The organism is Psychrobacter sp. 1176_08, assembly GCF_052850615.1.
This window is the reverse complement of record NZ_VXCU01000004.1, coordinates 1-57,671: the sequence shown is the minus strand read 5'-3', so window position 1 is coordinate 57,671 and position 57,671 is coordinate 1. Positions and strand designations below refer to the sequence as shown.

The following is a 57,671-nucleotide window of genomic DNA, read 5'->3' as shown; positions in this document are numbered from 1 at the left end:
AGTCAGGACCAAAATCGCAATAATATTAATGTTTCAACACAAGCATTTGCAGGCGGTGTACCCGGTCAAGCAACTACACAAGAAGCAGTTAATGCGGCAAGCTTGCCAAGTCAGTCAGTTATTAATACCACGCGTCCTTATCAAGATATTAATACGCAAGACATGATGTTTGGTGAGCAGCTGTTTCGCGGCGCGTTTTCGACCACATCAGGCTCGACCTTTAATGACAGCTATGTGATTAACCCTGGTGATAACGTGCAAGTGCGCATGTGGGGCGCCTATCAATATGCAGCGACCATGACCGTTGATCCCCAAGGTAATATTTTCTTACCAAACGTTGGACCCGTGCGTATCTCTGGTGTACAGAATGGTAGCTTGCAAAATGTCGTTAAAAACGCTGTCAGCCGTGTTTATCGTTCAAACGTAGGCGTCTATGCATCTCTAGAGCAAGCGCAACCTGTGAAAGTGTTCGTCACAGGATTTGTCAAGCAGCCAGGATATTATGGTGGACTTGCAGCAGATTCAGTCTTGTCTTATTTGGATAGAGCTGGCGGTGTTGACCCAACGCGTGGTAGTTATATTGATATTCAAATCAAACGTAATGGTCAGATGCTACAACAAGTTAATCTATATGATTTCCTACTTGCAGGTAAATTGCAGGCATTTTCATTTCGTGATGGCGATGTGATTACAGTAGCGCCTCAGAAGAAAACGTTTGCAGTAAGCGGACAAGTTCAAAATGAATATACGTTTGAGTTTGACGTGAATGATTTGACCATCGGGGATGTGCTACAAGTCGCTAACCCAGCAGCCAATGCGACCAATGTCAGTATTACTCGTAGTGCAGGACGTGCGCAAACCGCAGAATATTATTCTCTTGCCGATGCACAAAACGTTCCTGTTTATAATGGCGATCAAATGGTTGTGACCTCAGATCGTTACGCTGGCACAATCGCTGTACAGGTGCAAGGTGCTCATACGGGTAATGGCGCAATGGTAGTACCGTATGGTGCTCGCCTCAAAGATATTATTCCACAATTACAGCCGAGCCCGCTCGCCAAGCTGACACAACTGACCATTTATCGTCAATCTGTTGCTGAGCAACAAAAACGCATGATTAATGAGTCGCTTGATCGTTTAGAAGAATTAACGCTTGCTACGCAGTCTACAACCCGTGAAGAAGCAGCGCTTCGTCAGGATGATGCTAACTTGGTCAAACAATTTGTGGCCAAAGCTCGTAATGTAGAAACTGATGGTCGCATCGTGGTCGTGCCGAACTCATGGCAGGATATTATTCTGCAACAAGGCGATATCATCGAGATACCAGCGCAAACCTCAATCATTACGGTGAATGGGCAAGTGCGAGCACAGGGCGCGCTTACCTTTAACCCAGATTATACCGTTGGGGACTACATTGCCAATTCTGGTGGTTTCTCTGATAATGCTGATACCAAAGAGATCTTAATTATTCATCAAAACGGTGCTAGTGAAGTGGTCAATACTGCTTACCGTATCCAGCAGGGTGATGAGATTATGGTATTGCCAAAAGTCAAAACCAAGCGCGTAGAAATCACTCGTGGTCTATCACAGATTGTTTATCAGTTGGCTATTGCAGCTAAAGTGGTGTTAGATCTATAACAATTACTAGCGATAATGTAGATTGACGCAGTATTAGTAAGTAAGACAGGGACTAATAATGACAAAAATGGTAGCAGATGAAAGTAAAGTAGAGGTAGCTACCTCTGATAATGCACAGTTTTTGTCATCGCCTAAGCATTTGGTACCTAAGTGCCTAGCAGTCATTGGCAAGGGCATGAGTCGTAATAATCAATTGCTATCTCAAGTACTGCAAGCGGATATCCAGCGATGGTATCCGTGGTCAAATTTACAGCAAAAAATACCGTATGCTCCAATGAGACAACCCAATGCTTTTATCGGTTGGGGTCATAAAAAAAGCTATCAACGAGCCAATAAGACTGCTGTTAAGCACAATCTGGCTACTTTGAGTATTGAAGATGGTTTTTTGCGCTCGTTAGATTCAGGTATCAGCAGTCGTCATGGATTGAGTGTGGTTGTCGATGATGTGGGTATTTATTTTGATTTGACGAAAACCTCACATCTAGAGCAACTTATCATTACTCGTACTAAAAGCGATGCCAACTCTGAGCAACGTTCACAAGATGATCGCCATGCTCAACAGTTGATGTCTCGTATATGTAATGAGAGACTGAGTAAATACAATGCAGTCATGGACTGTCCATCATTAGATGAGTGGGTGGATAAAGAGAGTGCCACTACGGTACAAAACGCTTCCAAATCCCACGTCTTACTCATTGATCAAGTAGCTGGCGACGCCTCTATCAAAGGCGCTGGTGCAAATAAAGGCCAGTTTAGACGCATGTTAAAATCTGCTTGTCGCAATTATCCGCATGCACATATTTGGATAAAAGCTCATCCTGCCGCAAAAACTGGCTACCTGACCAATTTAAAACTGCCCAAAAACGTTCGAGTCTTAAGTCAAGCACTCAATCCAATTGCATTATTAGCGCAGGTAGATCACGTTTATACGGTCAGCTCTCATATGGGCTTTGAAGCATTGATGCTTGGCAAAACAGTGCATTGTTTTGGCGTCAATTGGTATAGCGGTTGGGGTCTGACTGATGATAAGGGCGCACCAAAACGTCTGCTAAAAACCGTCCAGCAGCGTCGTCAGGGTATTGCAAAGACGTTACTAGGTAAGAAAAAACTATCACACCCAGCTTTACTCTCTTTACTATCTGCTAATAAAGTCGAGACAACGTTAGAGATCTTGTTTTATAGCGCTTATATAGATTACAGTCGATACGTTGATCCAGCGACGAGACAGGCTTGTGATATCGAAACCGCGATTGAGTGGCTGGTCACCAATCGTCACTGGCAAGCATGTCTTGACAGTCATTTAACCATATATGAGTTCAGTCGTTGGAAGCTTCCCTTTGTCAAAGCTTTTGTTGATTTACCACGTACAACATTGTTTGTTAAACCAAAACCACGTCTGAAAAACATATTGCATCCCGATCATCTTCGTGTCAACTATGACCAGCCGCTGCTTGTTTGGGGCTTAGCCAAACGTCAGCAATTACAAGAAAAACTACAAAGTAAACTTATCAGTCCGCCTACAATTTATTGCATGGAAGACGGATTTATCCGCTCAAATGGCTTGGGCGCGACGTTGTTGGCACCCTTATCGGTGGTGATTGATAAACAAGGCATCTATTATGATGCGACCCAGCCATCAGATTTAGAAACCTTACTGCGTCAATGTAAAGCATTAAGCCCTAAGCAAAAAACACGCGTCCAAACACTACAAAACAAATTATTGACTCAGCGAGTGAGTAAATACAATGTTGGGACTAGTACCAATAACTTACCCAGTTCTTGGATGCAAGAAGCCAAGCTATCTGGAAAACGTCGTATTTTGATTATTGGTCAAGTAGAAGATGATTTGTCAGTGCAGTATTGTGGATCAGCTATAAAGACCAATAGTGGCTTGATTGAGCGGGTTTGTAGGGACAATCCTGATGCATACTTAATTTATAAACCGCATCCCGATGTGGAGGCAGGACTACGAGCAGGTAAGGTCACAGAATCTTGTTTGCGTCAGGTGCAAGCCGTGGCGTATGATACGGCCATGCCTGATTGTTTGGAATGCGTCGATGAGATTCATACTATCAGCTCATTGACTGGGTTTGAAGCCTTGCTACGCGGTCTAAACGTGACCTGTTATGGCTTGCCTTTTTATGCAGGGTGGGGACTTACCACAGATATTGATGCGCATCTAATGCCAAAAGATATGTACCTACAAAGACGCACACGAGACACTATGTTGACGCTTGAGCAGTTGCTGTATTGTGCTTTGATTCGTTATCCATTATACCGTCTGCCTAATGGCTATGGTCTTGCGCAAGTAGAACAAGTGATTGATTATTTATATCCGCTTGCAGGCACTTCTAATGAAGCCTTGCAAGTTGAAAAAACCAGTAAAGGAATGCGTTCAGTGTTTTCATCGACATCGATGATATCGACTTTATCTACTGCTGTTAATCCTACAGAGATCAAACGTCTCGCCGCCACACGTTTTATGCAGCAACGTCATCGCTGGCAGCAGCGCCTACGTAAAATGTCTCGTTAATTCTCTTTATCTGTGTCCTAGAAATCCATTGCGACAAGCAGGGTTTTTTTCGGTATAATCAACCACTTGGCACTTTTGTGCGTGCTCGCAATGCAGAGCCACACTCTTTTTTATTCTTCAGTTAATGGTAATTGATTCCTATGGCAGCTTCGATGTCTCACTTACTTACTCATCGACATGTTTTGCTGTTACAAGGAAAGATGGGCGGGTTTTTTAACCGTTTTTCAACGTTTTTACAAACTCAAGATATTAAAGTCAGCAAAATTAATTTTAATGCTGGTGATGCGTTCTTTTATCATCATCCCAATACGTATGAATATACAGACACATTGGCACAATTTTCTGCTTGGTTACAAGCTTTTATTGAAAAGCATAACATTGATGCCGTGGTGTGTTTTGGGGATTGTCGCCCGCACCATACACAAGCAGGCTGTGTGAGTGAGCAGTTAGGTATCTCGTTTTTTGTATTTGAAGAAGGGTATTTGCGTCCTGATTACATTACCTTGCAAGAATATGGCATCAATGGTTATTCACGTTTGAATACCGCTGACATCAAGGCGCTCAAAAAAGCCAATGACCATCCTCTTTATACTCACAATCGTTTTTATCGTTTGAGCATTGCTGCAATTGTTTACTACATCGTTGCTTGGATATACAAAAGCCGTTATCCGCATTATTCACATTATCGTGGTATGACCGCCTGGCAAGAGGCAATCGCTTGGCTAAAGGCCCCTTGGCGTAAATTGAGAGGGTATTTCCCAGATAAAAAACTGCAAAGTATGCTGACCACGCAAGAGAGCGACAATTATTTTCTCATCAGTTTACAAGTGCACAATGATTCTCAGATTACTCATCACAGTGATTATCGTGATGTGGTGCAATTTATCGATGAATCTATTGCGAGTTTTTCAAAGCACGCTGATCAAAAACAACTGCTTGTTTTCAAGCATCATCCATTAGATCGTGGGCATCGCGACTATCGTGAGTTGGTGTCTAGCTTGTCAGAGCGCTATCAAGTAGCCAATCGCGTTTTTTACGGGTGTGACATGCACTTGCCAACGCTCATGAAGCATAGTATTGGAATGGTGACTATTAATAGTACGACAGGCCTACAATCGGTCTATCACAAAAAACCGACTAAGGTTATGGGTCGCGCCATTTATGATACGCCCAAGCTCATAGACCAAAAGGCGCTCAAAGATTTTTGGCAGCGACCTGAGAGTCCGGACAATGAGTTTTATCTGCGATTTCGTGAGTATTTGATCGAGCAAACACAGCTTAATGGTGCTTTTTATGGTCGATCGCCATGGATGTACAAATACTCACAGCAAGCTGAAAATAACGCTATAGAGCTCTCTGAAACGAAGACACCCCACTAGTTGATTTATCATCAATTGTGGCTAGCAGACATCGCACTAGAAATGAATCAAGCTTTGATAAGTGTCGTACTTTCTGTCTTTACTGTTTCTCGCTTGTCACTTCACCTGTTAATCGCATCTCTCATAATAAAATCGCCTTACTTTGCAGTGGAAAACTGCTAGAATACCCGTTGGTTTTATTTTTCTATCACCCTTAATTTAGTAGGCGCTTTGTGACTGCATTAGCCAATATTCGTAACTTCTCAATCATTGCCCACATTGATCATGGTAAGTCGACGCTTGCCGATCGTTTTATTCAAATGTGCGGTGCCTTGCAAGATCGCGAGATGCAGGCGCAGGTGCTCGACTCCATGGATATTGAGCGTGAGCGCGGCATCACTATCAAAGCGCAGTCGGTCACTTTGTTCTATGATCATCCAAATGGTGAGCGTTATCAGCTCAACTTCATTGATACGCCAGGACACGTCGACTTTTCTTATGAAGTATCACGCTCACTAGCGGCTTGCGAAGGTGCCTTGCTGGTGGTTGATGCCGCACAAGGGGTGGAAGCGCAGTCTGTGGCCAACTGCTATACGGCAGTTGATCAGGGCTTAGAAGTCATGGCAGTGCTCAATAAAATTGATTTGCCGCAAGTTGAACCTGAGCGCGTCATTCAAGAGATTGAAGACATCATTGGTATTGATGCTGTGGATGCCCCACGAGTATCGGCCAAATCTGGTTTGGGCGTAGATAAGTTATTAGAAGCCTTGGTTGAATTTATTCCAGCACCAACAGGTGACCGCGAAGCACCGCTGCAAGCACTGATCATTGATTCTTGGTTTGACAGCTATTTGGGTGTGGTCTCTTTAGTGCGTGTACGTCAAGGAACCGTCAGAAAAGGCGATAAAATTTATATCAAATCGACCAAAGAGGCGCATCCAGTTAGCTCTATCGGTGTCTTTACACCAAAGCCTTTAGATACAGGGGTTTTAGAAGCGGGTGAAGTTGGTTTTATTATCGCGGGGATCAAAGACATTGCTGGGGCACCAGTTGGGGATACGATTACGCATTCTAAAACGCCTGATGTTGAGCGTATTCCGGGTTTTAAACAGATTACTCCGCAAGTATACGCCGGTATGTTCCCAGTTGATTCCAATGACTTTGAAAAATTCCGTGAAGCATTACAAAAACTACAGATCAACGATGCGTCACTATTTTTTGAACCTGATACGTCTGATGCATTGGGTTTTGGTTTCCGCTGTGGCTTCCTAGGTATGCTGCACATGGAGATTATCCAAGAGCGCCTAGAGCGCGAGTATGATTTGGATTTGATTACTACTGCACCGTCAGTTATCTATGAGATTGAAAAGAAAAACGGCGAGGTAATTCATATTGATAACCCGTCAAGATTGCCTGAGCCGAACAACATCGAAGAATTCCGTGAACCAATTGCGCGTTGTCAGATTTTAGTGCCACAAGATTACTTGGGTAATGTCATGACGTTGTGTATCGAGCGCCGCGGTGTACAAGTTGATATGCGCTTTATGGGCAAGCAGGTTCAGCTGGTTTTCGATATTCCGATGGGTGAAGTGGTCATGGATTTCTTTGATCGCCTAAAATCTGTCTCTCGTGGTTTTGCCTCATTGGATTATAACTTTGAGCGTTATCAAGTTGACAGATTGGTTAAAGTCGATGTACTCATCAATGGTGATAAGGTCGATGCGCTAGCGATGATTGTTCATCAAGATCAAGCACGTTTTCGTGGCAACCAGTTAGTTATTAAGATGAAAGAGTTGATTCCGCGCCAGATGTTTGATGTGGCGATTCAAGCAGCGATTGGTAGTCAGATTATTGGTCGCAGTACGGTAAAAGCAATGCGTAAAGACGTACTGGCCAAGTGTTATGGCGGTGATGTGTCACGTAAGAAAAAACTGCTGTCTAAACAAAAAGCAGGTAAGAAACGTATGAAGCAAGTGGGTAATGTAGAAATCCCACAAGAAGCGTTCTTAGCCGTGTTGAAAGCAGACAGTTAAGGATTAACAGCTGGTAGCTAATCGCAAAAATTCCTATTATTCGGTTTTTTTACATATGGGTTTTTTGCATAATAGTATGTCAAATATAGTGGGTCTGATCGTTAAAGCAGCAGGGCAAGCTGTTCATTAATAGGCAATTTGGTATGGATTTTGATTTTAATTTAATTTTAGTGCCGTTGACGATAGGCTTAGGTATTATTTGGCTATTGGACAAATTGGCGCTTAAACAGCGTAAGACACGTGGGCATGGCAAAGAAAGCTTATTGGTACGCTGGGCTTATGATTTCTTCCCTGTATTGGCAGTGGTATTGATAGTACGCTCGTTTTTGATCGAGCCTTTTAATATTCCTTCCTCTTCTATGGTACCAACGTTATATACGGGTGATTTCATTGCCGTCAATAAGTATGCTTACGGCGTGCGGCTGCCGCTAACTTATAATAAAGTGTTAGATACGGGTGAACCCGAACATGGTGATGTGGCTGTATTTCGCTATCCTGAAAATCCTAGTATTTATTATATCAAGCGCGTTATTGGTTTACCGGGCGATACAGTCAGCTACAACCAAGGCACTTTATCTATTAATGATGTACCCGTTGAAACCAAACCCATAGATTTTGCTGCAAATGCTGAGTTGACGTCACAGCTGTATTTGCCAGGGCAAGCAGGTCCAGGACAAGTGCTGACAGAAGAGAGTGCGGCTACCATGGGTCAACAAGAAGAAGGCGTGGCGCAGTACTTTCAAGAAACACAAGGCGATAATACACACCTTGTACGTTATCTGAATGGCATGAATAGTGCTCAGTACGCACCTTTTTTACAACAGCAATCACCAGAAGTCATTGATTCAGAAGGCACTGAATGGCGTATCAATGTGCCAGAAGGCCACTATTTTGTTATGGGTGATAACCGTGATCGAAGTGCCGATGGTCGATTCTGGGGCTTTGTACCTGACGAGAATCTGGCTGGTAAAGCTGTTTATATCTGGATGCATAAGCCACCAGGGTTAAACTTACCTACCTTTGAACGCAATGGTTCTATCAATTAATGAGTGCAAGAGTCTCTATTGTTTGATTTACCAATAATAGTTTTATGCTAATATTATGACTATTTAATGAATAGCTACTTTTAGTATTCAGATTTTTTAAACAAACGCTAGTATCAATTGTTATTGACCAGTAGAGGGCTAGGGTAATGCAACAGTTATCTGGATTGGCGACGCAGCGCGGTGCAAGTGTGACAAGCATTGTTTTGACTATTATCCTTTTAGGCGTTGCGATCAAACTGATGATTGCGATCATACCCGCTCAAATTGGTGATTATCAATTGACAAAAACATTAAGCTCCCAGCTTAGAGAAGCAAACAATAACAACGAGACCACCAAGCAGTTCATTGAACGTGTTGATAAACAGCTATCTATCAATGCTGATTATGACACCAAGGCTGAAGATGTCATTATTTTTACTGATAAGAAAGCAGGGCAACTGGCTATTCGTAAGCAGTATGCCGTGACCAATAACTTTTTCGGTAATGTTGATATCCTCAATCGCTTCGAAGGCGATATCGATATGGCAACCACCAAATAGCTTAATCATTTTTTAACTTGCTCAATAAGACTTAAATTTCCTTTATAGAATCAATCACTACATACCATTATTTAATCAATCAGTAACACAGAAGGGATAACCATAAGCCACGCATGAAACCAACTTCGCAACATTCCCAAGCGGTTCCTATTCCCCAAAAAAATAGCACGTCTGTCGATACGCTTGTTGTTAGCTCAGAATTTATTCAACGGTTAGCGGTATTAACGCGTAAGTTGGGTTATGTCTTTAACGATTTGAGTCTCCCCAAACTTGCATTGACGCATCGATCGTTTGATAGCAAAAAGAACTACGAGCGTTTAGAGTTTTTGGGCGATGCACTTTTAGGAATGATCGTAGGAGAAGCTTTATATCACCGTTATCCTGGTCAGAATGAAGGGCGTCTGACACGTATGCGTGCGACTTTGGTACGCCAAGAGTCATTGGTGATTATTGCCCAAAATTTAGAGCTTTCTAATCATCTGATATTGGGTGTCGGTGAGCGTAAGGGTGGTGGTCGTAACCGTGCTTCTATACTGGCTGATGCAGTAGAATCTTTGATTGGTGCTATTTATTTAGACAGTCAAGATATGGACATCACGCGTAATTGTGTTCTTTCTTGGTATGGTGATTTGATTGATAGTGTGAACGATCAAAAGGCGTTAAAAGATGCCAAGAGTCGGCTGCAAGAATGGCTACAGTCTAAGCAGTTTGATTTGCCAACTTATGAGCTGATGGAAACTCGAGGTAACGCGCCAAATCAAATTTTTGTCGTGCGTTGTCATGTCAATATCCAAAATTGTGCTGATATTACAGAGTCTGGTGAAAGCCGCCGTATCGCTGAACAAAAAGCGGCAGAGCTTATGATCAATCAATTACATAAATTACCAAATTCAGCCAAGAAGCGTTCGTAATTTTTATGAGATTTACTATAAATCTAAAATTATGATACCTTTTTTAAAAATTATTTTAACAAGTACTTACTCTGCTTATCTTAGAGATTGCTTGTTCTAAAACCTTATCTATTTTCCAGCTGATACTGGTTTCGCTTTTTAGAGCTGACCTAACCATACTGCCTTCGGCTGGTTATAAACCCTATAGGATTAACTATGCACAATCATACTGATTTGCCACCGAACAATGAAGATAGTGCCAACGATATGACTGAAGATACACATATGACGCCAAAGCAAGTAGACCAAGACAGTGCTGATATCATGAACGAAGATTTCGCATCAGAGAATGATTTGGCGATTGAAGAGTTCTTTGCACCAAGCAGTCATACGCGCATCGCTGACGATTTTAAGGCTGGTTATGTTGCCATCGTTGGACGTCCAAACGTTGGTAAATCGACCCTGATGAATCATTTGTTGGGTCAGAAGTTGTCTATTACTTCACGTAAGCCGCAAACTACCCGTCACCGTATCCATGGAATTTTATCCAATCATGAGATGCAAGCCGTGTTTGTTGATACACCAGGTATTCATCGTAATGAAGTGCGGGCTATTAATGAGCGCATGAATAAAGCGGCTGTCTCTGCGTTAGTAGACGTTGATTTGGTGCTATTTGTGGTTGACTCGGACCAATGGCGTGACGATGATCTATTGACGTTGCAAAAGCTTGGTAATACAGACTTGACCGTGGTACTGGTGATTAATAAATCGGATACGTTAAAAGACAAAGGCAGTGTGTTGCCGCTTATTGAGACCTTTAATGACAGCTTTGATTTCGCTGATATCGTACCAGTCTCAGCGCTGAAAAATCAAAACTTAGATCGTCTGCAAGAAGTGATTGCGTCTCATCTGCCAGTCGCTGATCCTATTTACGACACAGAGCAAATTACTGACCGCTCAGAACGATTTTTGGCCAGTGAAATTATTCGCGAAAAGATCATGCGCAGTGCCGGTGATGAAGTGCCTTACGATTTGACCGTACAGATTGATGCCTTTAAAGATGAACCGGCCCATGTTGATCCAAAGACTGGTCGGCCGCGCAAGGCTTGTACTTTTATTGATGCCACTATCTATGTAGAACGTGGTGGTCAAAAAGCCATTATTATTGGTGACAAAGGTCAGCGTATCAAGCAAGTTGGTATGGATGCTCGTAAAGACATGGAACAACTTTTTGATAAAAAAATCATGCTGACGCTTTGGGTAAAAGTGAAGCGTGGCTGGTCTGATGACGAGCGTGCGTTAACAAGTCTTGGTTACTGATAGGACGATTATAATAGCCTTGTGTCAGTCAATTTAATATGTGCAAGGCTCAATGCTGAGGTAATCAAAAATGCGTAATGAAGCGTTAGTCGGTTATTTATTACATCAGCGCCCTTATCAAGAAAAGCGTGCCTTATATTATTTGTTTTCTCAGCAACATGGTGTGATCCACGGAGTGGGGAAAAAAGGCGCGCCACTATTTATGCCTTTGCAGCTTTTTGCGACAGGCAAACGTGATCTGAAAACATTCAGTCAAATCGGTATTGCATCGAATAATCCTTCTCAGGTCAAAACAACGACAGAAGAAGAGACTGTTATAAGCTCATTGCCTTACGAAAACATCACTGGTCAACATCAATATTCGGCATTGTATTTAAATGAAATACTGTGGCGACTGTTGCCGACTGAAGACCCAATGCCAGTATTGTGGCAGCATTATCAAAACAGCTTACAACAACTCAGACAGCCTTTGAGTGCCAACGAGCTGCGTTTGTGTCTGCGCCAGTTCGAACAGCACTTATTTAATGAATTGGGTTTTACCTTGGCGTTGACTCATGATAGCGTCCAGAACCCTATTGACGCCGATAGTTCTTATCGGTTTTTGCCTGATGTGGGCTTAATGCCTGTTTTACAAAATACGGCGCAATCTGAAAATTTAGAGAGTTCGACAAGCCAAAGCATTTTTATGGGCAGTGATATTATAGCGATGGCGCAGTTGGGCATTACTGAAACCACGCTTAATCAATGGTCAAAACTACATCGTTATCTGATTGATCATTTGCTTGATTATCAGCCGCTGCAAAGCCGTTTATTATGGCAACAGCAGCAGCGTTATCAATAAGAATTTTATCATTGCTAACCTAGCTTATGCCTCAAAATAAAAACAGTGGTAATGGGACAGTTTTTAATTTCTCCTAAATATAAAGCTTGCTGAAAAATTTACACCAGTAAAAATTACTTATAAGTCAACTGGGCATCATTATCAAAAGGATTTCTTATGACCAATACATCATTAGAGTCATCGAACAGTACGCAAAAAAAACCTTTATTGGGCGTCAATATTGACCATGTTGCTACATTACGTCAAGCACGAGGTGTCAGTTACCCAAGTCCTTTGGATGCCGCTCTATTGTGTGAAAAAGCAGGAGCAGACGGCATTACCATACACCTGCGTGAAGATCGCCGTCATATTCAAGATTCAGACGTCTATGAGATAGCAGAGCAATTAACGACTAGAATGAATTTAGAAATGGCGGCAACGACTGAAATGCTAGCGATTGCTTGTCAGGTCAAACCATTTTGGGTCTGTCTGGTGCCAGAAAAACGCGCAGAGCTGACAACAGAAGGGGGGCTCAATGTTGCAGGGCAGGTTGCTGGATTGACAGAATATATTCGTACCTTACAGACCGTAGGTACGAAAGTTTCATTGTTCATTGATCCAGATGACACACAAATCTCTGCCGCCATCAGCTGCGGGGCAGATGCTGTTGAGCTACATACTGGCGCTTATGCTGAGGTATGTTTGACAGAGGATACGGGCGCTCAAAATGCTGAGCTAAAGCGGATCAAGCAAGCCGTTGCCTTTGCTCAAAGTATGGATCATAAACTTCTGGTGAATGCAGGTCATGGTCTGACACGTAATAATGTTAAAGCAATCGCACAAATTGAAGGTATTTACGAGCTGAACATCGGGCATGCGCTTATCGCTGATGCTATATTCGTAGGCATTGAACAAGCCGTTATTTTGATGAAAAACGCCATGCACGAAGACAACTAATGATAGGGTTGATCGGTTTTAGGTATCATCGCAGTGAGTAGGATGGTTTTCATTAAGTTTTTGTTTAACAATGCCTGATAGGTTGAATGATATAAGATACATTGCTTTATTATAAGCAACCGTTGGACAATACTTAATGTGACCAAAATGACCTCTAGGAGTGCCACTATCGCCCCAGAATTTGGTGTAGTGGCGCCTATTGCCTACTCGTAAGCTTAGCGTACTGTATTTGAGGTTTAACGATTGCTGATTTATTAACACATCTACTTGAGCATCATAATTTTTGCTGTTACTTTTATCTATAAATACCAAAAGCATTGTGCCACCATCTCTTTGGCAGTGTCCTTCTTCAGTAGATAGACACACAAGTACATCCTCTTTCCTGATATAACTTTCCGCTTTGGCTAATGCGAGTGAACGCTTTACCTGACTTTGAATACGTTTGGCTTCCATACTTGCTAGTTTTGTTTGTACCGCAGGTGCTGCCACAGTCACTAAAATTGCTAATATAGCCACGGTAATCATGAGTTCAACAAGGGTAAAACCTTGCTTGGCAATATGGTTGGCGATGTTCCTACTTACGATGACTTCCGTCTTATGTCTCGTTATCTTATTAAAAACAGTATTTCTTCGAGACAGAACAAAGTAAACCATAGGGCAGATCAGCTTATTAAAGAGAAGGGAGATAATGACAGCCAGTTTTCTATAAGGTAAACGTCTCTTATAAAGTGGTTTCATAAAATAGAGTTATCTGTAATAAATCATTCGATTTAAAAGCCCAGCTTGACTTATTAGGTAGATATTAGATTTTAATGAAATAATGTTGGCTTTTTAATTATAAACAGAATATATGTCTACTGTCAAAAAATGTTTCAATTAGTGAATGAAGGTTTTTAATAATAGAGAAAAATTATCAACTGTATTAAAATACGCTCAGACAATAGATGCTGTTACCTTTACAATCTATTGTGAACTGACATACAAAAGATAAAAAGCGTAAGGTGTGTTAGTTCTAGGTAACTTCAGCTGGTTATTGTGTTTTAGTTACAACATTATCGTGTAATAATGTGTAGCTGGTTAACGAAAAAAGTTGTAAACTGAATTGATAATCGCTAAGCTACTCCTTAATTGGTTGTGCTTTGTAACTTTAAATGCGTGAAAGATGTCTATTTTAGAGCGTCTTGAAAATCGGTTTTGCTTAACGCATCACTAAAATTATCCTTTGGAGGAAGTCCATGAAATTGAATAAAATTGCTCTAGCTCTGGTTGCCGTAACAGCTGCCCCTCTAGCAGCTAACGCTGGCGTAACGATTAGCCCATTGTTACTTGGTTATCACATGACTGAAGAGTTTGGTGATACGTCTGATAAGCAACGTGATATCCTTAAAACTGGCAAAGATCTTTACGTAAACGCTGATGGTCAGTCAATTGATGGCCGTGCTGGTCAAGTACCAAACGGTGGAGTCGCTCAAGAAAGTGGTTTATACACTGGTGCTGCACTAGGTATCGAATTGACGCCTTCTACTCAGTTCCAAGTAGAATACGGTGTTACAAACACTAACGGTGAAGCTTCAGAAAAATCAGCGGATGCTGGTGTTAACCGTTTTGACGTAGAACAGACCATGCTTTCTGGTAACTTCTTGATTGGTACTGAAGAATTTACTGGCTATACAGACAATGCACTTAAGCCATATGTACTAATCGGTGCTGGTCAGTCTAAAGTTAAGGTAGAAAACCAAGAAACTTACGGTCCTGCTGAAGGTTCTTCTGTAGGTGTAGTTGAAGCTGGTACTGAAGTAACAAGTTCTAAAGACACTATCGGTAACCTAGGTCTAGGTGCTATGTATCGCATCAACGATGCACTAAGCTTACGTGGTGAAGCTCGTGCGATTCACAACTTTGACAACAACTGGTGGGAAGGCATGGCTTTGGCTGGCCTAGAAGTAGTACTTGGCGGTCATTTAGCGCCTACAGTAGCTGTACCACCGATGGAAGAGCCAGTAGTTGACAACACTCCAGTAGTTGTTGTTGAATCTGATCTTGATTCTGATGGTGATGGTGTAGCTGATAGTATCGATCAGTGCCCAGGCACTCCAATGAACGTAGTTGTTGATGAAGTTGGTTGCCCAGTACCAGTAGATATTACTGATGAACTGAAAATGGAGCTACGTGTATTCTTTGATAACGACAAATCAGCTATCAAAAATCAATACAAGCCAGAAATCGCTAAAGTAGCAGAGAAGATGCGCGAGTATCCTAACTCTACAGCACGTATTGAAGGTCATGCTTCTAAAACAGGTCCTTCAGCACGTTATAACCAACGTCTATCTGAAGCTCGTGCCGTTGCTGTTAAATCTATGTTAACTAACGAATTCGGTGTTGCTCCAAACCGTCTATCAACTGTTGGCTATGGTTATGACAACCCAATCGCACCAAACGATACTGAAGAAGGTCGCGCTATGAACCGTCGTGTTTATGCCATCATCACTGGTGACAAAACAATGACTGTTGAGCAAACTAAAGATATGGTTGTTCAGTAAGTAATAATCGATTGATTATATTGTTAAATATACAGTTACAAAAAAAGCTACCTAATGGGTAGCTTTTTTTATTTATACATTCAGAAAAGTAAGTTATTACATAAATTTATGAAGCAATAATGTTATACTACCTCCCGAAACATTCTGTAGATTGACAGAATGTACATTAGCATAGCTATCTGTATGATGAATTTATCAGTATAGATATATGATTGTATTGAAATTATCTTATTCTAAATATTTTACCTATTGTAAATTCTATCGTGAATAAACCTTCGATCTCTATCTGATTTATAAAAAACGTTTATCCAGCGGCGCTTACTGCTACTGCACTTTTTTAAGACAAAACGAGCATTTTATATGGCGAACGATATCAAACACCTGCGTAACATTGCAATTATTGCCCACGTTGACCACGGTAAGACGACTTTGGTTGATAAGCTATTACATCAATCTGGTACTTTTGGTGACCGCGCAAACATTGCTGAACGCGCAATGGACTCAGGTGATATTGAGCAAGAACGTGGTATCACTATTTTGGCTAAAAACACAGCCATTCGATGGACAGATCAAACTTCAGAAACTGAGTATCGTATCAACATCGTTGATACCCCAGGTCACGCCGATTTTGGTGGTGAAGTTGAGCGTGTAATGTCGATGGTAGATTGCGTACTTCTAGTGGTAGATGCTGTTGATGGTCCAATGCCTCAGACTCGTTTCGTAACGCAAAAAGCATTCGAGCAAGGTCTAAAGCCGATTGTTGTTATCAATAAAATTGACCGTCCTGGCTCACGCCCTGACTGGGTAATGGATCAAATCTTTGATTTGTTTGACAATCTAGGCGCAAGTGATGAGCAGTTGGATTTCCCAGTTGTTTATGCTTCAGCTTTGAATGGTATTGCCGGTTTAGAAGCAGACGCTTTAGCTGATGACATGACGCCGCTTTTCAAGACCATTGTTGATGTTGTACAGCCACCACAAGTGGATGCTGATGCGCCATTCCGCATGCAAATCTCAAGTCTAGACTATAATAGCTTCGTTGGTGTTATCGGTATTGGCCGTATTCAGCGTGGTAAGATTTCAACGAATACGCCAGTCACTGTCATTGATAAGCATGGCAAAACACGTAACGGCCGTATCCTTAAGATTATGGGTTATCACGGTCTTGATCGTATTGAAGTAGAAGATGCACAAGCAGGTGATATCGTTTGTATTACTGGTATTGATGCACTGCATATTTCAGACACAATCTGTGATCCTAACAACGTTGAAGCATTACCAGCACTAACAGTAGATGAACCTACGGTTTCTATGAACTTCCAAGTAAACAATTCGCCGTTTGCTGGTCGTGATGGTAAGTTTGTGACGTCACGTAATATTCGTGAGCGTCTTGAGCGTGAACTGATTCATAACGTAGCACTACGTGTTGAAGATACTGAATCTCCTGATAAATTTAAAGTTTCAGGTCGCGGTGAGCTACATTTATCTGTATTGATCGAAAACATGCGCCGTGAAGGTTTTGAGCTTGGTGTATCAGGCCCAGAAGTTATCGTAAAAGAAGTAGATGGTAAACTTCAAGAGCCTTATGAAAATGTTGTTTTCGATATTGAAGAAGAGCATCAAGGCTCTATCATGGAACAAGTTGGCTTGCGTAAAGGCGAGATGACTAACATGGAGCTTGATGGTAAAGGTCGTATGCGTATTGAAGCAACGATACCAGCTCGTGGTTTGATTGGTTTCCGTTCAGAGTTCTTAACGCTGACTTCAGGTAGTGGCATCATGACGTCAAGCTTCTCACATTACGGTCCGCAAAAGATCGGTGATGTTGGTGGTCGTTCTAACGGTGTATTGGTTTCTATGGCAAATGGTACTTGCTTAGGATTCGCACTGTTTAACCTACAGAAGCGCGGTAAATTGTTTGCTGAGCCACAGCTTGAAGTTTACGAAGGTATGATTGTTGGTCTTAACTCGCGTAACGATGACATGGTTGTTAACCCTACCACTGCTAAGCAGTTAACCAACGTTCGTGCTAGTGGTACTGACGAAGCATTGACATTGACACCAGCTGTTAAGTTTACGCTTGAGCAAGCACTTGAGTTTATTCAAGATGACGAATTGGTTGAAGTAACACCAAAAGCTGTTCGTATCCGTAAACGTTACCTCACTGAAAGCGAGCGTAAGCGTCACGGTCGTAGCAAAAAAGGTGCTTAATATTTTGGCTTAATCAAAGTCAACCAATAAAAAAGGCTAACGCGATGTTAGCCTTTTTTTTGTCTATTTAGATACTCAGAGTGCAGATATAAATGTGTCCGATAAAACTTCAACCATCTAGCAACGCGTTAAGGATTAACGACAGGCGTAACGACGACATTATCATTGGTGTTGATTAGAATCTCTGATGGCCGATCGACGACGATACGTACAAGATTATCATTGCTGACCACTTGCGACTTATAATAGTTGTCTTCAGCAACAGTACATCCAAGGCAACGACCCATCGCGTCCCAAGGCTCTACAAAAAGCTTTTGCTGTGCTTGATCTGCATTACCGCCGATCAGTGAAAAAGGTAGACTGACAATATAAGCAGCCGTACCAGCAACGGCATTAACCAGTTGTAGAGGTTTACCTACGACAGTATCAACCATCATTGTGCCATAAGAAGGGCCAAAATCTGTTTCGTCGATTTCTATGGCTGCCAAGGCAGGCTGCATACTCATGACCAATAAACTTAAGCTTGCAGCAACAGTAAAAAATTTCTGCTTTACTGTCTGTGGCTTCTTGGCTTTGACAATCATAACGATATCCTAAAATTCACAATTGGTAGGATTATTAGTTGGTATTATTTCTACTAAGAAGAATAACAACAACATCAATAAATTGGATATTACAGAAAAATAAATCATATGCACTATTTATGTAAGTGTCTACTATATTAAAGCAAGATGCGCCTGAATAAGCAATAAAAATACGTGTAATCGCTCATCAGTGAAAAAAATATAAATATTTGATTCAAAACGATTGGTGATAATATTGTCTTTTTTATTCAGAAAACAATTAGTAATGAGATTCTAGGTAGCGTTTAAATCAATGGCTGACACAAGGAGCAGTAAACACTGGCTCGACCATTGAGTTTGACGTTTTCGAGTACCGTTTGACAGTGTAAACAGGCTTCACCTTGTCTACCATAGACGTTCAAGGTTTGCTGAAAATACCCCGTTTGACCATCAGCAACGGTAAAGTCTCGTAGTGTAGAACCGCCAAGCTTAATTGCTTTTTGCAAAATAGTTTTAATATGTCCAACCAACGTTGTTATTTGATCATAAGACAAATGATGGGCAGGGGTAGCGGGGTGAATGCCAGATAAGTACAAGCTTTCTGTCGCATAAATATTACCAACACCAACCACAACCTGTTGTTCCATAATGACTGACTTTATAGGGCGCGTGATAGGTCGTGAGGATTTGCTTGATATAACAGTCTCGACAGCTTTGTTTTTATCGGCACTCTTAGTACGTTGAATGAGATGGTACAAATAGTCTGCCGTAAATGCATCTGAAAGTGGTTCGGGACCGAGATGGTCTAATAGCTTACTGCCATAATCTTGATACCATAATACTGACCCAAAGCGTCTGGGATCATAGTAGTGTAACTGTGATCGTTCGTTATTAGTGTTAGTAAATTCGATGACCAAATGATCATGTTTGCGTTTGTCTGTGCCATAACTGAGCTGTTGTAAGCTGCCCGACATTCCTAAATGAATCAAAAGCTGACGCATTTTTGGTCTATCAGCTTGTGGGGTAATATTTGATACTGTAGATGAAAAATTGAGTATCAGGTATTTTGCCCTGCGCTCGACACTATCTAATACATAGTCCACTAGCGCGTCTAAATCATCTGGCATTACCCAACGCAGCTTCGGCTGAAAGATTTTGATAGCAGTAACTTTTTGCCCCAATAGTGGGGTGAGGCTGGTTTTCGTGGTTTCTACTTCAGGCAATTCAGGCATAATATTTTATGATAACTCTACGTTAAAATGGATAGATTGTGGTTCAATTCGGTGTTTAAGCAACGGCACGACGGGCGTGCAATATGCCATGCTGCTGCTCTAATTTGGCTAAAAGCTTAGACAGATGGGCCAGTCCAGAGACTTCGATATGAAACTTCAAAAATGCAATATTATCGTCATTACTTAACGTCTCAACTTGACGAATATTGACATTTTCTTTATCAATAATTTGGGTCAAATCGCGTAGTAAGCCACGTCTGTCGTACGCTTCTACATGAATATCTACTGGTTGATAGCGCCCAGATTGAACACGCCATGCCGCTGCTATCTCACGCTCAGGATCACGCTCGATAAGGCGTAAATACTCCGGGCAACCACGATTATGGACGCTAACACCACGTGACAAAGTGATATAGCCTGCAATCGGCTCACCATGTACAGGGTGACAACAACCCGCGAGATGAACTTCGATATTATCTAAACCGTCAATACGGATTTTATAAGCATCGAGTTTGCCAGTATCTCTAGTATCTACACTGAGGACAAAATCTTCTGGCGGCTTCTCTGGTTCTAAATGCAGCTGCCGAGAAATATGGCTGGTCAATTGATTGAGACCAATATCGCCTGTGACCAATCCAACGATGATATCGTCTGTGTTATTGACATTAAAATGTTGAGTATAATCATTTAAATCAATACTGTTGGGATGTACTGACAGACGCTCAAGCTCTTTACTGAGCATTTGACGTCCAATCTCAATATTTTTATCACGGTCTTGTTTATTAAACCATTGGCGCAGTTTTGAGCGTGCACGGTTGGTATGAATGTAACCCAGCGAGGCGACTAACCAATCTCGGTTTGGCTCGCGTGACGCCTTAGTGATGATTTCAACCTGTTCGCCCGTTTTTAGCTGATAGGTCAGTGGCACGTAGCGCTGGTTGACACGAGCGGCTTGTGCACGATTACCCACTTGCGTGTGCACGTAATAGGCAAAATCAAGCACAGTCGCACCTTTTGGTAGCTCGGTGATATCACCATCGCGACTAAAGATATAGATGCGTTCAAGTTCGTCGAAATCAACGAGCTGCTCTTCTTCGTCAAAACCCATCTCATCTATCTCTTCACCTGTCAGTAAAGAGGAGCGCAACTGGTTTCGCGTTTCATTATTGATCGATAACAATTGACGAAGAGAGCTGATTCTTTGGTTCAGATAGTTGTCTTTTTTGTTTTTTAGACCTTCTTTGTAATTGACATGGGCACACATGCCAAGCTCAGCTTCAAAATGCATTTCATGCGTACGAATCTGTATTTCAAGAGATTTGTTTTCAGCAATAACGGCGGTATGTAGAGAACGATAACCATTAGATTTGGGATTGGTGAGGTAGTCATCAAACTGTTCGGGAATATAACGCCATAAACCATGCACCAAACCAAGCACATGATAGCAATCTGCCGGATTATTGACCAATACGCGCAGTGCACGAATATCGTAAAGCTGATCAAACGATAAACCTTTCAGCTTCATTTTTCGGTAAATAGAATAAATGTGTTTGACACGTCCCGACAGTTCAGCCTCGATATTGGCTTCTATCAAAGCGTCATTTAATTTTTTTTGTACGCGCTGGATATAAGACTCGCGCTCACTACGTTTTTCCGACAAAAGTTTTGCAATTTCTTTATAGCGATCAGGCGCAAGATAACGAAACGCCAAATCTTCTAACTCCCATTTGAGTTGAGCGATACCCAAACGGTGGGCTAGTGGTGCATAAATAGTCATGACCTCACGTGCCACGCGATTCTGACGCTCTTCCTTTGAAAAGGTCAACTCTCGCATGGCGAAGGTACGCTCTGCCAATTTAATCAATACCACGCGTACATCGTTGGTGACAGAGATCAGCATGCTATAAATATTTGAGAGCTGATCACGCTGATTGTTGACGAAATGGTCTTCTAAGCGTTTATTGCTTTCAATGATTTCAGACAGCTTACCCATGGCCAATGTATCTTTAACAAGGGTTGATACGTCAGTGCCAAATTTCTTTTCGATATCATCAAGGCTAATCACGGACTTACGAGCACTACGGTATAGCATGGCTGCGACCAGTGCGTCCTCATCTTGATACAAGTAGGTTAAGATGTCAGTCATACCGATACCAGTAACATAGGCGCCTGAACGCTCAGACTCACTGGTATTCATATGATTACGGATAAATTCACAAGCTGCACTGAGATTGGGTACAGACTCTTGCCCAATACGTTTGGCAACATTGTCCAACCACGTTGGCACATCAATATTTACTTGATCTAAATCAATGGTCTCAAGGTCTTTTTCTGAAAAGGTCAGCTTTTTACTGATAAAGGAATTATCAGCGTAATCGTTCTCAATCTTTAAATCGTCACTATGAAAAGAATGCAATGCCGAGCGATCAAACGTCGTGTGTAATTTATTGGTAGACAGCTGGTATTTGATATCGAGTGGGATTTGTGCATAGCTGTTGGCAGACTGATGAGAACGTTGGCTTGCGACCAGTTGTGCGGCAAGCGCTGCACTATCGGCTTGTGTGGTCTGTCCATCCACTAGCGGCAATCCTTCACGAATTTTTACCATAGCCGACTCCTCTTAGCTATCCTGAATTGAACATAACTTCATCTACAATGTAAACACTTTGAATGGGTAGATGGTTAAAATACCAGCCACAAACCAGTCCAACTGCTAAAAATCTGTATTTTTGGCAATTAAAAAGCACACGTGCAATATATAAAGCTACGAGTATGAATATTCACTATGCTTTGACTAAACAAATATAGGAAGATTGTTGGTTATTATCTCATTTTAAGGGTACAAATCAAGCGAGGCTATGTAATGTCTGTACGACATTAGGGTAAACAGCCGTTACTCATTAGCTCAGCTTAATATAGGTTTGAAATAAGCGTAAGTTATTGAAAAACGGCTATTTATTATTTTGATGGGGGCAGTAGGTTGAACGAAATATTAAATGGCTATCTTTTCAAATCGAGCAATGGATTCAACGTGGCCTGTGTGGCAGAACATATCCATCACGCCCGCGTGCGTCAGACGATATCCTTGCTCTAATAAAGCTTTGGTATCGCGTGCAAGCGTTGCTGGATTACAAGAAACATAAACGATTCGCTCAGCATTGAATTTAGGCAAATATTGCATAATTTCCCATGCACCAGAGCGTGGCGGGTCAATTAATAGTGCGTCGAAGCCTTGATTGGCCCATGGCTTATCAGTGCAGTCTTGCGTTAAGTCTTGGCTATAAAATTCAGTATTGTTGATGCCGTTGCGACGTGCATTATCTGCTGCCCGTAAAGTCATTGCCTCACTACCTTCCACCCCGATAACCGACCCTGTTTCTCCAACAAGTCGCGCCAATGGTAAGCTAAAATTGCCAAGACCGCTGAATAGATCCAAGACGCGTTCACCTGCTTTTAAGTCCAGCAAGTCACAAGCAAGCTTGGTCATTTGACGATTGACAGACAAGTTCACTTGGGTGAAGTCAGTAGGGATAAATTCAAAAGTAAGATCATACTCTGGTAGCTGGTAATACAAGCGCCCAAACTGCTGGCTCATGTCATCGGCATCTGTCAGAGCAATACGTTCAATACTATCAACGCCTTTAGATTGTAGATACAGCTGCCAATTGCGCGCTGCAAAAAATGTTTTTAGCTTATCGATATCAGCATCTGATAATGGCTCTAAGTTACGGACAATAAGAGCAACAGGTTGATTGCCATCTGGTAGCTCTGGGATTTGCTCACCCATCGCCAACTCAAGCTGAGCGATCTTATCGCGGCTCTCTAACGTACCAATCAAGGTTTTGAGATTCTCAATCTCAAAACCAATACGCGGATCTAAGATATGACACTCATTTAACTCAGCCAAAAAATTACTTGAGCGTTCACGGAAACCGACCAAGGCCGTTTCTTTTTTGACAACATAGCGAACACCAAGTCGAGCTTTGGTACGATAGCCGAGGCGGTCGCCAACGACTGGCTCAAGCCAATGATCGGGCGCTGCATTGGCTTGATGCATAAGCATTTCTGCCAATACAGATTGTTTAAAATTGATTTGACCAGCAGGTTCCCAATGCTGCAAATTACAACCACCGCAAACGCCGAAGTGCGGGCAGGGTGGTACGGCACGCTCAGGGTTTGGGTTGGCAGTAATGCTAATGGCATCGCCTTCTTCAAAACTATTACGAACATTGGTCAATTTGACCACAGCACTTTCGCCCGGCAATGCAAAACTCACAAAGATTTTTTTACCATGTTTTTCTTCAGCATGACCATCCGCGACGCCAAACCCATTACCATATACGGCAACACCGCGACCATCGTGCGATAAGCCATCAATAGTGAAAGGCAATGGCTCTGCTTCTTTTAGACGACGACGTGTCTTTGAGGAAGGCTTGGATTTTTTCTTATTAGGGGGAATTGCAATATTTTGAGTGTCACTGGCTTTTTGCGTCGCATCAAGCGCTGTCGGTGTTTTTGAATCGGTGGGTTGCATAAACCTGCCTTAATAATAAGTGATAAAGAACTGAAAAATATGTACAAAAGCCATGCCTGAGAACAGTGGGCTTTACGAGTGGGGTGCTGATGACCAATCAGCAATAAAATCTTGGTGGCGCGCACTGCCATCCGCATGAGTATATTTTACTAAATAGTCATGGCTTTGCTGCTGCCAAACCTCAAAACCTGAAGAAGACAACTGACCGGTCAAACGCAACCAGCGCAGATAGATGAGCCAAGTATTCATAACATCAGACTCGCAATATATCGACAGCGTTTGCCAATCGCCATTATTCACAAGATCGCCAACCATGCTACCATCGACATCTGTTTTACCAGGTAATCCATACAAGCTTGCGACCACATCCATGGCTTCACGGCGACTGGCACCATACTGGCTAAATCTGTCCATCAAATCGAGATGACGAGTATGAAAGCGATTGACGTAGTTATCAAAGCGCATGTTTTTAATACGTTCGCCTTCTTCAAATAACCACGGCGCTGACAAATCATATTGCATGGCGCGATATATCAGTACTGGAATGTCAAAGCCTGAACCGTTCCAACTGATGAGCTGAGGCAGTGTTTCAAGGTCGCTGAATGCGCGAAAAAACTTGGTAAGAATGTCTTTTTCACTAAACTTGTCGGCCGTTAATGAAAATAACGACAACTTACCATCCTTGATATATAACGCAGAAATGCACACAATACGCTGTAATGGTAAGCGCATAAAATCATGTCCCGCTTCTTGGGTACGTATCGCCGTCAATGCGCTCAATGTATCAGCATCGTTGAGTGAGGCCAATTGAGGATAAATACGGCGAGCTGCCTCAATATCAGCAACAGTTTCGATATCAAACACTAAGATAGGGTCAGATGGTAAGGCTTGTGACATAAGTAATCCTGACTATTTATAAGCTTATAGTTAACCTACTATAAAAGAGGTGCTGCGTTAACGTCTTTTATATTAAATAAACCATACTGATCGGTAGTGCCTGTGGCATTAACTAACTTTGTACTAAATAACTTTGCATTAATTGACTGCTATGCTGTCATCAACATTGTATAGACCGGTCGATAAATAACGATCACCGCGATCGCATACGATAAAAGCAATCACAGCATCAGGATTTTCTTTGGCTACTTGAGCGGCAGCCCATGCTGCTGCACCTGAAGACACACCCGCAAAGATACCTTCAGTCTTTGCCAGTTTACGCATATAAACTTCTGCAATACGCTGATCGACATCCATGACCTCATCGACCAAATCTGCGTCAAAGATACCTGGCATATAAGCCGCAGGCCAGCGACGAATACCAGCGATAGAAGCTTCTTCATCAGGCTGAAGCCCAATAATTTTGATGTCTGGGTTTTGTTCTTTCAGGTAGCGTGACACACCTGTGATCGTACCTGTCGTACCCATTGAGCTGATAAAGTGAGTGATTTTACCCTCAGTTTGTGCCCATAGTTCAGGCCCTGTGGTTAAGTAGTGTGCCTGACTATTATCAGGATTGTTAAACTGGTCTAATACAATACCGTCGCCATTTGCTTGCATTTGTAACGCTAAGTCACGTGCTGCCTCCATGCCTTCATCTACCTCGATCAAGGTTGCTCCATAAGCAATCATGGCGTCTTTACGTTCTTGCGTTGAATTGGTTGGCATCAGCAACGTCATTGGATAACCGCGCATGGCAGCCACCATCGCCAAAGCGATACCTGTGTTACCACTAGTGGCTTCTATCAACGTGTCACCAGGCTTGATATCGCCGCGTTGCTCTGCTTGATAAATCATATTAAAAGCAGGGCGGTCTTTGACTGAGCCAGCTGGATTGTTACCTTCAAGTTTGGCCAATAAGGTTGCCCCATTGGTGATTTGTTCTTGCTCAGGTAGGCGCTGCAATCTGACTAATGGTGTCTGACCGACGCAATCGGCAAGGGCAGTCACTTGAGTGATAAAGTTGGCGTTTGACATGGCCGTAGTGGACATACAGTATCCTTATTAGTTTTTGAAAGGTATTTTCAAACAGTCGTATACGTTTTTTAATGATAATTATGGAGCTAAAATTCACGCTTTAGTATGGTGCTTATCCGTATAAGCTAATGATTTATCAGCTAATTGTAGCAAAGTGATTTTATTAAACTAATGATGCGCAAGAAGTTGCGTCATTATATCACTTTGTTTTTGGCTACGCTGAGGGCATCAAGAGATTTTGGTAAATGAGCAGGCTTTATCTATATTTAGCTGTAAAAATGATTGTAGCCATAGACACCGTTGCAATCGGTTATTAATAACGAATCATTCACTAATGCTGTTAAAATACCCACAATACTCAATGAATAAAAGCAACTTATCACTGCTATCTATACATTGCAAAAAACCTATTAGAGAGTAAAGATTGTATGGCATACAAAAAACGTTTTGATACCAGTAGCGCCTATGGTCAGCTCATCATATTGGTATTTTTACCAATTTGTGTACTAGCGGCGGTCGGCGGCATTTTGGTCTTTTACGAAACCATGCGTGCCAGCAATTCAGAACAAGAGGTCTTGGCTGAAGCAGTATTGATTCGTCATACGCCAGTCATTGCCGAGCTGGTTCCTGAGCTATTGGAGCAAACGCAGCAATCAGATAACGAAGCGAATGTCGATGAAACAGAGGCGACCAAGCTTGAGGGCATTCGAGATAAGCTGGGTCGTATGCAGTCTGAACAACATGTACAACGTATTGCTATTATCAATGAAAACAATCAAGTACTCATGGCAGTGGGGTATGGACTAAATGAAGAATGGCCACTGCTGGATGTCGATGTAAAAGAGAGTTTTTTGTCGCAAAAACCCACACCTATTGGTACGGCTTATGGCAGCCTATTAGGGGATTTTGACGGGCAAAAACTGTGGCTGCTAGTAGATATGGACAATGAGCCGCTGTATATTGCGCGTTATCGTATTGCCATGGCGTTAGTGATTACGGGCTTGTTTACCATACTGATTTTATTGCTAAGCTTGAATATTTATTCAAAGCGCTGGATAGCACCTATTTATGAGCTACGTTTGCAGCTGCAACGTACGGATGTCGAAAACCTATACCAGCCCATTCCTGTTGAGTCGGATGGCGAGCTAAATTTGTTGCAACAAGACTTGGTTAAGACATTGCGTCGTTTACACAGAAGTTTTCAAGAACTTAAAGATCATGCCGAACAAACAGAGGACGATCTACGACTCGCGTTTGATGAGATGGAAATGCAAAACATCTCGATTCGTAATGCCCGTGATGCCGCTATTTCAACCAGCCAAGCCAAGTCAGCATTCTTGGCCAATATCAGTCATGAATTACGTACACCCTTAAATAGTATTGATGGCTTTATCAATCTGCTCGCGCGTCATGGTGAGTTAAACCCTGAGCAAGACTTGTATGTACAAACCATACGCAAATCTTCAGCACATTTATTGGCATTGGTGAACGACGTTCTCGATTTTTCTAAGATTGAAGCGGGCAAGCTGGTGCTGGATCGCCATGAGTTTGATCTCTATGACACCATTTATGACGTGGTCGATATGCTCTCACCTGTCTCGGCGGAAAAAGGTCTGCGCATGGCAGTGCTGTTTTACAACGATGTACCGATGCGTATTAATGGCGATGCGCTCCGTCTCAAGCAAGTATTGACCAATATCGTGGGCAACGCGATTAAATTCACTGACAGTGGGGATGTGGTAGTACGTGTCAGCTTGGACGATCACCGTGACAATTACCTGATGATTAGCGTACAAGACAGTGGTAAAGGCATCTCGCTTGCCGATCAAAAAATGCTGTTTCAAAGCTTTAGTCAAGGCGACCCATCAATCACTCGTCAGTATGGCGGTACAGGGTTGGGTCTGGTCATCTCCAAGCAATTGACGCGACTGATGGGCGGTGACATTGGGTTTCATGACAATGCGCAAGAGAACATCGCCAATCAAGGCGCAACGTTTTGGTTTCGTATGCCAGCGCATGTCGATGTATTGGAAGCCGCTACTGGACAAATGATCGAGTTGCCGGTATTGGCACCATTGGCAAGTGACACTGACGAGTTTAACGTATTGGTATGGATCAATCACACAGCATCTATACAGGTACTCAAAGCCAGTTTGCAGTATCTGCCAATCAAACTGACGCAAGCCAATTCCTTACCAGGCGTCCTTGAATCCTTAAAAGAGCGTGGCAATTTTTGGGATTGGGTCATTGTTGATGATGATACTCAGGACGATATGATGGCGTTACTTAAGCAAATTCGACTACATTATCAAGGCAAGCTTGCGGTATTTGGTTATCAGGTGGCGGCTGATCAGGCATTATTAAACAGATATCATGCCAATATTCTCTACGAGCCTTTAGACAAGCGTCAGCTTTATGCCATGCTTGATACGCAAAATCGCAGTGTTCCAAAAAATATGCAAGAGCCACGTTGGAAAGGCGTAACCGTGCTGGCCGTCGATGATCATCTACCCAATCTACTGGTGCTTGATGCGTTGCTTAGTGAGCTTGGTATTCAGGTGATTACAGCGAGTAGCGGTTTTGACGCTATAGAAATCATCAGTAAGCAGCACACCAAAAACCTCAAAACGGCAAAGAGTGGCAAGCAAAGCCTCTCAAATAAAACCCAACTCTCCAAAGCCGAAGCTCGCGATGAAATCAGCAAAAAATCACCTGCTGCGCTTTATGCCGAAGAGACAAGTGGCGAAGAAAAAGGAGCTACTCAGGACAAGAGTCATATTGATTTAATCTTTATGGACATTCAGATGCCGCGTATGTCAGGGCACGAAGCGGCCAGACAAATTCGTACGATTGAAAGTGATGACAACCGCGTACCCATTATTGCGTTGACTGCTCATGGCTTGGCTGATGAGAGAGACAAGCTGATTGCGAGTGGTATCAATGACTATGTGGGTAAGCCCATCAGTCAGCCGCAGTTATTACAAGTATTACAAAAATGGCTGGGTCGTACGACAACCACACCAGAATTAACGGCATTGCCAGATACCACCTTACAAGGTATCGACTTGCAAGAGAGTAAAGCTGCGTTTACAAACTTGCAAAATCGATCTTCTCCAGATGGCTATTTCCATGAGAACGTTGAGCGCAATATAGATATTGGCGAATACTCGACATGGCCTTCAGACTCTACCATGATTGCTTATCCGTTGATCCAGAATAATGAGAATGGTCAAGAAAGCAGCTCTGAGATGGTCACTCAGCGCAAAATAACTCGGCCATTATCTTTGAAAAAAATTCGTGACGATTACTTGCGTGATAGTCAGCCACGTGAGGATTATAGACGAGAGACGCCGCGTGATACTCAGCCACGTTATGAAAGCTTACGCTTACAAAAACAAGGCACTACCTCATTACTTCATCCCTCGAATGGTACGGCAGATAATTTCAATGATGAAGCCACAGCAAGTATAGAGTTAGCACAGTATGAGCAAGAAACAACAGGGTTTAGCAATCATCAATCACATCCAAACCATTCGCGGATGGATGACCTCAATCTTTTAGAAATATTAGATTGGCAAGACGCCTTGACTCGCTCCGCAAACAAACCTGATTTGGCAGCCAAACTCATCATTATGATGCTGGATACCATCAATGATGAAAAGCAGGCATTGACGCAAGCATGGGAAGCCCGTGATCGTCATATGCTGGCGCAAATTGCTCATCGCATATTGGGCGGGAGTCGTTATACGGGTGTGCCGCAACTGCGTCAGGCCAGTCAAGACTTAGAGGATAAGTGTTTATTGAACCTCCAGCATATTACGCCTGCACAGTTTGCCATGCTTGAGCCTTATTATGTGGCACTAATAACCGCATTAAATAACTTACAAACATTAGATCTGTCTGCTTATCCGCAGCTGAACTATCATCGTTTGAGTGAAAACGACATGACATGGAAGATGATATAACTTGGATAGGTTTGATGCTCAGCTAGCGAGTTTACCGAAGCAGTCAATTATTGCTACGGTAGAACAAATAGAAGCCTGCTAACATTGCTGGTATCTATTCTATCTCTATTCTTTAATAAGGACTGTTATGAACGCGATTGCCACTTATCAGTATGAGACGTTACAAGTCAGCATCACCAACCAGATATTGACGGTTACTTTGAATCGTCCCCACAAAAAGAACGCCATGAGTTTTCAGCTAATCAATGAGCTGATTGCCGTGGCAGGTCGTATCGGTAAAGACAAAACCATACGTGTCGTCATTTTAAAGGGTGCAGAAGCAACATTTTGCGCAGGTATCGATTTGGGCGATTTGAATCATCCAAAGAATAAAGCATTTGCCTTTTGGGAGCTTGTCAAACCATGGCAGAGTGCCTTTCAACGTGTTTGTCTGGTTTGGCGTGAATTACCAGTACCTGTTATTGCTGTTTTGGAAGGCTATTGTATTGGCGCAGGGTTGCAATTAGCGCTGGCTTGTGATGTGCGTATCAGTCACTCTGATTGCCAATTATCTATTATGGAAGCCAAATGGGGCTTAGTGCCGGATATGGGTTTGACACAATCTGCCTTTGGGATTGTACGAGAAGATGTACTAAAAGAGCTGGCAATGAGTGCACGCATTATCGATGCCAATGAAGGTATGGCACTCGGTATCATCAGTCATTGTAGTGATAACCCACTTGAGCAGGCGCAGGCACTCGCCGCTGAATTTGCCGAGCGTTCTCCCGATGCTGTGCTGGCAAGTAAACGTATCATCAACGCCATGTACCAACAACCTAAAATCACGTTATATAAAGAAAAAATATGGCAGCTTAAAATGATGCTGGGTCACAATCGTAAGCTGGCGCTTAGAAAAGCCAAGCAAGCCAGTACCGCATTTGCCAAGCGTCAGTTCAATTGAAGATTTTTCATTAGAGAAGGTGAATATGGTGACAAATGAGCTGAATAGTAGATAAGGGTTGGTTGGTGTCATCCGTCTATCGAAACACAAGTAATCAATACGATATAAAAGTATCTGCTGACTAATATAAAAGTAACGGTGATATAAGTAAATGTGCCTTATAATTGCGGGCTGTTGTTGATAAAGCTTGTCAAAATAATAAATAAAGAACGGTGAATAAAGAAAGTATAAATCATAAAACTAACACTATATAAAATGGTCTGAATATGTCTGCTCCAAAATCCTCTCTACCCAATAAACCCATTGCTTCTGAACGAGTGCGCTCTGCTGATTTGCCTGTTGCATGGATTATGATGCTTGGACTTATCGTAGCGGTAGGACCGTTATCTATTGATATGTATCTGCCTGCGCTCCCGTCTATGGGTGATGATTTTGGCGTGTCAACGGCTTTTATGGCCAACTCTGTTCCGGCGTATTTTTTGGGTTTGGTATTCGGTCAGCTGTTTTATGGACCATTCAGTGATCGTGTTGGCCGCGTTAAGCCTTTATATATCGGTATGACTTTATATGTAATCGCCTCGGTTATTTGTGCTACAACCAATAACGAGTACGTATTATTTGTTGGACGTACAGCGCAAGCACTTGGCGCTTGTGTGGGCGCCGTGGTGACAAGAGCGGCAATTCGTGATCGTTTGACTGCCAAACAAACTGCTAAAGCTTTTTCTATCATGATTTTGGTGATGGGCTTAGCGCCAATACTTGCCCCTTCACTTGGTGCATTGTTTTTGAAATTTTTCAGCTGGCATTCTATTTTTTGGTTTTTGGCAGCCTTTGGTGCGCTGAATTTATTATTGACCAAGTTTTTCTTTTTCGAAACTTTGACGGAAGAAAATCGCAATGTGCGTCCTGCTAGAGAAGTTTTGAGCCAATATTGGGATTTGTTGAAAGATCCAACTTTTAACTACCCAGCGATCGGTGGCGGCCTGCTTATGGGCGCAATGTTTGTCTATATCAGCTCAGCTTCTGAATTAATTATGGACACTTATGGCGTCTCAGCGACACACTTTGGCTGGTTATTCGGTATGAATGCGGCGGGGTTTGTCGGTTTGACTCAGCTTAACCAGTGGCTTACCAACCGTTTTCGTATTTTAAGTATCTTGCGCTTTGGCGCGATGATGCAGGTTGTTTCTGCAGGCGTCCTATTTACCATTGGTTTGATATTGGGTACGGATGCGTGGCTGCCATTGGTCCTTGCTTGTATTTTCTTTTGTATTGCAGGATTGGGTTTGACCCAGCCGAACGCTTCTGCCATCGCATTGGCCTTTCAAAAGCGTCGCGCTGGTATGGCTAGCGCACTACAAGGCTCACTCATGTTTTCGGTCGGTATTTTTGGGGGCTTATTATTAAACCTGTTCCCAGTCAATCCCGTCCTAAAAGTTGGTATTGCTATGTTTGCATTGATGAGCTTAGGTACATTCCTTGTTTGGAAGATTGATCGTAATTTAAATCTTGATGAAACCGATTGATGTAAAACATCGATATCTCTCTTTTATAGTGCAAAAGCATTCATCATGTATGAATGCTTTTTTTATGGCTGCTATATTCCTCTACGTCTTTAGAACACCTCTCTAAATACCTGTTTGTTGAAAAAATATTACTTGGTAAATATAAACCTTGGCTTCTTTTGCTTTATTAGAGAAATTATACGTAATGACGGAACATAATTATTGCAATAGTAAAATTAGATAAGTATTATCTAACGTAACTTTCTGTAAGTAAATATGTAGAGATATTACTTAACCTTGCTAGATTGTCATTTATCAATATGTATAACAACGTTAAGTTTCAAGGATAGATTATGATGCAGTTATATCGAGCGTTACCCATTTTGTTGAGCGTTGGCCTATTTGGCTGCGGTAACTCAGCCACTCAAGAAAGCGCTAGTACAGCTGGTACATCAGCAACAGAAAATAAAGACAGCTTTGTGAGCAAACTACCTGACACTGCACCAGTTGTTAAGGTTGCAACAACTGGTACAACGCCTCCTTTTTCGTTCCAAGATGATTATGGCAACATGCAGGGCATTGATATTGACTCTATTCGGGCTATTGGCGAAGAGCAGGGGTTCAAGGTCGAATTCTATAAAGAAACGTGGCAAAACTTGTTTGACAGTGTTGAGTCGGGTAGTCGAGATTTGGGCATTGCAGGTATTTCTTACAAAGACGACCGAGCCGTAAAATACGGCTTATCAGTACCTTACTTCTTTAATCCAGCAGCAATCATGTATATTAAAGATGGTTTGAATGTTAACAGTTTAGAAGATTTGCAAGGTAAGAATGTAGGGATTGTGGAAGGCACAAAGCAAGAAGATCAGCTTAAAGCAATGGGTAGTTACGGTAGTTTAACGAGCAGAACCACTCCTTTTTTGATGTATGAGGATCTCGTACAAGGCAAGGTAGATGCTATATTGCATGACTTGCCTATTTTGCAATATACGGCAAAAAACCATCCAGAATATGACGTCAAAGTTGTTCCTTATGAAAGTCAGGATAATCCAGCCGCTCAGCAAGTAATCTTGATGGCGAAAGGCAATAGTAAGCTTATCGATCAAGTAAATGAAGGTATTGTCAAGCTAAAAGCGAATGGGACCTTTAAAGAGATCGAAGGACGATGGTTGGGTGAAAATGTCTCTACCGCTAAGAGTGCTTCTGATACTACTACTAAGCAATCGAGTTAAGGAATTCTAAAGATGGCAACCACACCTAATATTGACAATAAGCGCTATCAAGGTCTGATTATTTCAATTGCACTATTCCTATCTTTGATTGGTGCTTTGCTAGCGTTTACGTTTTATACATCCAGTTTATTAGAAAGAAACACGGCTCTGATTGACCAGACCAACAAAGTGGCGAATAACGCGCAAGCCGTTATTAAAGACCTTTTCGACTTAGATGCCAGTTACGGTGAAGATACCAACTCTCCTCATATACAACGTGTGTTAGAGCGTTTGGAGAAAAACACGGCGTCAATTACCAGCTCTATCGCTGCTATTGAACAAGGTGGAACGATTACTGATACCGAAGGCAGAAGTTATACTCTACCGAAGATAGATAGTGATGCCCAAGCAAACATTACTGCCGCCAATGAGCAGTGGAAAGCGTTAGAACCTAAAATTCAGACATATCTAAAAGATGCTGATAATATTATGGTTCCCTCTACTGACGCGTTGACACAAGCGGTTGAGCAGGCAAAAACGTCAAGTTTGCTGATGAACGATTCTTTAGATAATCTTACAGATGACGTGTTCAATAGTGCAGAGAGTGAAGCATCTACGATTCGTCTTATTCAGGCAATTGGGGTTTTTGCTATTTTTGCCTACTTCTTGATCTTCGTATTCTTCTTTGTACGTCGTTTACGTGAAACGGATGCTGAAGCACTTGCCGCTCGTCGTGAAACTCAAGAAATTATGGAAACGGTTAATACGGGTCTATTCTTGCTTGATAAAGACTTGCGCATTGGTCAACAGCATTCTCGAGCACTGAACGATATTATCGGTGCTGATAGATTGGCGGGAGAAAACTTTACCAATGTACTGCGTGGTCGTATCTCAGATAAAGATCTAAAGACCACACAGCAGTTTATTGAGCAGCTTTACAATCCACGAGTCAAAGAAAAATTGGTGGATTCTCTCAATCCTTTGCACAAAGTCATGCTCCACAATACCTCTGGTAATAAAGGGCTCAATGATCGCTTCTTGGACTTTAAATTCTCACGTGTTTACGATGACAAAAACATTGCGCGTATTTTGGTCAACGTGAATGACGTATCAGATGCCGTCTATCTAGAACAGCGTCTAGAAAAAGAACGTACAGAAAACGACATGCAAATTGAGATGTTAACCACCATCTTGAATGTAAACCCGAAAATTATTAACGAGTTTATTGCAAACACGCAAACGCATATCGAGAAGATGAACAATATCTTGAAAAACCCTGGTAGCTCGCAATACGAATTAGAAGGCAAGTTAAAAGCTATCTACCGTGAAATGCATAGCTTAAAAGGTGAGGCTTCTGCGTTAAAACTGCACAGCTTTACTAAGATTGCTTCAGATGCAGAAGACAAGTTGCACGCGTTGCAGAATCAAGGTCAACTATCGGGCAATGACTTCTTACCGTTAGCCGTGCATTTGGATGACTTGCTCAGCCTGTCAAATACCATTGCTACTTTGGGTGAACGTATCAACCGCTCAGCACCGCCAAGTGTAAAACCTGCAACAGCGCCAATCAGCGATAGCTTTGCAAAAACCAGTATCACTGAGAATCATAAATCCAACCATACTATCAGTAACATAAACGCTGATCATGGTCAGAGTATTGATTTGGATGATGAGAAAGATGATCAATTGTCTTTTTATAAAGAGTTTGCAAAAGATATCGCAGCACGACAAGGCAAGCAAGTACAACTGAAAAGCGATACTCTAACGCAAGCGGACATACCAGACCATCTGGTGAAGCCAATCAAAGAGATCAGCATTCAGTTACTACGTAATGCGGTAGTTCATGGTATCGAAGCACCAAGCGTTCGTCATTCCACGGGTAAAGATGCCGTAGGAACCATTGATGTAGAAGTAAAAGACAACGGTTCAGACGTTTTGTTAATGGTACAAGATGATGGTCAGGGCATTGATTATGACGGTATCCGTACAAAATTGAGCAAAGAAGGTCGTTTCAGTACGGAAGAGGCAAATCAGCTCAGCCAAAATGACCTATTGAAGCAACTATTTTCTTCAGGTTTTTCTACCAAAGAGCATGCAGATGAAGATGGTGGCCGCGGCGTCGGTCTCGACATCATCAAAGCAAAAGTTAAAGAGTATAACGGCAAGCTTAATGTAAATAGTGAACTGGGTCAGATGACACGGTTTGTCATTACTTTACCTAAAGCTTAATTAAAAATAGCAGGGATATTGTCAAGGACGACAAGCACTTTATTAAAGGTAATAGATAAGTTATGCATAAATTAATGATTGTTGATGATTCGAACATTATCAGAAACCGTATTCAGCGCGCGTACGATTCAGGAAATTTTATGTTGGTTGCTACGGCCACCAGCGGTGTTCAAGCCATTGAAAAATTTAATATACATCGTCCTGATGTGATCACTATGGACTTGACCATGCCGCAAATGGATGGTCTTGAATGTATTGAAAAAATCATCTCGATTGATCCTGACGTCCGTATCTTAGTGGTATCAGCGTTGTCTGATAAATCTACAGGTATTGAGGCGTTGTCGTTGGGTGCAAGCGGCTTTTTATGTAAGCCATTTTCAGAGGAGGAGCTTGTGGAGGCTTTATATGAGCTGATGCAAGACTAATACTATTCAACGACTTAAGTAGATGTGATTATGAAAGAACAAAAACTACAGATTTTTTTAAGCATTATTAGTAATTATTTTAATCAATTTGGGGGAGAAGAGCTTGTCGCTGATACCCCATATTTGTTAGAAAATAAACAGCCTAAAGTTCATGATTATACTGGCGTGATTGGTATATCTGGTGGACAAAAAGGCGTGGTATATTTTTCGGCAACCCATCAGTTGTTGTCTTCTATATTAGACAATATGGGTGAAACCGATAAAAGTGATGAGAACTACATAGATTTGGCTGGTGAAGTCGCCAATACGATCGCAGGTAATGCACGCAAAGAATTCGGTTCAGAGTTTCATATTTCTGTGCCATTCGTGTTCAAGGGCTCTCCGCAAAGTATCGTACTGCCGAATGATGAGCGCTCTTTTATCATTCCCATCACTTGGCATGCTAAAGTTGGCGAGATCGTAGTTTGTTTGCAGGACTAACTGTCCTGCCGCGTAATAAAGATGGATATGAATATATTATGGTTAAAATAGAAAAGCTGGGCGTGTTTTTAAGCTCAATTAACGCATTTTTTGTACAGATTGATGGCTCAGAAGTAGACATTGATACGCCGTATCTAAGCCATAATAGGAGCGCTATAGGTTATGATTATAGCGGTGTTATTAAGATATCAGGGCCTCTTGAGGGCTGTGTGTATGTGAGTGCGCCTAGCGTCATGTTACGAGAGGTAATAAAAGTGATGGAAGAGCCGGACTCTTCTATCACGATGATGAAAGATTTGTTGGGTGAAATGGCCAATACTATTTCTGGTAATGCTCGTACTGAATTTGGGTCAGAGTTTATTATTTCACCGCCGCACATCGTTGAAGGTGCTCCTAGCGTGTCTTATCTACCAAAAGACCGTCAAAGCTATATTACCCCATTCACTTGGCGTAATTACAAGGCGATGATTGGGATCTGTATTGCCTAATCTAAACTCAGCTTTCTAGTCTCTAAAATTCAATGATTGCCTGACTAAATTGATTAAGTGTGAGCTATCTAAGCACAAATTGCCCACTAAAAAACGCGACACACTTTGTGTCGCTTTTTGTCATTTAATTCCTTTATATCTTATGTTTAACTGGATAAGGCCACAACGATAAACTGCTGGAGATTTGAATAGATTATATGATAAAATACGGCACAGCTATTTTCATCACTCATTTTATCGTTTGGATTTAAGTTTTTTCTTAGATCAGACAATAGCTTTTTTTAAACCAACCAATGACACACACATCATGGCAAAAAATTGCTGGGTGTTTGGCGACTTGATTAATTTGCAACAGGGTAGTGTGGTCTCAACGAGCACTCACTATTAGCAGATGCGTGTCGCTAGATAGGCAGTTTTTGTGATGTGGAGGCATAACCCAATCAATAGGACATTTTAACATGGCTACAAAGAATCCAACCAAAATCGAAATGCGCGACCTACTACAAGCTGGCGCTCACTTTGGTCACCAAACACGTTTTTGGAATCCAAAAATGGGTCCATATATTTTTGGTGCCCGTAACAAGATTCACATCATCAACCTAGAGCACACTGTAAAAGCATTTAACGAAGCATTGACTTACGTAAATGGCTTAGCTGCTAAGAAAAACAAAGTATTGTTCGTTGGTACTAAGCGCGCTGCAAGTGGTATCGTTCGTGAGCAAGCGACTCGTGCTGGCATGCCATACGTTGACCATCGCTGGTTAGGTGGTATGTTGACTAACTGGAAAACACTACGCCAGTCAATCAACCGTCTAAAAGAACTTGAAAAGCAATCAGAAGACGGTACTTTTGCTAAGCTGACTAAGCGTGAAGCATTAGAGCGTACTCGTGACATGGAAAAACTTGAGCGTTCATTGGGCGGTATCAAAGACATGGGCGGCCTACCTGACGCTATCTTCGTTGTAGACGTAGATCACGAAGCGATCGCTATCAAAGAAGCTAAGAACTTGGGTATCCCAGTTATCGGTATCGTTGATACAAACTCGAGCCCAGACAATGTTGATTACATCATTCCAGCTAACGACGATGCAATCCGTGCTGTATCTCTATATGTAACTTCTATGGCTGATGCAATCATTGCTGGTAAAGAATATGCACAAACTCAAGCTGGCGGTAAAGCTGAGCAAGAGCCTGCTACTGAAGAAGCATCAGTTGACACTGAAGAAGCTGCAACTCCAGCAGAATAAATAGCTGACCCAAAGGGTTTAACTTTGTCAGGATAGTTTGATGATTTATTTTTCACTATTCATAACAGGTTATTAACAGCGTATAAGTAAGCTTATAATAGGCATGATGTAGTTCTACTCGTCATGCCTTCTTATTGATAGACAGCAAATATATTAAGTATAAGTTAAGCACTCCCATACATAACAATACTGAGGTAACTCTTATGTCAGAAGTAAAAGTATCTGCCAAAATGGTAAAAGAATTGCGTGACCGTACTGGTCTTGGCATGATGGAATGTAAAAAAGCGTTAGAAGAGTCAAATGGTGATGTTGAAGTAGCCATTGATAACCTACGTAAATCTGGTCAAGCAAAAGCAGCTAAAAAAGCGGGTAACATCGCAGCTGATGGCGCTATCATCATCGCACAAGGCGATAACAAAGCATTCTTGTTAGAAGTTAACTGCCAAACTGACTTCGTTGCAAAAGATGATAGCTTTACTGCATTCGCAGAAAAAGTGGCCAATCTTGCATTGGAAAACAACGTCACTGATGTTGCTGCTATCTCTGAATTGCCTTATGGCGATGGTCAAACGGTTGAAGAAGCACGTGTATCATTGGTACAAAAAATCGGTGAGAACATTCAGATTCGCCGTGTTGAAACCCTAGAGGGTAATAACATTGCTTCATACCGTCACGGTCTACGTATCGGTGTGGTCGTTTCTTATGAAGGTGGCGACGCTGACACTGGTAAGAACCTTGCGATGCATATCGCTGCGTTCAATCCTGTTGCGGTTGCTGACGAAGACGTTGCAGCTGACCTATTAGCACGCGAAAAAGACATCATCGAAGCAAAAGCAAGAGAGTCTGGTAAGCCTGACAACATCGTTGAAAAAATGATCGAAGGTGGTCTACGTAAATACCTAGAAGAAGTGACTCTTCTACGTCAGCCGTACGTCATGGACAACGAGAAAAAAGTTGGTGATGTCCTAAAAGCTGAAGGCGTAAAAGTACTTGGTTTCAAACGTCTAGAAGTTGGTGAAGGCATCGAGAAAAAGCAAGAAGACTTCGCTGCTGAAGTTGCTGCTACTCAGGCTGCTAACAAGTAAGTCTTAATTTTACTAAAAATGACCATGAATGTTGAATACCAGTTATTTGACATTCACGGTTTGACTTTATCTTTCAGGTTATATCTACAAGATAAAGTTGCTAAGTAAAATAAATAAAAAGCCCGTTAATTCATTAACGGGCTTTTTTGTGTTCGGATTTTGAGTTTTGTGTTCGGATTTTGAGTTTTGTGTTCGGATTTTGAGTTTTGTGTTCGGATTTTGAGTTTTGTGTTCAGGAGTTGAAGCTGAGTTTAACGTAGTGCAGCATAAGCTGAATTGGTATAACTGGCACTATTGATATTACTACTGGTTCCGTAGCTAACATTTTGTAAGCCGTCACTCATTGTTCTATTGGTTGTCTGATTGTTGGCACTCATGCCGCCACCAGAAAGCCCAGCATCATTTTTGTACAAGCTATGGTAGCGACTCATCACTCGTTGGACATAATTACGAGTCTCTTTAAAAGGAGGGATACCACCGTATTTATCGACGTTGCCTTCACCAGCATTATAGCCAGCCACAGCGTGTTCGACATTATTATTGAAGCGGCGCATGAGCCATGCGATGTACTTAGCAGAGCCTTCTATATTGTCAGCTGGGTTCCAAGGATTGCTCACATTAAAACGACGAGCGGTGGCAGGCATCAATTGCATAAGTCCTTGCGCCCCGACAGGCGAACGTGCATTCGGATTAAATGCCGACTCTGTGTGCATCATGGCTTTCATGAGTGCGGGATCCACACCATTTCGTTCAGCAGACGCACGGATATAACTGTCATACGCGTTACGGCTACTGCTATTACTGGCAGCACTGCTACCATAATTATTGCTGCTATTACTGCCGTCATACATCTTAGAGTCTTTGTAGTAAGTGACTTTTACTTTTTTCGTAAATTTATCAAAATTACCACTTGGATTGACGTTAGTAAGGAGAACTTGCCCACCTTTGTCTTTATAAATATACATATTGCCTGCTTGGGCAGCAATAGAAAAACCAAATAGAAGAAGAGTGGTGAGTAGGGCAGGAGGTAAGCAGCGATTAACTAAGGTTGCAATATTTATCATAGGGTCATCACTTTTTATAGAGTAATAGCAAATCTCTTTGCTTATAGGCGTGTTTTTTTGCGCATTTAAGCGGTCATTATGTTTGTAGGATTTTGCAGCTATAAGGCATATAGCCACCTAACAAAAATCACGTCTAACTAAAAACCACTTGCGATAGATACAAAAAATAATAGTGGCTTACTATAACATATAATAACTTTTCAACACATTTGATTGTCAAAATAAGCACGAAATATTAATATTATCTGCTAAATAACTATAAACAAATCAACATGATATTGAGATTAGATATGTCAATAAACGAATAAACTTAAAAAATAGAAATATGTGAATCTAACATATCCATTTACTTAACCACTGAGCGTCCCAATGAAAATAGGAACCCAAACCGCAGTAACCAAGCCATTTACCGCCAGTCCAAAAGCAGCATAACGCCCAGCGGTATGGCTGATTTGCCACGCTTCTACCGTACCAAACGCATGGGCTGCCAATCCAAGCGCCAACCCTTTGGCTCGATCATCGTCGATACCACGAAATAAGAAACGCGCTAAAGTACCACCAAGTAGCCCTGAGACAATAATGATCAAGTTTGCCATTGGCAATGGCGCTCGAATCAAATCTGCCACACTCAAACCAATAGGCGTGGTCACTGAACGAGTAGCAAAGGCCAATATGGTGTCGTGACTTAATGACATAAGGTATGCCAATGACATCGGTAATAAAGCACCAATAGCACTTGCAAGGACAACGATCAGCGTAAGCTTTTTGATCGGTAATCCTTTAAAGTTCATCGCTGCTAAGGGGACTGCTAGTAGTACGGTGACGTATCCTAATAGGTGATCAAATACAGGCTTGGCAGCACTATAATAATGATTATAATCCCATTGCAATAAAAACAAGAATACAAGCACCAAGACAAGGGCGGTAATGACCATCGGCAACCATGACAGCTTGCGTGCCAATACTCGAGCAATCACATGAGCCGCTAAGGTCAGTAATATGGCGGCAAGCGTAGTTAGCAACACGTTATCAGTAATCATGACATCTCCCCGCAGCTCACAGCTGTCCCTTCTGCTGATCGATGGTGGTGCTATCACTATCGTTTTTATGATTTAACCAACGATTGGCAAGTATGGCCAGTCCCCAAAGTGGAATCAACGTACTGATAATCATCGTGAGTATCACGCCCCATAGCTCATCTCCTAAGGCAAACAGCAACAGTCCTGCTCCAGCAGAAACTGGCAAGAAAGCAAAGCCACTATCGACAAGCAAGGTATTACTGGCATGCGTCAACCAGCTAGGTAGGCCTTTGAGCAATCGCCATGTGATTAAAATGATAAACATCGCGATCAAGCCAACAATATTGGCCGCTTTTTCGATACCTGCCCACTGACAAATAATCACTGCCGACTCACGAACGAATATGACTATTGCCAGTGTGATTATGACAGCTAGCCATAAAGGTAAACTGGATGAGGGAGTAGACTTCATAAAGATTCTGGCCAAGTCAAATATAGATAGTGCAGGTATTCGATTCAAAAGAAACGCTCTTGCTCTAAAAAATGCATTTAATAAATTAAGCTTTATTAAGCCACCTACGAACGATTATATAGAGAGCAGATAGACTAATAAAGTCTATAAAAAAGCAGCGTCCTCTATTATCTTAAAAAGATATGAAAACTAAAAGCGACATATCAGATAAAAAACGGCAAAACAAAAAAGACGATATCAAATGATATCGTCTAGGTGTGACTGCGACAGCTATTTCAAATAATAGGCATTGCTTAGTATATCATTACTTAAATCTGAGAATCAGTAATAGGTGCTGCTTTTGTGCCAGTGTCGTCTGAGTTGGCAGTAGTGGTATTTAGCGAATTAAATTCATCAAAGGCCTGTTCTTCTGCTTCCGTTAACGTCTGCTCTTCTTCATCATCAGATTTTTCGAACTCTTCAAGGACTGGCATCAGCAAGGTTGCTTGCGCTAGTGGCAATACCTCTAAAGGATCTAAGTCGGCTTGCCCAAGCAGCTGTCGTAAGCGCTCGCTTGGCAAACGAATGGTCAAGCACTCATGACCATTATCATCGTAGCTCTCCTCCAAGATAACGCCCAGCTCATACAAAGTGTTTTTGAAGTGACCCGCACTATAAGGTAAGGTCAAATCGAAGGTAGTCAACTTACCGGTCAGCAGCTGCTGAACGGCAAGTGTTAGACCTTCCATACCGAGATTTTCTCTAGAAGACACATAAACGCGGTTGGGTTTACCTTCACTCGCATAACCAATATGCGCAGGTTCATCGGTCAAATCAATTTTGTTATAAACATTGAGTACTGGTACATCGTTATCAATTTCAGCCAATACGTCTTTTACTGCTTGAATTTGTTCATGCATGTCTTCACTAGACGAATCAATCACGTGTAGCAGCAAGTCCGCCTCTAACGTCTCTTCTAGCGTGGCATGAAATGATTCGACCAACTCATGTGGCAGGTGACGAACAAAACCAACAGTGTCTACCAAAACGACCCGTCCAACACCCTGCCAATCTAAACGGCGTAATGTCGGATCCAACGTGGCAAATAGCTTGTCGGCTGCATAAATGTTTTCATCAACCAAACGATTGAATAGAGTCGATTTGCCCGCATTGGTATAACCCACGAGCGAAATGGTCGGTACATCAGATTTTTGGCGGCGCGCCCGGCCTTGGGCACGTGTTTGACGTACCTTTTCTAACTTGCTTTTTAACTGATTGACGCGAGTCTGTAGTAAGCGGCGATCCGTCTCAAGCTGAGTCTCACCCGGTCCACGTAAGCCAATACCACCTTTTTGACGCTCCAAATGGGTCCAACCACGTACCAAACGTGTCGATAAATGATTGAGCTGAGCAAGTTCTACCTGTAGCTTACCTTCGTAAGTACGGGCACGCTGAGCAAAGATATCTAAAATTAAACCGGTACGGTCAAGCACGCGGCATTTGACCAGCGCTTCAATATTACGCTCTTGAGAAGGCGATAAGCTATGATTGAAAAGGACGATATCAGCATCATGCTCGCGAACCAATTCTGCTATCTCTTCTGCTTTACCGCTACCCACAAAGTATTTGGCATCAGGTCTTTGACGTGAGCCTGTAACCAGCGCCAAACGATCTGCGCCTGCCGAATCTGCCAATAACTCAAACTCACTCAAGTCATCAGGATCTTGAATCTGACGAATGTCTAAATGTACGATGATGGCGCGTTCGCCACCTTCATGTCTTTCAAAATAATCCAAAGAGTATCACCTATTCAATAAAGTAAATAAATCGCCACAATACTAGTGCCTGATAATACAGCATTCAAAAGAATGAGATTTTTCATTCTATTAAGCCTGTAATCAATGCATCAAAATAGTAACGCAGCGTTCAGATAGCTGTTTATATGTGGTCTTATTGATTGACATTAAAGCGTATTGAGACAATTAGTGATGATTTTATGTTACAGAGTTGATAAGTGAATGCTTTGTCATTGGAGAGGTTGATTATCTTATTGGCGTTTTTATCAACAATAAGCGTTGGAAGAAAGAGGTGGCCTTTTTTATTCACAGAAGCAATATTCACAAAAGCAGTTTATAATTCAGTGCACAAATCATCACTGATTGAGCGAATTTTGTTATACTCATGGCGCTCGTTTTAGATATATAATCACAAGTTTTTTAACCACGAGGGGCACAGATGAGTCAATCTAAGTCAGGCTTTTCACTCAAACAGCAATTGGGTCGCGGCAAACAAATCGCTGGTATGACCACGACGATCGCTGGTGGACTACGCGCCGCCCAACGCATTGGGGCTTTTAAACAGCCACCACGCGAAACGCTACCACGCTACATCCAAACCTTTTGTCGCAAAATGGCCGGCTCTTTTGGGGTAGAGGTTGTTGCCGTTGAGCCCGTACAACAGCTTCATGGCTTATGGGTATCTAATCATGTGTCATGGATGGATATACCAGTAGTGGGTACGCTTAGCCCAGCTTTCTTTTTATCCAAAGCTGAGATCGGTGACTGGCCTATATTTGGGAAGTTGGCGCATGCGGCGGGCACAGTGTTTATTGAGCGCGGTTCCGGAGATGCAGGCTCGGTTGCCACGCAAATTGCCAGCTTTCTAACCGAAGGGTTTTCGGTCATTTTCTTTCCAGAAGCAACCACGACCGATGGTAAAAAGGTCAAACGTATTCATGGTACTTTGCTACAAGCCGCCATCGATGCTGATGTGCCTGTGCGTCCGCTTGTGATTGCGTATGTCAATAAAGACGGCACGTTGAGTGATGCGTTACCTTATTATGGCAAGCTGACCATGAAGCAGAGTCTGAAAAAGGTGCTGGATAGTAAAGACGTCACCGCTTATGTGTTACCACTTGAGCCAATAGATCCCAAAGGTCTAAATAAAAGCCAATTGACCAATTTGCTGCAAGCACGTATGCAAGAAGGATTGTCGGAGTTGCATTCTCGGGTGCTAACAACAGAGTCGAACGTGTAGAGTCTTTTTTTATTCAAAAATAAACACAAAAAAGGCGCAACTCGCAGTGATAATACTCGCGGTTTGCGCCTTTTTCTTGTGACTTTATACGTGATCTAGTGCGGCTGGAATGAGTTTTTTGTAGCCTCTTTTTAGCGGCAAGCAAAGAAAGTTGATACCAGTCGCACATGACTATGCACGCATTGATTTCATTATGAACCAATCATAAGTGGATTAAAACCAACTTACAGAAGCCTGAAGACAATGTTCTAAGGAGACGGGTTAGGATGCTGAGCATGTACAGCTTCAATCGCATCTAACACGTCTGGCGTCAAGGTGACATTGACGCTGTCGATGTTGGATTTGAGCTGTTCCGTCGTCGTCGCACCAATGATATTGCTGGTCACAAAGTGGCGTGAATTAACGAAGGCCAATGCCATTTGCGCCATATTCAAACCAGCATCTGCCGCAATCTTAGCATACTGCTCAGTGGCTGCTACGGCTTGTTCGTTGGTATAACGGGCAAAGCGATCGTACATGGTAAGACGTGCACCAGCGGGACGTTTACCGCCAAGGTATTTACCAGATAAAACGCCAAACCCAAGCGGGGAATAAGCAAGCAGCCCAACGTTTTCGCGGTGGGCTATTTCAGCCATGCCAACTTCGTATAAACGGTTCAGCAAGCTGTAAGGGTTTTGAACGGTAAGTGGGGCGATAAGGCCGTTTTTGTCTGCTTCCCAAAGATAGCGCATCAGACCCCAAGCAGTGTCATTTGACAATCCATAAGCACGAATACGACCTTTTTTAATTTCATCATTTAACGCCTGTATGGTTTCTAAAAAAGGCGTTAAGTCGTCTAGCGATTGGGCCGCCATTTCTTCAGTATAACCACGTTGACTAAAAAAGTTGGCTTGGCGTTCAGGCCAATGCAGCTGATAAATATCAATATAGTCAGTTTGCAAACGTTCCAAATTGCCATCAATAGCGCTACTGATGTGTTCGGCATTAAAGCGCGTTTGCCCATCACGCAAAAAGTCCATCGGTGATATTTTGCTGGCAAGAACGACTTTGTCACGCTGTTTGGTTTTATTAAACCATGTACCCATGAAACGCTCGGTATCACCCTGCTTGTCCTTGTCCGGTGGTGAGGGATACATCTCAGCCGTATCCCAAAAATTCACGCCTTCACTAAGTGCCATATCCATTTGTGTATGGGCGTCAGACTCTGTGTTTTGTTGACCCCATGTCATGGTGCCAAGACAAATTTTAGAAACTTTTTCATCGATTTGGGGCAATGTTGTATATTGCATACAAGTATCCTTTTAGCATTCGTTTTTATAGTTTATTAGGTGTTTGGATGGTTACATTAACTTTATACCTGTAACACCAGGGGGCGTCACTTTAAAGACTTTTACTTTAAACAGCACGTCTTGTCCAGCGAGAGGATGATTAAAATCGACTTCGATTTCGTCGTCATCGATGGCGCTAATCGTACCAGGCAAGGTGTTTTTGCCTTTGTCTTCAAACTCTACCATCATACCGATTTCAGGATTGTCAGCGACCAGCGCAAATTGAGGACGGCTAAAATGCTGGATATTATCAGGATTCCATTCGCCAAATGCTTGCTCTGGCTCAAGATGGGCCGTTCGTGTGTCACCAGCACGTAGATTCATCAAAACCTGTTCAAAGCCTGGTAGTAAGCTCTCATCACCAATCGTTAAGCTGACAGGAGTGTCGCGGCTAAAGGTTGAGTCAATCACCGTACCATTTTCTAGCGAGACCTCAAAATGCAGCTTCACAAGACTACCGTAAGTGATACGTGTGTCTTCATTGGGATTAATAAATTGCGAATCGGTCATAGTTATCATTTCTTTTGTGAATTATGTTAAATAGGTTAGAACTAGAAACTGTTTTTTATAGCAGATAAATAGTCTAGCATAGTCAGTATGTTACATGCCGCTATATCATGGAGAGAGTATGAAACATATATATTAGCCACTTAATTACTGAAATAAAACCTCACTGATTACTGATGAAAGTAAATTTAAGTTGACTTATGTTTCTATTTTGTATATAAATGTTTTTTATTCGTTAACGCAGCGAACTTTATTGTATAAGGTTCAATTTAAACAACTTTGAGATGACCATGAAAAAAGCTATTTTAGTAATCGGTGTATTTGCATTATTAGCACAAGGTTGTGCGACTCCTCATGTCGTACAGACTAAAAAAGTAAGCGATGTTAACTTGTCATGTACACAAATTCTTAGTGAAATTGAAGAAGCTGAACAATTTGAAAAAGATGCGCGTGCTGAGCGTAAAATTACGGGCAAGAATGTAGCCGCGGCAGTATTATTTTGGCCAGCATTGATTGGTACTTACTCTAATACAGAAGAAGCTATTGACGCTGCAAAAGAACGCCGTGCTAATTTGACCAATCTATATGAACAAAAAAAGTGTCGTTAATGTCTTTGTTTTAATGATAAGTATTTAAAATACTTTCATGCCCGATCTAAACAAGCTGAGGGTTTACTCTTAGCTTTTTTTATGAGTTGATTAACAAGCTATACTATCCATAGTAACGACTAATAATAAAAAAGCAGGTAGATATGGCAAATAAGCAGCAAGGTCACATCAAAAAGTGGCAAGATGATAAAGGTTTTGGGTTTATTGATACTGAGCACGGTGAGTCCGTTTTTTTTCATATCAATGAGTTTAAAGCGCGCCGTCGTCCTGAGGTGGGTGAACAGGTCGTGTTTACTGTTGGACGAGATAATCAAGGTCGCCTGCAGGCAAAAGACGTGCAAGAGTTGCAATTTGTACAGCAAAAAATGGCACAAAAAAACCAGCAAATACGTCAGCGTAATGCCAAACGTAGCGCGCAAGCAGATTTTGAAGCGGGACAAAAAAAGCGCTTGTTACTCAGCGCTGGATTCTATGCGGTCTTAATCTTATTGGTGGCCACTCATAAAATAAGCTGGCTGGTGGTGGCTTGGTACGCAGCGTTGGGCGTTATTACCTATGTAATGTATGCCAAAGACAAGGCAGCGGCTCAAAATGGTGACTGGCGCACACCTGAGTCTACACTGCATTTAATGAGTGCGCTTGGCGGCTGGGTTGGAGCAATGGTGGCGCAGACTTACTTACGTCATAAGTCACAAAAACCGGAGTTTCGATTGACCTATTATTTGACCGTTGTTATCAATATGTCAGGATTTTTGTTTGTATTGTCGGATGGCGGCTTAGAGTTTTTAAAAGGCCTATTGTAGACATTACCGATTATATAATACGTTCGATATGACATCGTTACATTGATGACGACGTGCTACTGGTATAAATTTTCCTTACTTGCTGTACCTACGCAGACAAAGGCTACATAAAATTTATATCAGTCGCCCTGCACTTATTTTTTAGTGGTTCAATTCTAAAAATCTACTTATTGCTTCTGCTCTAATACTTGTTTATAAACGGCAGCATCTTTGTCCGAAAAGCAGCAAAATATTACCTCACGAATTGAGAACGTATGCGCTTGTTTAAGATTGCTTAATACAAATGCCCTCACAGTATCAATTGCTATCTCAGTCGCTTGTTTTAATGGATAACCATAGACGCCTGTACTAATCGACGGAAAAGCAATACTGGCAAACCCTTGCTCAGTCGCTAATGCTAAAGATTTTTGATAACAGCTGGCAAGCAAAGCTGCTTCGTTATTATTGCCACCATACCAGATAGGGCCGACCGTATGAATCACATACTGACAAGGCAAGTTAAACGCTGGACTTATTTTGGCATCGCCAGTCTCACAGCCATTCAACGTGCGACAATACTCGATCAGCTCAGGGCCCGCAGCGCGATGAATGGCGCCGTCCACGCCGCCGCCGCCCAGCAAACTTGAATTGGCCGCATTGACGATGGCATCGACATCTAGGGTGGTAATATCTGCTTTTAATACGGTTAAAGTAACGATAGGCTCAAGGTGCTCATGATTAGCATCATCAAGCGTATTAATTTGCTTCTGGAAAATAGGGGTGGGGTGATTATGTGTCATATAAAACGTCCTTTTTCTGATGTCTTCCAGTTTTTTCCTATATATTCTAATTTAGTCGCTGTCATTTGCTTGTATATCGTATGAGTATAATAAGTTGTGTTTTTTAAAGACTGTTATTTGAATAATAAAATCCATTGTCTTGCATCATCAAAATGAACCGCTAAAAAAAGGTGGGTTACGAATACGTAACCCACCTTTTGTATATATAAACGTTATTTGCTTATAACTGCGGCATTTCACGCTTTTTTTCCAAAAACAGCATATCAATGACGATCAATGCCACGCCAATGCTAATACCCATATCGGCGATGTTAAAGATTGGATAATGCCAAACGTCCGCATTATGTACATGGATAAAATCAATCACATGACCATGTAGCAAACGATCAATCAAGTTACCAACCGCACCGCCAAGTACCATCGCCAATCCGACAGAGAGCAGCGTGGCTTTTCGAGGCGCTTTGATGAGATAAACTATCAAAAAAAACGCCATGACAAGCGCTAAGCCTGAAAAAAACCACTTTTGCCAACCGCCAGCATCTGCCAGAAAGCTAAAGGCTGCGCCATAATTGTAAGCGAGCGTCCAGTTGAGAAAAGGCTCAATGACAGGTACTGGCTCATGAAAGGTCAGGTTGGTTTCAGCCAGCCACTTCGTCCATTGGTCGATAATTACGACCACCAGTGCCAACAAATACCACATAAACGCGCGACTGCCATTAGCAATCATTTTTGGCGTTTTGGTCAAGCGGCTTCTTGGCGTGGTTGAGCTGCCCGTTGTTGCATGGGCAGGTTTGGGCGAATTATCGACATCGACAGGCGGTAGGTTGTTCTCTGATGAATTAGGCATAGTGGCGCACCTCACCATCACCACTGACATTGGTCACACAGCGACTGCAAATCTCAGGATGTGCGCTATCTGTACCGATGTCATCACGGATATGCCAACAGCGCACACATTTAGTACCAGTCGCCGCGCTAACATTCACCACCAAGTCTACCAATGCTTCTGTTTCGCTGTCCGTTTGCTCATTTGCCTGTTTGGCAGAATCAGTAGGCGCATCACTCATTGGCTTTAGAGTGGCTTTACTGGTAATAAGGACAAAACGAAGCTCTTCACCCAGCTTGGCTAAGCTTTCTTGCATCGCACCATCAGCATACAAACTGACATCGGCAGACAAGTTGGCATTAATGATTTTTTCGCCACGTGCCGTTTCGATGTTTTTATTGACCATGTCTTTGGCCAGCATGATTCGTTGCCAATCATCAGCACTGATATCGCTAAGCGCGAACTCAGGGAAGGTGTACCACTCTTCAGTGAACACGTAGCTGTCAGCGCCATGCAATACTTCCCATGCTTCTTGCGCGGTGAACGACAAGATTGGTGTGATCCAGCGGATTAAGGCATGGGCGATGTGATAAATAGCCGTTTGCGCAGAGCGGCGCGGCTGACCATCTCTCTGCGTGGTGTACTGACGGTCTTTGATGATATCTAAATAGAAGCTGCCCAAATCCTGCGAACAAAACGCTGTCACATGCTGAGTGACTTGGTGGAAGTCCATCGCATCATAAGCGCTCATGATCTGTGCTTGCACGGTTTGCGCGCGCTCAAGGATAAACTTATCCAAGCTCACAAGCTCATTGACATCAACACTGTTGGTCGCTGGATCAAAGTCATCGGTATTGGCAAGTAAGAAGCGTAGCGTATTACGAATGCGGCGATACTGGTCGGTTGCACCTTTGAATGAGGCTTTACTCGCCGCCATCTCATAGCGATAGTCAACAGAGGCTACCCACAGTCGTAATAAGTCAGCACCGAGAGTATTAAAGACATCTTGCGGCTCAAAGCCTTTTGTATTACCGAGAGACTTAGATAGTTTGCGACCATTGGCATCAATAGTAAAACCATGAGTCAATACTTGCTTAAACGGTGGACGACCGTACATGGCTTCTGACGTCAATAAAGAGGTCTGGAACCAACCACGGTGCTGATCTGAGCCTTCTAAATACAAGTCAGCAGGATTGGTGAGCTCTTCACGCTGCTCAAGCACAGCAAAGTGCGTCGTACCTGAATCAAACCATACATCTAGCGTATCAGTGGCTTTATCATAATCAGCCGCCTCACTGCCCAAGAAGTCTTCACAGCTAGCATCAAACCAAGCTTCAACACCGCCTTCATTAATTTTTTGTGCAGCAGTTTCCATCAGCTCAAGCGTGTTTGGATGTAGCTCGCCTGTTTCTTTATGGGTAAAGAAAGTGATGGGCACGCCCCACGTGCGCTGGCGTGAGATACACCAGTCAGGGCGACCATTCATCATCGCTTCAATGCGGTTTTGACCCCACGCTGGCGTCCAGTTAACTTTTGGGATATCAGCAAGCGCGCGCTCACGTAAACCTTTGGCTTCCATACTGATAAACCACTGCGGCGTGGCGCGGAAGATAATCGGCGACTTATGACGCCAGCAATGCGGATAGCTGTGTTCAATCTTGGTATGGCTGATCAAATGACCATTCTCATGTAAGGCGGCGATGATTTTTGGGTTGGCTTTATAGATATGCTCGCCCGCAAATACCGCCGCGCTGTCTAAATAAACGCCCGTACCACTCACTGGATTTTCCACGGGTAAGTTGTATTTTAGACCCACAATATAATCGTCGAGACCATGACCAGGTGCGGTATGTACCAGACCTGTACCACTATCCGTTGTCACATGCTCACCCAAGATAAGCGGCACTTGACGCTCTGTAATGAGTGGATGCTGGGCGCGCAGATCTTCAAGCTCACGGCCTGATACGGTCGTAAGGACACCTTTGTTTTCTAATTTAAGCTCAGTCAGTGCCGTTTCAACCAAATCAGTCGCTAATAACAAGTTGCCTTTTTCGGTAGCGACCACACTATAATCGTGCTCTGGATGTACTGAGATGGCTTGGTTGGCAGGCAAGGTCCAAGGCGTGGTTGTCCAAATAACCGCGGCAATATTGTCCAGCTCAGCCAAAGCTGGCACTTTATCGGTGTCAAGCACATCAAAGCTGACATAGATGGCGTCAGAGACCTTATCTTGGTATTCAACCTCGGCTTCTGCCAAGGCAGAACTACAGTCCAAGCACCAATTGACCGGCTTCATGCCACGAGTCACGTGACCGTTTTCATGGATTTTGGCAAGCGCACGTACGATGTTGGCTTCTTGATGGAAGTTCATCGTAAGATAAGGATTGTCCCAATCACCAAACACGCCCAAACGCTTAAAATCCGCTTTTTGCAATTCAATCTGCGTGCTGGCGTATTCACGGCAAAGACCGCGAAACTCAGTTGCTGAGACTTTTTGACCAACTTTGCCCACTTTGGCTTCGACTTTTTGTTCGATGGGTAGACCATGACAGTCCCAACCAGGGACATATGGCGCGTCAAAACCTGACAGCGTTTTTGACTTTACGATAATGTCTTTGAGTACTTTATTGACCGCGTGACCTAGGTGAATTTGACCGTTGGCGTATGGAGGGCCATCGTGCAAAACATACTTGGGCGCACCCGCGCGTGCCTGACGAATTTTGCCGTACACGTCATCCGCTTCCCAAGCAGCCAACCAATCAGGCTCGCGCTTGGCAAGGTTTGCACGCATCGCAAATGGTGTATCGGCAAGGTTCAAGGTGTCTTTATAATCGTGGCTTGGTGTATCAGTACTTTTATCAGTCATAAAGGTGTCTTTTTAAAAGGTAGAAGTGGGTGAAAAGATGGGTTCAATATTGAAATAAGTTCAAATGCTCAATCGTGGTGCTCTTATTTATGGTGCTAAAGTGCTTTAAAAGCAATAGTGCGCTAAAAGCGATGGTATGTTAAAAACAACGTAAGGCTGTCTACATTTATGTCTTACAGCATCGAATCCTGTTTGCAAGTCGGATACTGCCTACAAGTCAGATGTTAAAATAATTTATATCAATAGCATATCATTATCCACGTCATGATTTCAGTATACGCTGACAACAAGCGGTGGCTGGTGACAGATGTTATCGCCCTTAAGATACAGTCAGGTCAATAATAAATGCTCACAAGGCGAATGCAACCTAAAATACGTTTATCAGTCATAAAATACCGTTCTGATGTGTTTAAGATGATAAAAATCCCAACCTAAATAGCATTTACCGGACATAATTTTTTATCACTGATTTTATGCTTCTTACTTTCCGCACTTTGCAAAGCTGCTTCTAACCGCATAAGGGTTTGTTAAAGTAAATCAACCTCATAGAGATAAGTAAAAAAGATAACGGCAGCTATTATATGACAAAAAGGATAGGGTAAAAAGAGCTGGCCCGCAACACCATGACTTTATCCAAAACGAATGCAGTGATTTATCTTAAATACTGATTATCTTTTAAACTATCTGTAGCGCACGTTTCAAGTGTATTGGCTATTAAAGTATATTAAATATAGGATAAAGTGTTAGTCAAATTTTAGAAAATAGAGGACAACCATAACCGTAATTTCAACGACCAAAGTGGCTGTACACCAGTCAAACCTTGACTCATCTCACCTTCATTTAGGATGACATAAGAGGGTGTAACCTGTCCTTGCCAATCGGCAAAGATACGACCTTCTTTGTCATTCACAGTCGTAAAGTTATAGTTGTGTTCAGTAAGATAACGACGTAGCTCTTGATCAGACCCTGATTCGATAGCAACAGTGACAATAGGATAATTATTTTGGGCCGCCAATTTGTCTATTGTGGGAGAAGTAACCCGGCAAACAGGACACCATGTACCCCAAAAATATACTAGAGTAGGTTTCTCGTCACTAAGCGCTGCCAAATCAACCATTTGCCCTTGGTAATCTGTCAGTTGTAATTGTGGGTTGGCAGGCATGACCGGCTGACGCCACCAATTAATGGCAGTATATACCACAGCAAATATCAGACCGTATAGCAGGACGGTTTTTAATACAGACCACGCTTTCTGTTTTGGTGTCTTTTTGAGCGTGTTCTTTTTTTTGCCGATATCAGTCGTCATAGTGGCTGCTTTTTTCACTCTTAGGTTTTTGAGTAGATAAAAATAAACGGCTGAATGATCAGCCGTATTATCAAGTGAGAGGGTTCTCTTATCTTAACCGATTAAGGTTTTTGTGCACGGTCTTGTAACGGATCGCCTAATAAGACGCTACCTGAGTTTTCACGACGTTCTTCATCACTTAACTTGCTCGCTGATATTTTTGACTTTCGTTTCCATTTTAGGCTAAACAAGTCATCACGGCGGTCGATTAGATTGTGTACTGAACCTTCGTTACGGACGTGAGTGAGTTTGTCTAAATTCACATCTGAGAAGAAGATCATCTCAGTGTTCGCCGTGGTTTCTGCCATAATCGCATCATGAGGGAATGCAAAGTCTGATGGTGAAAATATAGAAGACTGAGCGTATTGAATGTCTAAGCTCTCAACTTGCGGTAAGTTACCGACTGAGCCGCAAATCATGACATAGCATTCGTTCTCAATCGCTCGTGCTTGAGCACAGTGGCGCACACGCAAGTAGCCGTTTTTAGTGTCTGTCCAAAAAGGCACGAATAAAATGTCCATATCGTCAAGCGCGAGTAAGCGAGCAAGCTCTGGAAACTCAACATCATAACAGACCAAGATACCAATGCGACCAGCATCCGTATCGAATACTTTAACCTCATCGCCACCCTCAATCACCCAAGCGCTACGCTCATGAGGGGTAATATGAATTTTGCGCTGCTCTTCCACCGTACCATCGCGGCGACACAGATAGCTGACGTTATACAGCGTGTCGTCTTCATCGAGTAATGGCATCGAGCCTACGATAACGTTGACGTTATAACTGACCGCCAAGTGAGAGACTTCGTTTTTGAACCATTCGGTATAACCGGCCAAAAAGCGAATCGCGACATTTTGATCCGTTGACTCACATAGACCCATCAATGGCGCATTAAAGAACTCTGGCAAGCACGCAAAGTCTGAGTTGTAATCTGCCATCACATCAACGAAAAACTCAACCTGCTGCAGCAGCTCTTCAGGAGACTCAACCTCACGCATCTGCCATTGGATACCGCCGATACGTACTTCAGACTTACGCGTGTTTGGTTTATAGTCTTTTGGCTCGTAATAAATATTTGCCCATTCAAGTAAGGTGGCAAAACCTTTGGACTGCGCATCATCTGGCAGATAAGCGGTCAAAATACGCTTGACGATAAAGCCGTTCGATAACTGAAAAGAGAGCGCAGGGTCATGAATTTCACGTGACGCAACAGCATCAATATATTCGCCAGGCGTCAGATCCTGGTGATTGTGATAATTGGGAATACGTCCACCAGCCAAAATAGCACGGAAGTTTAGCTGACGGCACAGCTCTTTACGGGCATCATACAGCCTGCGACCTAAGCGATAACCACGATATTCAGGATCAATCAACGCGTCCAAGCCGTAAATAGCATCGCCTTCTGGGTTGTCTCTGATAATCTCTTTTTGACCAATCAAATCATCATAGGTATGCGGGTTTGAAAACTTAGCATAATCAACGCGCATGGATAAGACAATGCCGATCAATTGATCGTGGTCAAATAACGCAATCTGACCTTCAGGGAAGGCATCAATTAAGGTGTGAATGGTGGTTTTTGACCAAGCCCCACCCAAGTTGACATAAACGCGATCCATCAGCGCTTTTAATTGCGGATAGTCTTTTTTCTTAATTTCAGCAATCGTAAGATGAAAGTCATCTAACTTTTCTATTTTACTCATAATTTTCCTGTTTTTGCATTTTACGGGTTATAACAATATTGAAAAAGGAGTCATTTAAGGGGGTATAAGATTCAAAATAACAAGTCTTTGTGTAACAGATGCAATAAATATATTTCATTGACAGAGTATTATCGTTACAATGATTTATTGCTGCATTTACAATACGTTATAATGATATTCTATCTCATTTAGTGCATAAATTTTATTGTAATTGTCGCTGGTTTAACAGATATTTTAGTCAAACTGATTAAAAGGTGACTATCTTTACCGACCAGAGTTGATAGATATTTAATGTCTATGGCGAGTTGGCTAAATACTCTTTCAATCTGACCTGATAACTCTGTTGAATAGCATTTCTTAGTACCTTTACCCCAAATACGTTTCGTTCTGCTCGCTATCATAACAAGCTACCTCATCAATAAAAGTCTAACGTGGTAACTATTTGCTACGTTTTTGTGAGTCAGTATCCTATGTTCCTTTTGGGCATCGTTTTACTTTGTTTGGTTTGTTTCATTTCGCCGTTATAAGATGGTTTTTTAGGATGGTTTATTATGCCCACGAATTACAAAAATAGAAGCAACATGGGTGATGAAGTACAAGACTCAACGCTGATTCAATTGGTTTATGTCAGCAGTTTGACCCTAGGCTCACGTTTGAACACGTCTATATTTGAAGAGGTAGAACGTCATGCGCGTGATTATAATCAGCAGCACGGTATTACTGGTATCTTATGTTATGGCAATGGTCAATTTTTGCAATGTATTGAAGGGGAGAAAGCTCACGTATTTGCATTAAAACAACGTATTTTTGCCGATAATCGTCATAAAAATGTTGAGACGTTACTATTACAAACTATAGATCACCGCAGCTTTACTGACTGGCGTATGCGTTTGCTGTTCTTAGAGCGTTGGTTGTGGTCACCTGCGACAAAGAAACAAGCCGCGCAGTTGTCACCCTATTTACCATTTTTCCCGCATGATTGGTCACCTGAGCGTACAGAGCGTTTCTTACAAATTATCAAAACCTTTGACAATCCACCTCATATTCAGGCGGCAGGTATTACCTATAATGCGCTGGGTAATATGTTTCGTCATATTGCAGCACCGCATCAAGCTTTTTTGATTGTGCAAGGGTTTTTAAGTTTGTTACTCGTGGCAGGGTTGGTACTACTGTATTTGTAAAATAATAAGGTGTTCTCCTTTTTATTCATAAATTGATACTTTATATAATGCACAAAAAAGACGCTAGCCTGTCGGTATAGCGTCTTTTTTTATCTCAATCTAATCCTACTGCCAATTACATATCAAAAATCTTCCCACGATTCATAATATTGTTTGGGTCAAAGACTTTTTTGATATCACGCAAGTAGCTCATCTCAGCCTCACTGCGGCTATAGTGCAGATACGGCTTTTTGGTCATACCCACCCCATGCTCAGCCGACACCGAACCGCCATATTTTTGTACCGTCTCAAACACATGCTTATTGACGATCTGGCACTCGGCAAAGAAATCATCTTTACTCATGTTCTCAGGCTTCAAGATATTCAGATGCAAATTACCATCGCCAATATGACCG

At 42.3% G+C, this 57,671-nt stretch carries 45 protein-coding genes (1 of these 45 running past the window's edge); 26 read left to right on the top strand and 19 right to left on the bottom strand.

All coding sequences use genetic code 11. The features are described from left to right. The 10 genes from FW759_RS06235 to pdxJ form a co-directional block, all read left to right on the top strand. Positions 1-1,638: the 3' portion of a polysaccharide biosynthesis/export family protein gene (locus tag FW759_RS06235; RefSeq protein WP_062843808.1), read on the top strand. It extends 135 nt beyond the left edge of the window; only the last 1,638 of its 1,773 coding nucleotides appear in the window; the start codon falls outside the window, past its left edge; its stop codon occupies positions 1,636-1,638. 58 nt (positions 1,639-1,696) lie between these two features. Beyond that, complete coding sequence (locus tag FW759_RS06230; protein WP_446442464.1) at positions 1,697-4,171, top strand: capsular polysaccharide biosynthesis protein; 2,475 nt, start codon at positions 1,697-1,699, stop codon at positions 4,169-4,171. 152 nt (positions 4,172-4,323) lie between these two features. After that, entirely contained in the window at positions 4,324-5,550 is a 1,227-nt protein-coding gene (locus FW759_RS06225; protein WP_446442463.1) for a capsule biosynthesis protein, read from the top strand. Between the two features lie 212 nt (positions 5,551-5,762). Continuing rightward, positions 5,763-7,562, top strand: coding sequence for a translation elongation factor 4 (gene lepA, locus FW759_RS06220; protein WP_062843811.1), 1,800 nt, complete (start codon positions 5,763-5,765; stop codon positions 7,560-7,562). Positions 7,563-7,705: 143 nt separating this feature from the next. Further along, positions 7,706-8,608 carry a signal peptidase I gene (gene lepB, locus FW759_RS06215; protein ID WP_353670937.1) on the top strand — a complete coding sequence of 301 codons (903 nt, stop codon included), beginning with the start codon at positions 7,706-7,708 and terminating at the stop codon, positions 8,606-8,608. A 146-nt stretch (positions 8,609-8,754) separates the two neighbouring features. Then, on the top strand, positions 8,755-9,147 hold the full coding sequence (locus FW759_RS06210) for a DUF4845 domain-containing protein (protein WP_095569096.1): 393 nt from the start codon (positions 8,755-8,757) through the stop codon (positions 9,145-9,147). 113 nt (positions 9,148-9,260) lie between these two features. Beyond that, positions 9,261-10,058: a ribonuclease III gene (gene rnc / locus FW759_RS06205; RefSeq protein ID WP_443529554.1), complete on the top strand. Its 798-nt coding sequence runs from the start codon at positions 9,261-9,263 to the stop codon at positions 10,056-10,058. Between the two features lie 264 nt (positions 10,059-10,322). Next, the gene (gene era / locus FW759_RS06200; RefSeq protein ID WP_443505493.1) at positions 10,323-11,357 is read left to right on the top strand and encodes a GTPase Era; all 1,035 of its coding nucleotides are present in this window, start codon (positions 10,323-10,325) and stop codon (positions 11,355-11,357) included. Between the two features lie 70 nt (positions 11,358-11,427). Continuing rightward, positions 11,428-12,198, top strand: coding sequence for a DNA repair protein RecO (recO, locus tag FW759_RS06195; protein ID WP_443505420.1), 771 nt, complete (start codon positions 11,428-11,430; stop codon positions 12,196-12,198). A gap of 156 nt (positions 12,199-12,354) precedes the next feature. Beyond that, positions 12,355-13,134, top strand: coding sequence for a pyridoxine 5'-phosphate synthase (gene pdxJ, locus FW759_RS06190; RefSeq protein ID WP_446442462.1), 780 nt, complete (start codon positions 12,355-12,357; stop codon positions 13,132-13,134). Between the two features lie 18 nt (positions 13,135-13,152). Here the strand turns inward: pdxJ and FW759_RS06185 are convergent, their stop codons facing one another. Further along, positions 13,153-13,872, bottom strand: coding sequence for a pilus assembly FimT family protein (locus tag FW759_RS06185; protein WP_446442461.1), 720 nt, complete (start codon positions 13,870-13,872; stop codon positions 13,153-13,155). 497 nt (positions 13,873-14,369) lie between these two features. Between FW759_RS06185 and FW759_RS06180 the strand changes: the two genes are divergently transcribed. Both FW759_RS06180 and typA read left to right on the top strand, forming a co-directional pair. Further along, positions 14,370-15,674, top strand: a complete 1,305-nt coding sequence (locus tag FW759_RS06180; RefSeq protein ID WP_353670941.1) for an OmpA family protein — start codon at positions 14,370-14,372, stop codon at positions 15,672-15,674. A 360-nt stretch (positions 15,675-16,034) separates the two neighbouring features. Further along, complete coding sequence (gene typA, locus FW759_RS06175; RefSeq protein ID WP_062843818.1) at positions 16,035-17,885, top strand: translational GTPase TypA; 1,851 nt, start codon at positions 16,035-16,037, stop codon at positions 17,883-17,885. 128 nt (positions 17,886-18,013) lie between these two features. Here the strand turns inward: typA and FW759_RS06170 are convergent, their stop codons facing one another. The 6 genes from FW759_RS06170 to cysM form a co-directional block, all read right to left on the bottom strand. Further along, positions 18,014-18,469 carry a hypothetical protein gene (locus FW759_RS06170; RefSeq protein ID WP_095569090.1) on the bottom strand — a complete coding sequence of 152 codons (456 nt, stop codon included), beginning with the start codon at positions 18,467-18,469 and terminating at the stop codon, positions 18,014-18,016. 284 nt (positions 18,470-18,753) lie between these two features. After that, the gene (mutM, locus tag FW759_RS06165; RefSeq protein WP_446442460.1) at positions 18,754-19,680 is read right to left on the bottom strand and encodes a bifunctional DNA-formamidopyrimidine glycosylase/DNA-(apurinic or apyrimidinic site) lyase; all 927 of its coding nucleotides are present in this window, start codon (positions 19,678-19,680) and stop codon (positions 18,754-18,756) included. 55 nt (positions 19,681-19,735) lie between these two features. Further along, positions 19,736-22,288 carry a RelA/SpoT family protein gene (locus FW759_RS06160; RefSeq protein WP_446442459.1) on the bottom strand — a complete coding sequence of 851 codons (2,553 nt, stop codon included), beginning with the start codon at positions 22,286-22,288 and terminating at the stop codon, positions 19,736-19,738. Between the two features lie 384 nt (positions 22,289-22,672). After that, positions 22,673-24,214 carry a 23S rRNA (uracil(1939)-C(5))-methyltransferase RlmD gene (gene rlmD / locus FW759_RS06155; RefSeq protein WP_446442458.1) on the bottom strand — a complete coding sequence of 514 codons (1,542 nt, stop codon included), beginning with the start codon at positions 24,212-24,214 and terminating at the stop codon, positions 22,673-22,675. 72 nt (positions 24,215-24,286) lie between these two features. After that, positions 24,287-25,111 (bottom strand): ribonuclease H-like domain-containing protein, encoded by an 825-nt coding sequence (locus FW759_RS06150; protein WP_446442457.1) that lies wholly within the window; start codon positions 25,109-25,111, stop codon positions 24,287-24,289. 138 nt (positions 25,112-25,249) lie between these two features. Further along, entirely contained in the window at positions 25,250-26,203 is a 954-nt protein-coding gene (gene cysM, locus FW759_RS06145; RefSeq protein WP_446442456.1) for a cysteine synthase CysM, read from the bottom strand. 413 nt (positions 26,204-26,616) lie between these two features. Here cysM and FW759_RS06140 point away from each other — a divergent pair, with 413 nt between their 5' ends. The 10 genes from FW759_RS06140 (at position 26,617) to tsf (ending at position 39,763) form a co-directional block, all read left to right on the top strand. Continuing rightward, positions 26,617-30,153, top strand: a complete 3,537-nt coding sequence (locus FW759_RS06140; protein WP_446442455.1) for an ATP-binding protein — start codon at positions 26,617-26,619, stop codon at positions 30,151-30,153. A gap of 127 nt (positions 30,154-30,280) precedes the next feature. Further along, positions 30,281-31,093, top strand: a complete 813-nt coding sequence (locus FW759_RS06135; RefSeq protein ID WP_131393453.1) for a crotonase/enoyl-CoA hydratase family protein — start codon at positions 30,281-30,283, stop codon at positions 31,091-31,093. 266 nt (positions 31,094-31,359) lie between these two features. Further along, the gene (locus FW759_RS06130) at positions 31,360-32,619 is read left to right on the top strand and encodes a multidrug effflux MFS transporter (RefSeq protein ID WP_062843826.1); all 1,260 of its coding nucleotides are present in this window, start codon (positions 31,360-31,362) and stop codon (positions 32,617-32,619) included. A gap of 332 nt (positions 32,620-32,951) precedes the next feature. Then, positions 32,952-33,830 carry a transporter substrate-binding domain-containing protein gene (locus FW759_RS06125; protein WP_446442454.1) on the top strand — a complete coding sequence of 293 codons (879 nt, stop codon included), beginning with the start codon at positions 32,952-32,954 and terminating at the stop codon, positions 33,828-33,830. A 12-nt stretch (positions 33,831-33,842) separates the two neighbouring features. Further along, positions 33,843-36,038 carry an ATP-binding protein gene (locus FW759_RS06120; protein WP_446442453.1) on the top strand — a complete coding sequence of 732 codons (2,196 nt, stop codon included), beginning with the start codon at positions 33,843-33,845 and terminating at the stop codon, positions 36,036-36,038. A gap of 62 nt (positions 36,039-36,100) precedes the next feature. Further along, on the top strand, positions 36,101-36,463 hold the full coding sequence (locus FW759_RS06115; RefSeq protein WP_062843829.1) for a response regulator: 363 nt from the start codon (positions 36,101-36,103) through the stop codon (positions 36,461-36,463). A gap of 30 nt (positions 36,464-36,493) precedes the next feature. Continuing rightward, on the top strand, positions 36,494-36,943 hold the full coding sequence (locus FW759_RS06110; RefSeq protein WP_446442452.1) for a chemotaxis protein CheX: 450 nt from the start codon (positions 36,494-36,496) through the stop codon (positions 36,941-36,943). Positions 36,944-36,981: 38 nt separating this feature from the next. Next, positions 36,982-37,431 carry a chemotaxis protein CheX gene (locus FW759_RS06105; RefSeq protein WP_062843831.1) on the top strand — a complete coding sequence of 150 codons (450 nt, stop codon included), beginning with the start codon at positions 36,982-36,984 and terminating at the stop codon, positions 37,429-37,431. A gap of 458 nt (positions 37,432-37,889) precedes the next feature. After that, the gene (gene rpsB, locus FW759_RS06100; protein ID WP_062843832.1) at positions 37,890-38,678 is read left to right on the top strand and encodes a 30S ribosomal protein S2; all 789 of its coding nucleotides are present in this window, start codon (positions 37,890-37,892) and stop codon (positions 38,676-38,678) included. Between the two features lie 203 nt (positions 38,679-38,881). After that, complete coding sequence (gene tsf, locus FW759_RS06095; protein WP_062843833.1) at positions 38,882-39,763, top strand: translation elongation factor Ts; 882 nt, start codon at positions 38,882-38,884, stop codon at positions 39,761-39,763. Positions 39,764-40,014: 251 nt separating this feature from the next. On the opposite strand, the gene FW759_RS06090 is transcribed toward tsf, so the two are convergent. The 4 genes from FW759_RS06090 to hflX form a co-directional block, all read right to left on the bottom strand. After that, positions 40,015-40,827: a lytic transglycosylase domain-containing protein gene (locus FW759_RS06090; protein ID WP_446442451.1), complete on the bottom strand. Its 813-nt coding sequence runs from the start codon at positions 40,825-40,827 to the stop codon at positions 40,015-40,017. A gap of 350 nt (positions 40,828-41,177) precedes the next feature. Beyond that, positions 41,178-41,867, bottom strand: a complete 690-nt coding sequence (locus FW759_RS06085; protein ID WP_446442450.1) for an LrgB family protein — start codon at positions 41,865-41,867, stop codon at positions 41,178-41,180. Positions 41,868-41,883: 16 nt separating this feature from the next. After that, complete coding sequence (locus FW759_RS06080) at positions 41,884-42,318, bottom strand: CidA/LrgA family protein (protein WP_446442449.1); 435 nt, start codon at positions 42,316-42,318, stop codon at positions 41,884-41,886. A 308-nt stretch (positions 42,319-42,626) separates the two neighbouring features. Beyond that, the gene (gene hflX, locus FW759_RS06075) at positions 42,627-44,093 is read right to left on the bottom strand and encodes a ribosome rescue GTPase HflX (RefSeq protein WP_095569075.1); all 1,467 of its coding nucleotides are present in this window, start codon (positions 44,091-44,093) and stop codon (positions 42,627-42,629) included. 439 nt (positions 44,094-44,532) lie between these two features. Between hflX and FW759_RS06070 the strand changes: the two genes are divergently transcribed. After that, positions 44,533-45,333: a lysophospholipid acyltransferase family protein gene (locus FW759_RS06070; RefSeq protein WP_062843838.1), complete on the top strand. Its 801-nt coding sequence runs from the start codon at positions 44,533-44,535 to the stop codon at positions 45,331-45,333. 248 nt (positions 45,334-45,581) lie between these two features. Here the strand turns inward: FW759_RS06070 and FW759_RS06065 are convergent, their stop codons facing one another. Beyond that, entirely contained in the window at positions 45,582-46,622 is a 1,041-nt protein-coding gene (locus FW759_RS06065) for an aldo/keto reductase (RefSeq protein ID WP_446442448.1), read from the bottom strand. Positions 46,623-46,673: 51 nt separating this feature from the next. Then, entirely contained in the window at positions 46,674-47,171 is a 498-nt protein-coding gene (locus tag FW759_RS06060; protein WP_062843840.1) for an FKBP-type peptidyl-prolyl cis-trans isomerase, read from the bottom strand. A 287-nt stretch (positions 47,172-47,458) separates the two neighbouring features. Here FW759_RS06060 and FW759_RS06055 point away from each other — a divergent pair, with 287 nt between their 5' ends. Both FW759_RS06055 and FW759_RS06050 read left to right on the top strand, forming a co-directional pair. After that, on the top strand, positions 47,459-47,776 hold the full coding sequence (locus tag FW759_RS06055) for a hypothetical protein (protein WP_095569530.1): 318 nt from the start codon (positions 47,459-47,461) through the stop codon (positions 47,774-47,776). A 143-nt stretch (positions 47,777-47,919) separates the two neighbouring features. Further along, complete coding sequence (locus FW759_RS06050) at positions 47,920-48,579, top strand: DUF1294 domain-containing protein (RefSeq protein ID WP_446442447.1); 660 nt, start codon at positions 47,920-47,922, stop codon at positions 48,577-48,579. A 167-nt stretch (positions 48,580-48,746) separates the two neighbouring features. Here FW759_RS06050 and FW759_RS06045 read toward each other — a convergent pair whose 3' ends face one another. The 5 genes from FW759_RS06045 to FW759_RS06025 all read right to left on the bottom strand — a co-directional run bounded on the left by FW759_RS06045 (position 48,747) and on the right by FW759_RS06025 (position 56,095). Continuing rightward, positions 48,747-49,358: an O-acetyl-ADP-ribose deacetylase gene (locus FW759_RS06045; RefSeq protein WP_446442446.1), complete on the bottom strand. Its 612-nt coding sequence runs from the start codon at positions 49,356-49,358 to the stop codon at positions 48,747-48,749. A 220-nt stretch (positions 49,359-49,578) separates the two neighbouring features. Next, entirely contained in the window at positions 49,579-50,205 is a 627-nt protein-coding gene (gene lspA / locus FW759_RS06040) for a signal peptidase II (protein WP_446442445.1), read from the bottom strand. Beyond that, on the bottom strand, positions 50,198-53,050 hold the full coding sequence (ileS, locus tag FW759_RS06035; protein ID WP_446442444.1) for an isoleucine--tRNA ligase: 2,853 nt from the start codon (positions 53,048-53,050) through the stop codon (positions 50,198-50,200). Before ileS ends, lspA begins: the two co-directional genes overlap by 8 nt. A gap of 754 nt (positions 53,051-53,804) precedes the next feature. After that, the gene (locus tag FW759_RS06030; protein ID WP_446442443.1) at positions 53,805-54,356 is read right to left on the bottom strand and encodes a protein disulfide oxidoreductase; all 552 of its coding nucleotides are present in this window, start codon (positions 54,354-54,356) and stop codon (positions 53,805-53,807) included. A 101-nt stretch (positions 54,357-54,457) separates the two neighbouring features. Continuing rightward, positions 54,458-56,095: a nitrilase-related carbon-nitrogen hydrolase gene (locus tag FW759_RS06025; protein WP_131393466.1), complete on the bottom strand. Its 1,638-nt coding sequence runs from the start codon at positions 56,093-56,095 to the stop codon at positions 54,458-54,460. A gap of 551 nt (positions 56,096-56,646) precedes the next feature. Here FW759_RS06025 and FW759_RS06020 point away from each other — a divergent pair. Beyond that, complete coding sequence (locus FW759_RS06020) at positions 56,647-57,276, top strand: BLUF domain-containing protein (protein ID WP_353670962.1); 630 nt, start codon at positions 56,647-56,649, stop codon at positions 57,274-57,276. 115 nt (positions 57,277-57,391) lie between these two features. Here the strand turns inward: FW759_RS06020 and FW759_RS06015 are convergent. After that, positions 57,392-57,671 (bottom strand): FAD-linked oxidase C-terminal domain-containing protein (locus FW759_RS06015; protein WP_446442442.1); only part of this gene is annotated, 280 nt, incomplete at its 5' end.

Coding starts and splice junctions, on each gene's coding strand:
- FW759_RS06050 (WP_446442447.1), top strand. CDS start 47,920: ATGGCAAATAAGCAGCAAGGTCACATCAAAAAGTGGCAAGATGATAAA.
- rnc (WP_443529554.1), top strand. CDS start 9,261: ATGAAACCAACTTCGCAACATTCCCAAGCGGTTCCTATTCCCCAAAAA.
- FW759_RS06140 (WP_446442455.1), top strand. CDS start 26,617: ATGGCATACAAAAAACGTTTTGATACCAGTAGCGCCTATGGTCAGCTC.
- FW759_RS06230 (WP_446442464.1), top strand. CDS start 1,697: ATGACAAAAATGGTAGCAGATGAAAGTAAAGTAGAGGTAGCTACCTCT.
- ileS (WP_446442444.1), bottom strand. CDS start 53,050: ATGACTGATAAAAGTACTGATACACCAAGCCACGATTATAAAGACACC.
- FW759_RS06055 (WP_095569530.1), top strand. CDS start 47,459: ATGAAAAAAGCTATTTTAGTAATCGGTGTATTTGCATTATTAGCACAA.
- FW759_RS06020 (WP_353670962.1), top strand. CDS start 56,647: ATGCCCACGAATTACAAAAATAGAAGCAACATGGGTGATGAAGTACAA.
- FW759_RS06070 (WP_062843838.1), top strand. CDS start 44,533: ATGAGTCAATCTAAGTCAGGCTTTTCACTCAAACAGCAATTGGGTCGC.
- FW759_RS06150 (WP_446442457.1), bottom strand. CDS start 25,111: ATGTCACAAGCCTTACCATCTGACCCTATCTTAGTGTTTGATATCGAA.
- FW759_RS06045 (WP_446442446.1), bottom strand. CDS start 49,358: ATGACACATAATCACCCCACCCCTATTTTCCAGAAGCAAATTAATACG.
- era (WP_443505493.1), top strand. CDS start 10,323: ATGACGCCAAAGCAAGTAGACCAAGACAGTGCTGATATCATGAACGAA.
- FW759_RS06090 (WP_446442451.1), bottom strand. CDS start 40,827: ATGATAAATATTGCAACCTTAGTTAATCGCTGCTTACCTCCTGCCCTA.
- FW759_RS06065 (WP_446442448.1), bottom strand. CDS start 46,622: ATGCAATATACAACATTGCCCCAAATCGATGAAAAAGTTTCTAAAATT.
- FW759_RS06225 (WP_446442463.1), top strand. CDS start 4,324: ATGTCTCACTTACTTACTCATCGACATGTTTTGCTGTTACAAGGAAAG.
- typA (WP_062843818.1), top strand. CDS start 16,035: ATGGCGAACGATATCAAACACCTGCGTAACATTGCAATTATTGCCCAC.
- FW759_RS06025 (WP_131393466.1), bottom strand. CDS start 56,095: ATGAGTAAAATAGAAAAGTTAGATGACTTTCATCTTACGATTGCTGAA.
- FW759_RS06125 (WP_446442454.1), top strand. CDS start 32,952: ATGATGCAGTTATATCGAGCGTTACCCATTTTGTTGAGCGTTGGCCTA.
- FW759_RS06060 (WP_062843840.1), bottom strand. CDS start 47,171: ATGACCGATTCGCAATTTATTAATCCCAATGAAGACACACGTATCACT.
- FW759_RS06110 (WP_446442452.1), top strand. CDS start 36,494: ATGAAAGAACAAAAACTACAGATTTTTTTAAGCATTATTAGTAATTAT.
- FW759_RS06160 (WP_446442459.1), bottom strand. CDS start 22,288: ATGGTAAAAATTCGTGAAGGATTGCCGCTAGTGGATGGACAGACCACA.
- FW759_RS06120 (WP_446442453.1), top strand. CDS start 33,843: ATGGCAACCACACCTAATATTGACAATAAGCGCTATCAAGGTCTGATT.
- FW759_RS06180 (WP_353670941.1), top strand. CDS start 14,370: ATGAAATTGAATAAAATTGCTCTAGCTCTGGTTGCCGTAACAGCTGCC.
- recO (WP_443505420.1), top strand. CDS start 11,428: ATGCGTAATGAAGCGTTAGTCGGTTATTTATTACATCAGCGCCCTTAT.
- mutM (WP_446442460.1), bottom strand. CDS start 19,680: ATGCCTGAATTGCCTGAAGTAGAAACCACGAAAACCAGCCTCACCCCA.
- rlmD (WP_446442458.1), bottom strand. CDS start 24,214: ATGCAACCCACCGATTCAAAAACACCGACAGCGCTTGATGCGACGCAA.
- FW759_RS06135 (WP_131393453.1), top strand. CDS start 30,281: ATGAACGCGATTGCCACTTATCAGTATGAGACGTTACAAGTCAGCATC.
- FW759_RS06085 (WP_446442450.1), bottom strand. CDS start 41,867: ATGATTACTGATAACGTGTTGCTAACTACGCTTGCCGCCATATTACTG.
- FW759_RS06170 (WP_095569090.1), bottom strand. CDS start 18,469: ATGATTGTCAAAGCCAAGAAGCCACAGACAGTAAAGCAGAAATTTTTT.
- FW759_RS06105 (WP_062843831.1), top strand. CDS start 36,982: ATGGTTAAAATAGAAAAGCTGGGCGTGTTTTTAAGCTCAATTAACGCA.
- FW759_RS06210 (WP_095569096.1), top strand. CDS start 8,755: ATGCAACAGTTATCTGGATTGGCGACGCAGCGCGGTGCAAGTGTGACA.
- cysM (WP_446442456.1), bottom strand. CDS start 26,203: ATGTCCACTACGGCCATGTCAAACGCCAACTTTATCACTCAAGTGACT.
- pdxJ (WP_446442462.1), top strand. CDS start 12,355: ATGACCAATACATCATTAGAGTCATCGAACAGTACGCAAAAAAAACCT.
- FW759_RS06130 (WP_062843826.1), top strand. CDS start 31,360: ATGTCTGCTCCAAAATCCTCTCTACCCAATAAACCCATTGCTTCTGAA.
- lepB (WP_353670937.1), top strand. CDS start 7,706: ATGGATTTTGATTTTAATTTAATTTTAGTGCCGTTGACGATAGGCTTA.
- FW759_RS06030 (WP_446442443.1), bottom strand. CDS start 54,356: ATGACGACTGATATCGGCAAAAAAAAGAACACGCTCAAAAAGACACCA.
- FW759_RS06080 (WP_446442449.1), bottom strand. CDS start 42,318: ATGAAGTCTACTCCCTCATCCAGTTTACCTTTATGGCTAGCTGTCATA.
- FW759_RS06185 (WP_446442461.1), bottom strand. CDS start 13,872: ATGAAACCACTTTATAAGAGACGTTTACCTTATAGAAAACTGGCTGTC.
- FW759_RS06115 (WP_062843829.1), top strand. CDS start 36,101: ATGCATAAATTAATGATTGTTGATGATTCGAACATTATCAGAAACCGT.
- rpsB (WP_062843832.1), top strand. CDS start 37,890: ATGGCTACAAAGAATCCAACCAAAATCGAAATGCGCGACCTACTACAA.
- lspA (WP_446442445.1), bottom strand. CDS start 50,205: ATGCCTAATTCATCAGAGAACAACCTACCGCCTGTCGATGTCGATAAT.
- tsf (WP_062843833.1), top strand. CDS start 38,882: ATGTCAGAAGTAAAAGTATCTGCCAAAATGGTAAAAGAATTGCGTGAC.